This window comes from Streptomyces sp. NPDC090741, from assembly GCF_044769045.1.
Classification (GTDB): domain Bacteria; phylum Actinomycetota; class Actinomycetes; order Streptomycetales; family Streptomycetaceae; genus Streptomyces.
The window spans coordinates 168,616-222,721 of record NZ_JBIVXF010000015.1 but is presented as its reverse complement, the minus strand read 5'-3'; the positions used below and the strand labels follow the sequence as shown (position 1 = coordinate 222,721).

Sequence of the window (54,106 nt, the reverse complement as noted above, 5' to 3'; positions counted from 1 at the left end):
GCCGCGACGTAGCGGTCGCCGCTGCGGATCAGGAACCGCCAGGCGGTCAGCCGGGTGCGGGGCGGGCGGCCCCCCGCTGCCAGCTGGGAGATGTTCAGCCGGTCCAGGACGTGGACCGGCAGCGGCAGTTCGGCGGTCATCGGGCCCTGCAGCGCGCGCAGGGCCGGAGTGTGCGCCTCGTGGACGGCGGTGGGGGAACCGAGTGCCGCGAGGACGCTGCGCAGGGCGGGCGCGGGAGCCGGAGGGACATGCAGCGGCATGGTGGGTCGCCTCTCACTTGGGAGACCTGTGGAACGGGGCAGGTGCGGACGGCGCTGTCGCATTCTGGGGCCAGAGGGGGGCTGAGGGGCAATGGCCGCGCGCCAACTCTCTGCCTCGTTTGCGGAGTTTATACGACATGTGTTCACGCAGTGTTTCGGCTAGCTGTCCCGCCTATTGCCGACAAGGCGCTTACCGGTCCCGCTGACATGGCTTTCATGCCGGTTGCACGCGAACAATCCGCGCTGACCTCGGAGGTTACCGGACGGGGGCTCGGCTGGAAAGCGTCCATTATCCGGAACCGGCAAAATCCATGCGGAATTTGCATACGACGTCTTGCCAAGTGAATGTGCCATAGCGCCCTTCGGCCAAACCGGCGCGCGCTCCCCGCCACGCACGCCCCCTCCGCGTTATTGATCTCGCCTCCGGGGCATCATCGACCGTACACACGCGCCTGGGTGGCATGGGCCGGGCGCAATCGAGGAGGGACGCTCCGATGGGGGAGAAGGTCGTGGCGGGCGGATTCGACCTGTCCGATCGGCAGAAGTATCGGAGGAAGCTCCACGAGTGCCTGGAGGGGCTGGAGCGGCTTCTGGCGGAGAAGAGGTTCGATCGGCCCAAGAACATGATGGGGCTGGAGATCGAGCTGAATCTGGCGGGTTCCGACGGGTTGCCGAGAATGGTGAATGCCCAGGTTCTGGAGCGGATAGCGAGCCAGGATTTCCAGACCGAGCTCGGAATGTTCAACCTGGAGGTGAACGTACTTCCGCACCGGCTCGGCGGCCGGGTTTTCGACCAGCTCGCCGAGGAACTGAGTGCGGGGCTCGGCTACGCCCACCGGCAGGCCGCGGAGATCGACGCCGGGGTGGTGATGATCGGCATCCTGCCGACGATCACCCGCTCCGACCTGGTCACCGCCAACCTCTCCGCCGTGGACCGCTACTCGCTGCTGAACGAGCAGATCCTGATGATGCGCGGCGAGGACTTCCTGCTCGACATCGACGGGGTCGAGCGGCTCACCTGGAGCACCGGGTCGATCGTCCCGGAGGCCGCCTGCACCTCCGTACAACTGCACCTGCAGGTGACGCCGGGCCGGTTCGCCGACGTGTGGAACGCGGCGCAGGCGGTGGCCGCCGTACAGATAGCCGTCGGCGCCAACTCGCCGTTCCTGTTCGGGCGCGAGCTGTGGCGGGAGTCGCGGCCGCCGCTCTTCACGCAGGCCACCGACACCCGGCCGCCCGAGCTGCAGGCCCAGGGGGTGCGGCCGCGGACCTGGTTCGGGGAGCGCTGGGTGGAGTCGGCGTACGAGCTCTTCGCCGAGAACGTCCGGTACTTCCCGGCCCTGCTGCCCATCTGCGACGAGGAGGAGCCGCTGCGCGTGCTCGCCGAGGGCGGCGTGCCGAGCCTGCAGGAGCTGGTCCTGCACAACGGCACGGTCTACCGGTGGAACCGGCCCGTGTACGGGGTCGCCGACGGGATGCCGCATCTGCGGGTGGAGAACCGGGTGCTGCCGGCCGGGCCGACGGTCGCCGACGTGGTGGCGAACGCCGCCTTCTACTACGGGCTCGTGCGGACTCTCGCCGACGAGCAGCGGCCGGTGTGGACGCGGCTGCCGTTCGCCGAGGCGGAGGCCAACTTCGACGCGGCCTGCCGGTACGGCATCGACGCGCGGCTGCGCTGGCCGCGCCGGGGCCGGGGCGGAGGCCTGGCCGGAGTGTCCGCCGTACGCCTGGTCCTGGACGAGCTGCTGCCGATGGCGGCGGCCGGGCTGGACGCGTGGGGCATCGAGCCCGCCGACCGCGACCACTACCTCGGCATCATCGAGGAGCGCTGCCAGCGGCGGGTCAACGGGGCGACCTGGCAGGTGGACACCTACCACCGGGCGCTCGCGTCCGGGATGGGACGGGACGAGGCGCTGGCCGCCATCACCCGGCGCTACAGCGAGCTGATGCACAAGGGCGACCCCGTGCACACGTGGCCGGTCGGGCTGGCGGACGAGGAGGTGAGCGCCGCGGTGCCGGCCCGGCGCTGAACCGGTGCTGAACCGGTGAGGGACCCCGGCTCGCCGAGCCGGCCCCGGCCCCGCCGCCGCCCGCGTTCCGGGTCCGGTGATCCCCTTCCCCGGCCGAAGAGGCAGTATGGGGTGGACGAAGCGGAACGGCGGGACGGGAGTCGGACGTGCGGGCGGAGCCGGAACCGGTGGTCAAGGCGTTGCACGAGGACGGGCGGGGGGTCCTGCGCACCGAGACGCTGCTCGTGCTGGCGCTGTCGCTGGGGGCGAGCGCTTGCTCCTCGCTGATCAGCTTCATCGGCTCGCTGACCAAGCCGGGCGGCCTCAAGGACCAGGCCGCCACGCTCAACGGCTCGTACGCCCCCGGCCGGCCGTGGCTGGACCTGGCCTGGCAGCTGTTCGGCATCGGCACCGCGCTGGTGCCGGTACTGCTGGTCGCCCACCTGCTGACCCGGGAGGGCGCGCCGGGGCTGCGGGTGCTGGGCTTCGACCGCACCCGGCCCGGCTGGGACCTGGGGCGCGGAGCCCTGGTCGCGGCCGGGATCGGGAGCGCGGGGCTGGCCTTCTACCTGGCGGCGCGGGCGAGCGGGTTCAACCTCACGGTGGTGCCGGAGGCGCTGCCCGACGTGTGGTGGAAGTTCCCCGTGCTGATCCTCTCCGCCCTGCAGAACGCGGTGGTGGAAGAGGTCATCGTGCTGGCCTATCTGCTGCGCCGGCTCGACCAGCTGGGCTGGTCGCCGATGGCCGCGCTGCTGGCCAGCGCGGTGCTGCGCGGCTCGTACCACCTCTACCAGGGCGTCGGCGGCTTCCTCGGCAACATGGTGATGGGCGTCGTCTTCGTGCTGGCCTACCGCCGCTGGGGCCGGGTGGGGCCGCTCGTCGTCGCGCACGCGCTGCTCGACATCGTGGCCTTCGGCGGGTACGCACTGCTCGCGGGCAAGGTGGGCTGGCTGCCGACGCCGTAGGCGGTAGGCGTAGGCGTGGGCGTAGGCGTGGGCGACCACGGCGCCGGCGCCCCCTTCCGTCCGTCAGGGGCGGGCGAGCAGTTCGCCGTCGATGACGGTGACCGCGTTGCCGGTCAGGAGCGTACGGTCGCCGGCCAGCCGGACCGCGACGCGTCCGGTGCGCGCCCCGCCCTGGAGGCCGACGAGTGAGGTACGGCCCAGCCGGGCGGCCCAGAACGGGGCGAGCGCGGTGTGGGCGCTGCCGGTGACCGGGTCCTCGTCGATCCCGAAGGCCGGGAAGAAGCCGCGGGAGACGAAGTCGTACCCGCGGGAGGGGTCCTCGGCGGCCGCGGTGACGATGATCCCGCGGCGGGCGTGGCCGCGCAGGGCTGCGAGGTCGGGGGTGAGCTCCCGTACGGCCCGCTCGTCCGCCAGCTCGACGAGCAGGTCGCCGATGTGCTCCGACGTGTCGTGGACGGACCTGATCTCTGCGCCGAGGGCGCTCCGTACGGCGGGGTGCGCTTCCACCGGTGTCAGCGAGGACGTCGGGAAGTCCATGGTGATCGTGCCGCCCTCGGCGGTCCCGGCGGTCTCGGCTGTGAGGATGCCGCACCGCGCGGAGAACCGGATCAGCCCCGTGGCCAGGCCGCTCGTCGCGATCACGTGCGCCGTGGCGAGCGTGGCGTGGCCGCACATGTCGACCTCGGCGGTGGGGGTGAACCAGCGCAGGGCCCAGTCGGCGTCCCCGCCGGGCGGCAGCGGGCGGGCGAAGGCGGTCTCGGAGAGGTTGACCTCGGAGGTGACCTGCTGGAGCCAGGCGTCCGGGGGGAACTCGCCGTCGAGGAGGACGACTCCGGCGGGGTTGCCGCGGAAGGGGCGGTCGGTGAAGGCGTCGACGATTCGGAGGCGCATGCACCGACGGTAGGGCCGTTTCTCGATCGTCGACAAAGGCCAATCGCGGATGACTGGCCTGTGCCCTGTCTCACCGAACCTTGACCGATCTCACGGAAGTTCGACCGGCCCCGCTGCTGGTCACCGCTGCTGCCGTCACCGAGGGCCGCACCGTTGATGCGCCCCGCTCCGCGGTCAGGACGTGCAGGCGGGGACCGACCCGACAGGGCGGCACTTGTTGGGCGTGTTGTCGACACGGGTGCGTTTGAGCAGGGTGGTGCTGCGCGGCCCGTTGTAGACGGCGCCTCCCTGAAGCGCCGCGCTGTTCCGCAGGCCGCTGTCGTGCACTTCGAGGGTGCTGCCTTGATCGACGAAGATGGCGCCCCCGTAGTTCGCCGTGCTGTTGGTCACGGCGCTGTGCCGGAGGACGAGCGTCGCCCCGTCGGTGGGCAGATAGGTGCCGGCGTATTCGAGACAGCCGCCGCCGGTCGCGGTGACACCGTCGACGGTCAGACGCCCATTCGGGCCGTCGATCTCCGCGATGCGAAAGGCCTCGGAGGCGTCGGGGTCCCGTCGGGTGGTGGTGTTACGACTCAGCAGCGTGACCGTGCCCGTGATCTGCGGCAGGGCGTTGGCGCCGAGCCCGCCGCGCTGTCGCCGGCACGCTCGGCGACTTCGATCGGGTCCACGTCCATCCGCTCGATTGGCGTCTCTCCGAAGCCCTCCCGGGCGGCAGCGCCGGGGCCGGTCGGTGAGACGGACAGCCTGGTCACGCACGTGTTCGGTACGAGTTTCCGATATATCGTTGACGCATCGCGATGGGTCAGCGATAGTAGAGGCATCGCAAGAGCGATGACATGAAACCGAAAGACGAAAGGAGCGCAGTCATGCGTTCACACGGACAGCACGAACACGAGCACGGACGGGGCCACGGCCACTGCGGGCCCGATCGTCGGGAGGAGTTCAAGGGGCGGCGCGCCGCCTTCGGCCCGTTCGGACCGCCCTTCGGCGGCGGCCCCTGGGGCGGGCGCGGCGGACGCGGCGGACCGCGCGGCCGGGCCCGGCGCGGAGACGTGCGCGCCTCGATCCTGGCGCTGCTGAAGGACCGGCCGATGCACGGCTACGAGATGATCCAGGAGATCGGTGAGCGCAGCGGCGGGGCCTGGAAGCCCAGCCCGGGATCGGTCTACCCGACCCTCCAGCTGCTCGAGGACGAGGGGCTCATCTCCAGCGAGAGCGAGGGCGGCAAGAAGCTGTTCACGCTCACCGACGCCGGCCGCACCGAGGCCGAGTCCGGCTCCGAGGCCCCCTGGGCCGACGCCGGACGCGGAGTCGACTTCGAGGCGATGCACGAGGTCCGGACGGCCGGCATCGGCCTGTTCGAGGCCTTCGGGCAGGTCTTCAAGACCGGCTCGGCCGAGCAGCGCGAGAAGGCCCTCGCGGTCATCAACGACGCCCGCAAGAAGCTCTACCTGATCCTGGCCGACGAGCACTGAGCCGGCCGGCGAAATGAAAACGGCGCGCCCCGCGAGTCCTCTCGCGGGGCGCGCCGCCGTATCCGGGTACCCGCCGGGGGGAGGGGTCAGGCGACCAGGCCGGCGAGCTTGCGGAGCGACTCGTTCAGCGCGGCGGTGGCCGAGTCCTTGAGCTTGCCCGCCATGAGGGAGACGGCGGCCCCGTTGAACTCCCCGTCGATGCGGACCGTGGTGGCCTCGCCGTCGGGGACGAGGGTGTACCGGGTGAGGATGGCCACGCCCATCGGGCCCTTGCCCGTGATGGCGAAGACGCGTTCGTCCTCCAGCTCCGAGACGGTCCAGGCGACCTCGGCCGGGAAGCCCATCATCTTCATGTTCTCCACGAAGGTCGCCCCGACCGCGAGGGTCTCGGGGCCGCCCTTGGGGAAATTGGTGTGGGTCATGCTCCACTCGCCGTACGCCGCCCAGTCCGTCAGCTGGGCCCAGACCTTCGCGGCGGACGCCTCGATGCGTGATTCCGCGGTCACTTCGGCCATGCGGCCACCCCTTCTCGTCGGGTACGTGCGGCGGAACGTAGCCCCGGCGGGCGGAACATTCAATACTGACGACCTGTCAGAAACGATCGGCCCGGTCACGCCCGGTCTCGGAACCGTCTCAACAGGTGTCATGCCTGTGACGGTGCTGACCGGCCCTGCCATGATGGCCCGATGCAAGCGTCAGGGAGAAACGCCGGACTGGGCCTCGCGCTCGTCTCGGCGGTTGCGTTCGGTGGTTCCGGTGTGGCGGCGAAGCCGCTGATCGAGGCGGGTCTGGACCCGCTGCACATGGTCTGGCTCAGGGTGACCGGGGCGGCGCTGGTGCTGTCCCCGCTGGCCTGGCGGCACCGCGATCTCCTGCTGCGCAAACCCCTGCTGCTCGCCGGGTTCGGGATCGTCGCCGTCGCGGGCGTGCAGGCCTTCTACTTCGCCTCCCTGTCGCGGATCCCGGTCGGCGTGGCCCTGCTGCTGGAGTACCTCGGCCCGGCGCTGCTGCTCGGCTGGATCCGCTTCGTGCAGCGCAAGCCGGTGACGCGGGCCGCCGCGGCCGGCGCCGCCGTCGCCGTCGTGGGGCTGGCCTGCGTGGTGGAGATCTGGTCCGGGCTGAGCCTGGATCCGCTCGGCGTACTGCTCGGCCTCGCCGCCGCCTGCTGCCAGGCCTTCTACTTCGTGTTCGCCGACCACGGCGCCGACGGCGGCGCCGAGGACGACGTGCCCGACCCGATCGGCGTGATCGCGTACGGCATGCTCGTCGGCGCGCTGGTGATGACGGTGATAGCGCGGCCGTGGCAGATGGACTGGCAGGTGCTGAGCGGGTACGCGGCGATGGGGGACCTGAGGGTGCCCGCGTGGGTCCTGCTCGGTTGGGTGGTGCTGATCGCGACGGTCTTCGCGTACCTGACCGGCGTGGTCTCGGTGCGCAAGCTCTCGCCGCAGGTGGCCGGGGTCGTCGCCTGCCTGGAGGCGGTCGTGGCCACCGTGTTCGCGTGGATCCTGCTGGGCGAGCACCTGTCGACCCCGCAGATCGTCGGCGGTGCGCTGGTGCTGGGCGGGGCCTTCATCGCGCAGTCCGCGCGGTCCACGCCGCCGGGTGCGGCCGATCCGGACCCGGCCGTTCTGGACCGCGAGACGACGAGAGCCTAAGGTGGCGATCATGCATTCGACCGTGCTTCCGCCTCCCGCCGCGTAGCCGCGGGCAGCTGCCCTTCCGACGAGGATCCGCCCCGGGGAGTTCCCGGGCCGATCCGCGCTGCCCGCGAAGCGATGACCTTCCCTTTCATCCTTCACGCATGCGCGGAGCACACTCGTGTCGAATCTTTCGCCCGCTTCAGGGCGCAGTCTGCTGTACCTGGTCGTCGCCGGAGCCGCCTGGGGCACCGCCGGGGCGGCCGCCTCCCTCCTCTTCCTGGCCAGTGACCTCGGCCCGCTCGCCCTGTCGTTCTGGCGGTGCGCCGGCGGGCTGGTTGTGCTGTTGGGGGTGCTGGCCGTACGCCGCCCCCGGGGCGCGGCGGCTGCGGCCCGGGCAGCGGCGCGGCCGTCGGTGGCCTCGCTCATCGGGACCGGCCTGATGTTCACGCTCTTCCAGTCCGCGTACTTCGGCGCCGTGCGCGAGACGGGCCTGGCGGTCGGCACGGTCGTCACCCTCGGCGCCGGACCGGTGCTGATCGCGGTCGGGGCGCGGTACTGGATGGGCGAGCGGCTCGGCCGGGGCGGCGCGGCCGCCGTTGTCGGGGCGCTGGCCGGGCTCGCCGTGCTCGTCCTGGGTGGTGGGGGCGGCGAGGTGCGGCCGGTCGGCGTCGGCTGGGCCCTGCTGTCGGCCGCCGGGTACGCCGGCATGACGCTGCGGGCCCGCTGGCTGGGGCGGCGCGGGGCGGGCGGGGACCCGCTGGTCACCACCGCCTGGTCGGTCGCGGTGGGCACGGTGTGCCTGCTGCCGCTCGCCGCGGCGGAGGGGCTGGTGCCGCACACCGCCGAGCTCGGGCGGGTGCTGTGGCTGCTGGTGTACGTGGCCACGGTGCCGACGGCGCTGGCGTACGCGCTGTACTTCACCGGGGCCGCCGCGGTGCGGGCCGCGACCGTGTCCGTGATCATGCTGATCGAGCCGGTCAGCGCGGCGGTGATCGCCGTGCTGGTGCTCGGGGAGCGGCTGACCGGGGCCGTGGTGCTGGGCACCGTACTGCTGCTGACGGCGGTGGGTGCGCTGATCGCGGCGGAGGCGGGCAGGCCTGCGGGCGATCCTGCGGACGGGCCTGAGGGCGGGCCGGGGGTCCGGCCCGCCCGTGCGCCTCGTGGGCCGCGTGAGTCGGGTGAGCTGGGTGAGTCTGGTGAGCCGGGTGAGCCTCGCGGGGCTCAGAGCGCGGCGAGGTAGTCCGGGGTGGCGATACCGGGGGCCAGGTCGTCGGCCGGGATCGGGGTGCCGTGCACCGGCGCGACCGGTACCACGCCCGACCAGTAGGGCAGGCCCAGGTCCTCGGGCTCGTCGTTGGGGCCGCCGGTACGGATCTTCGCCGAGACCTCGCCCAGGTCCAGGCGGATCACCGCGGTGGCGGCGAGCTCCTTGGCGTTGGCGGGCCGGGAGTCGGTCGAGCGGCCGGGAACCACGTGGTCGACGAGGGCGTCGAGAGCCATCCGGCGCTCGGCCTCGTCGGTCACCTGGTAGGCGGTGCCGTGCACGATCACCGAGCGGTAGTTGATCGAGTGGTGGAAGGCGGACCGCGCCAGCACCAGGCCGTCCACGTGCGTCACGGTCAGGCAGACGGGCAGTCCCGGGTCGGACTGGCCGGCGGCGAGCAGCGGGCGCGAGCCGGTCGAGCCGTGGACGTAGAGGGCCTCGCCGACCCGGCCGTACAGGGTCGGCAGCACCACCGGGGCGCCGTCGCGGACGAAGCCGAGGTGGCAGACGTAGGCCTGGTCGAGTATCGAGTGGACGGTCTCGCGGTCGTAGCGCGCCCGCTCGCGGGAGCGGCTCGGGACGGTGCGGTCGGTGGGCTCGTAGCCGCCGCCGGTCGCCCCGGTAGCCCCGGTCGCCCCGGCCGTCCCGTTCGTCTCGGGCATCTCTTGCGTGTCGGTGGTGGCGGTCATGGTGCGCGCTCCGTTGTACTAGTGCATACTTGGCTTTGTGCTAGAAGAGTATCGGATCACAGGCCGCCGCGCATCGGATATCGCGGCGAGTGTCGAGGCGGGCGTCGGATCGGGCGCGCTGGCGCCCGGAGCGCTGCTGCCTCCGATGCGGGAGCTCGCGGGTCTGCTCGGGGTGAACGCGAACACCGTGGCCGCCGCGTACCGGACGCTGCGCGAGCGCGGGGTCATCGAGACCGACGGGCGGCGCGGCAGCCGGGTCAGGGGCCGGCCGGCGAGCGCGCCGCGCGACGAGCTGCGGGTGGCGGTGCCGCCGGGGGTGCGGGACGTCGCGTCCGGGAATCCGGACGTACGGCTGCTGCCCTCGCTGGAGGACGCCCTGGCCGGGGCCGCTCGGCGGTACGCGCAGGCGCCGACGCTGTACGGGGACGACCCGGTGGTGCCGGAGCTGGAGCGGCTGGCCCGGGCCGACTTCGACGCCGACGGTGTTCCCGCCGGGCCGGTGGGGGTGACCTCGGGCGCACTGGACGGGATCGAGCGGGTGCTGGCCGCGCATCTGCGGCCGGGGGACGCGGTGGCGATCGAGGATCCGGGCTGGGGGAGCGTGCTGGACCTGGCGGCGGCGCTGGGGCTGCGGGTCGTACCGGTGGCGGTGGACGACGACGGGCCGGTCGTCTCCGCGGTGGAGCGGGTGCTCGCGGAGGGCGCGCGGGCGCTGCTGGTGACGGCCCGGGCGCAGAACCCGACCGGGGCGGCGGTCAGCGCAGAGCGGGCGGCGGAGCTGCGCGGCGTGCTGGCCCGGTATCCGGAGGTGCTGGTGGTCGACGACGACCACGGGCACGCCATCGTGGACCTGCCGCTGCACTCGCTCGGTGGAGTGACCCGGCACTGGGCGCTGGTCCGGTCGACGGCGAAGGCGTACGGGCCGGACCTGCGGCTGGCGGTGCTGACCGGCGACGCCGTGACCCTGGACCGGGTACGGGGGCGTCAGCGGCTGGGCCCGGGGTGGGTGAGCCGGCTGCTCCAGTACGCGGTGGTCGAACTGTGGACCTCGGACGCGGTGGACCGGGCGGCGGTCGCGCGCTCCTACGCGCAGCGGCGGGACGCGCTGGTCGCGGCGCTGCGGGAGCGGGGCGTACCGGCGCACGGGCGCAGCGGGATGAACGTGTGGGTGCCGGTCGCCGATGAGACCGGGGCGGTGACGCGGCTGCTGGCCGCGGGCTGGGCGGTGGCCCCGGGCAGCCGGTTCCGGGTGGAGTCGGGGCCGGGCGTACGGATCACGGTGTCGGCCGTGCGGCCGGGCGAGGTGCCGGGGCTGGCGGCGGCGGTGGCGGCGTCGGTCCGCCGTACGACGGGCGGCCGCTTCGACTGACGGCGCACCCGGCCGCCCGCCCGCCCGGCCACGGCAGCTCCGGCCGGCGCCCCCTCCTGCCCGAAGAACCTGAGGACTCGCCGCGTTGCCGACGAAAACGCACGCATGAGCGAAGTTAGGCTGTTCGGGAACAACTCATGGGGGAATGCGTGGACATAGACGTCAAGACGTACTACGTGCGGCAAAGCGCGGGTGGTGCCGACTCGGCCGCCGAGAAGGCGTTGGAGAACCTCCGCAAGTCCCTCGATTCGAGCGACACGGCAGCCGGTGGGCACCACGGCTGGGCCTCCGCTGGGGCGTTGAAGCGGTGTGCGACCGCGTGGGAGGACCACATGGTCGACCTGGGGAAGCAGATGAACACCATGGCCGACAACCTCCACACCACGGCCAACGCCTACGACACCACCGACGCCCAGGCGAGGGACGCCTTCGGCAGGCTCCGGCACGGCCTCGCCGACTTCGGGAGGAACTGACCCGTGGTCGCCTATCACGACCTGTACGACTGCCGCGTGGACCAGTGGCAGAAGGCCGCGGACGACTGGGTCGACCTCGCCCGGCGTTCCTCTTCCGCCTGCGAGGACATCCGCGCGCAGGGCAAGAAGCCGCTCGACGACCACTGGGCGGACGCCACCGGCAAGCAGGCAGGCAAGCGCCTGGAGGACCTCGCCGACCGCCTGGAGTCCGGCGGCGACATCATGAAGGGTGTCGCCATGGTCCTCGACGCCCTGGCCCATTCCATGGGCTTCGCCCAGCGCACCCTCTTCCATGCGGCCGAGCTGGCGAACGAGCACGGGCTGGGCATCCAGGACGGCCGCGCCGTGGGCGCGTACACGGGCGCAGCCCCCGTCGGCCCCAACGTCCCGCAGAACGTGCGCGACGCCTACACCAAGGAACTGGGCCACATGGGCACGGTCAACGGGCTGATAGAGGAAGCCCTGCGCGAGGCCTCCCAGGCGGACGCGAAGGCCTCCGCCGAACTGGACAAGCTGGCGAAGACCATCAACGTCGCCGACACCTCACAGGCGCACAACGAGATCCTCGTCGAGGCGTCCCACGTCGAATTCGACATGCTCAGGGCGGACATCCCGGTCGGGAAGGACCCGCACCTCCAGCGCGCATGGTGGGACGGCCTGACCCCGCAGCAGCAGAAGGACCTCATGCGGGCCGATCCCGTCACCCTCGCCGACCTCAAAGGCCTGCCGCCCGAAGTCGGGCGCGAACTCCGCGGACCCGACGGCAAGATCGACCGGGTCGAGATGGTGCGGTACGCACTCGACCACTGGGACAAGCAGGACGATCTCAACTTCAAGAACAACTGCGCCAATTTCACATCGTCGGCCCTTGAGGCCGGAGGGATGCAAAAGAAGTTCGACTTCTGGGCGGGGCCCCGCGGGGACAACGCCTGGGGCCGGGAGAGCGGCCTGGGCGTGGACTGGATCGACCGACGGGCCTACCATTCCCGTTCCTGGTCACAGGCCAAGGGCCTGCACGGGTTCCTTCTGCGCAACGGTGGTGAGGAACTCCCGAGGTCGGAAGCGCGCCCTGGCGACGTCATCTTCTACGAACAGGTAGCTCCCGACCCGGACGAGCCCCAGGGCGAGATCTATCACGCTGCCGTGGTGACCTCGGTAACCCCTGACGGCGACGTCAAGCTGACCCAGCACACCAGCTCGTTCCAGAACGTGAGTCTGGAGAGCCGTGAACACGTTGCCACGAGGAACCACGGCGAGCAGCGCATCCACATCGTCCGACCGCACCCGAATTGGTACTGATGGAAACCTCCTCCGCCGCCACGTCGTCCGACATCCCGCAGGGCCGCGCGGTGACGCCCGGCATGCTGATCACGGCATTGCTCGTTCCGGTAGTGGCCGCTCTCGGCGTGGTCACGTCCCTGCACGTCGAGGACATCGACAGGGACTGGGTCGACCGGCAGCAGGCAGCCTGTCGGCACATGCCCTTCCCGAAGATGGAACACGTCGCCGCGTGGTCCGGGCCGGTCCTCGGCATATCGGCCATGGTCGTCTGCCTGCTGCTCGCCCGGTGGATCCGGCGGCGCTGCGGGGTACGGCTCTGGGACACCTGGCCGGGGCTCTTGGCCTTCGTCTGCGCCGTGCTCAACATCCTGGCGATCCTGCTGGAGCTGTTCATGCTGTGGGCCACCTACACGCCCGACGGTTCGGGGCCGATCCTCGGCGACTGCGGCTAGGCCCGCGCCCCGCGGGCTAGCGGCGGCGGGTCTGCGTGAGGGCCGCCCCCGCCAGGACGATCGCCGCGCCCACCGGGGTGTTCCAGTGGAGCTGTTCGCCGAGGAGCAGGACGCCCGCCGTGGTGGCGATGACCGGGATGAAGTACGTGACCATCTGGGCCGTGGTCGGGCCGACCTCCGTCACCAGCCCGTACTGCATCTGCAGGGCCATTCCCGTACCCAGGGCGCCGAGTGCGACCACCGACAGCGTCGGCCAGAGCGGGAACGAAGTGGGAGCCGAGGTGAACACGGCGCTGACCACGAGCAGTTGGAGCGTGGACAGCATCAGCTGCGCGCCGGTCAGTGCCACCGGCGAGCCCGGGACCGAGGCCAGCGTGCGCCGGACGTAGATCCAGCCGATCGGGTAGCAGAGCGAGGCGAGGAGGGCGAGCGCTGTGCCCTTGGCGTCGATGCCCGAGAAGCCCTGCCAGGCTCCGAGGACCGTCAGGACACCGAGGAAGCCGAGGCCCAGGCCGGCGAAGCGGCGGCGCGTCGGGCGGTCCTCGGACAGGGCCACCAGCGACAGCGCCATGCCCCACAGCGGCGAGGTGGCGTTGCAGATCCCGGCCAGGCTCGACGGGATGCTCAGCTCGGCGTACGAGAACAGCGAGAAGGGGGCGGTGTTGAGCAGGAGCGCCGCCACGAACAGGTGGCCCCAGGTGCGGCGGCCCCGGGGGAGCGGCTCGCGGCGGATCAGGAGCACGGCCAGCAGGGCCAGCGCTCCGGACAGCACCCGGCCGAGGGCGACCTGGAAGGGGGCGTAGGCCTCCGTCCCCACCTTGATCAGCAGGAAGCTGAAGCCCCAGACCACCGAGAGGATCGCGAAGCGGAGCCGCCAGTCCACCCGGGCGGTGCGGGTGGGGGTGACCGGCGGGGAGAGGGTGGGGCGAGGGGTGGCGGGTGCGCTCATGAGGAGAACTCTGCTCCACTCAACTACGTAGGACAAGCGAGATTTCTTCGCAGCTACGGCGTAGCATTGCTTACATGTTGAACCTGGAGCGCCTGCGCACCCTCGATGCCCTCGCCCGCCACGGCTCGGTCAGCGGAGCGGCCGACGGGCTCCACGTCACCACCTCCGCCGTCTCCCAGCAGATGGCCAAGCTGGAGCGGGAGGTCGGCCAGCCGCTGCTGGCCAAGAACGGCCGCGGGGTCCGGCTCACGGACGCCGGACGGCTGCTCGCCGATCACGCGGCCCGGATCATCTCCCAGGTCGAGCTCGCCCAGGCCGACGTGGAGGCCCAGCGGGGCTGCGCCGTCGGCGAGCTGCGGATCGGCGCCTTCCCGACCGCCATGCGCGGGCTGCTGCCCCAGGCGCTGACCGCCCTGCGCGCCGGACATCCCGAACTGCGGGCCCTGGTACGGGAGCAGGAGCCCGAGGAAAGCATGGCTGCGGTCGTGCGCGGGGACCTCGACCTGGCGCTGGCCATCGACTGGCACAACAAGCGGATGCCGGTCCCCGCCGAGCTCACGCGGGCGCACCTGCTCGACGACTCCTGTGACATCGCCGTGCCGGCCGGCCACCGGCTGGCCGACCGCGACCGGATCTCGCTGGCCGAGTTCGCCGACGACGACTGGATCTCCTGGAACGAGGGGCAGTTCTGTCACGAGTGGCTCGTGTACACGCTGCGCGGTACCGGCATCGAGCCGCGCATCGCGCACATCGCCGAGGAACACCACACCCAGCTGGCCTTCGTGGAGGCGGGGCTCGGAGTGTGCGTGGCGCCCCGGCTCGGGCGCGGTCCGGTGCCGGACGGGGTCCGGCTGCTGCCGGTGAGCGACGCCGTCCGGCGTCACGTGTACGTCGTCTGGCGGGCGGATGCGGACCGGCGGCCCTCGATCCGGGCCGCCGTGGAGGCACTCGGGCAGGCCGCCGCCGCGGTGGAGTAGGTGGGGTAGGTGGAGCAGTACGTCAGAGCTTGCGGAAGTCCCAGGAGACGACCGACTCCGGGGTGAGGCGGATCCAGGCGTGGCGGCCGTCGTGCGGCATCTCCTCGATGCCGAAGTTCTTTGCGGGAAAGAGCCGTTCCACCTCGGCCAGCTCCGGGCAGGGCTCGCCCGTGCGCGGGGCCTCGCCCACGAAGACGGCGCTGCCGGAGAGTTCGACCCCGCGCAGTTCGTCGTACGCCTCGCCCGCGTCCACGACCACCGAGATCCGCGGATCCTTGCGCAGGTCCGACCAGCGGCGGCTGCGCGTGATCGAGTACAGCCACAGCGAGCTGCCGTCCCAGGCGAACCACAGGGCGCCCGCGTGCGGGCGGCCGTCCGCGGAGACGGTCGCCACCCGACAGGTGCGCTGCTCGCGCAGGAAGGCGTCCACTTCCGCGTCGGTCATCATGATGCGGCGGCCCCGCCGCTGTGATCCGTCCATCCGTCGCGCACCCCTTCACATCTGACTAAGTGTCAGGAATCATGCGGGATCGATCGCCGTCACGCCAGGGGGAGCCATGCCGGAACTCGATCCCGCCACCACCGCGCTGCTCACCGTCGAGTGCCAAAGCGGCGTCGTCGGAGAGGAGAGCGCCCTGCCCGAGCTCGCCAAGGAGGCCCGGGACTCGGGGATGCTGGGGCGGGTGGCCGCGCTGGTCGACGCCGCGCACGCGGCCGGCGTACAGGTGCTGCACGCGATCGCCGAGCGGCGGCCGGACGGGCTGGCGGCCAATGACAACGCGCGACTGTTCCGGGCCGCCGGGAAGCTGCCCGTCCGGCAGCTGTCCGGGAGCCGGGCGGTGGAGGTGGCGGCCCCCATCGAGGTGGCCGAAAACGACCTGGTGGTCCGCCGGCTGCACGGCCTCTCGCCGATCGCCGGCACCGACGTGGACGCCCTGCTGCGCAATCTCGGCATCCGCACCCTCGTCGTCGCCGGGGTCTCCTCGAACATCGCGATCCCGAACACCGTCTTCGACGCCGTCAACCTCGGCTACCGGGTCGTGGTGCCCTCCGACGCCATCGCGGGGGTGCCCGCCGCGTACACGGCCGAGGTGATCCGCAACTGTCTGGCTCTCGTCGCGACGATCACCACCGCCGACGCCCTGCTGGAGCAGTGGGCTCCCGCTTGAGCAGTGGACTCCCGCGCGCCGGTCCCGATGGCCCATGTCCGTCGCGATCCCGCGGGCGGCCATCTCCGTGCGGACGCCGCCGGCCCCGACCACGATCACCTGTACGCCCAGCGGCGCGACCTCCCGGAGGAGCGAGTCGCCGACCGCCACCAGGGCGAACTTCGCGACGGCGTACGCGCCGTAGGTGGCCATGGCGACCTTGTCGCCGGTCGAGCTGATGTTGATCACGCGACCTTTACCGCGCAGCAGCGCGGGCAGGCGTGACACGCGGGCGCCGTACCGGCAGCTCGCGGGCAAGGACAGCCTGCTGACCGCTGTCGCGACCGAGAGCTGGGAACGGATCGGCGGCCAGGTGCAGGCCCTGCGGTCCGACCCGGCCGCAGCCGTCCGCGCAGCCAGACGCTTCGAGGACGAGTTCCTGGCCGTCGTCGCCGACCTCGTGGGAGAGCGGAACGCACGCCACTGCGGCGCCCTGCTGCTGACCAGTGCCCACGGCATCGCGGGCATGGAGGTCAGCGGCCACTCGGCGCAGACAAGTGGTGCACCACCTCCGACGAGCTCGTCGACACCCTCGTCCGCATGATCGCGGACACCGGCGAAGCGGCGTGGCAAGGCCCCGCCCACGCCCGCCCCGTCGACGGCGAGCTTGGCGCGCCGCTGCCCGGTTTCAGCGGAACGCGGCGATATTGCGGGCGGCCCAGTCGGCGAACGGGCGTGGGGCGCGGCCGAGGACCCGCTGGACGTCCGGGCTGACGCGCAGTTCGGCCGGGTTCGGGGAACCGAGGATGGTCAGGGTGTCCTCGGCGAGCTCGGCCGGCATGCTCTGGGCCATGGCGGCCTTGGCCTCGTCGCGGGTGAGGTCGTGAAACCGCACTGGCTGGCCCAGCGCGGCGGCGATGGCCTCCGTCTGCTGGCGCGGCGTGATCACCTCCGGGCCCGTCAGCTCGTACACGCCGCCGCTGTGGCGGTCATCGAGCAGGCAGGCCGCCGCGGTCTCGGCGATGTCCGCCGGGTCGACGATCGGCACCCCGACGTCGCCGAAGGGCGCGGCGACGACGCCCCGAGTGCGGATGGAATCGGCCCACCACAGGGCGTTGGAGGCGAAGCCGCCCGGCCGCAGGATGGCCCACTCCAGGCCGGACTCCCGCAGTACGTCCTCCAGCGCGCGCATCGCGATCCGCGTTGCGCCGAAGGGCCTGGTCGCCGCGCCCTGCGTGGAGAGCAGGACGACCCGGCGGACCCCGCCGGCCTCGGCTGCGCCGATGATGTCGGCCGGGCTGGCTCCGGCGGCGTGCATGTCGCCGGACAGCAGCAGGAACAGCGCTTTCGCCCCGGCCAGCGCGGGCTCAAGGCCGGCCGGCTCGGCCAGGTCCGCCGCCACATGGCGGACGCCGTCCGGCACCGCCGCCGCGTGCCGTGACACCGCCGTCACCTGCTGGCCCGCCTCGGCCAACACCCGCGTCAACGGCCGGCCGACATTCCCGGTAGCCCCGGTCACCACGATCATGATCAGCTCCTTGTTCGATGTTCGATGCCCTCAGTGGTCTTCACGCTAGGAGCCGGGCTAACTTCTGGTAAGGACATACCCCGGGGTAAGCTCATCACGTGACAGAAGGTGTGCAGCTCACGCAGGCCGAGACGGGGAAGCGGTATGAGGTGTTTCACACTGACTGCCCCGCGCGCGATGTGGTCGACCACGTGACCAGCAGGTGGGGCATCTGGGTGTTGATCTCCTTGCGGAGCAACAACCTCCGGTTCTACGAGCTGCGCGAGAGCATCCACGGCATCAGCGAGAAGATGCTCGCCCAGACCCTGCGCGCGCTGGTCCAGGACGGCCTGGTCTGGCGGAAGGTCGAGCCGACGACGCCGCCCCAAGTCACCTACGGGCTAACCGAGTTCGGTCGGGACATCGGCGATCCGCTGGAAGAGCTGTTCCACCGGATCACACGGCGGCTGCCGCCGCGCAGCGCGGAGTAGCGCGGGAGTTGGCGGCTGGGCAGATCGTGCCGACCGGGCCGCTGGGGCCATGCGCCTGATCGCCACGAGGACCGCTGACGCCCGGCGTCAGGCCACCGCCCGGATCGTGCGTGACGCTCCTTGGGGTGGTGGCGGGTTCAGACGGTGGGGGTGGTGCCGCCGTCGATGACGTGTTCGGCGCCGATGATGGCCGAGGCGCGGTCGGAGACGAGGAAGGCGACGAGTTCGGCGACTTCTTCGGGCCGGTTGGGGCGGCCGAGCGGGATGCCGCCCAGGGAGTCCATGAGGCGGCCCAGTGCCGCTTCCTGGGTGATGTCCGCTTCGTGGGCGATCCGGCTGACGAGGTGTTCGGCTGCCGAGGTCTGGACGAAGCCGGGCGAGACGGTGTTGACGCGGACGCCGTGCGGGGCGACCTGGTTGGCCAGGCCCTTGCTGTAGGTGGTCAGGGCGGCCTTGGCGGCGGCGTAGGCCAGAGTGCCGTTCCACAGGGGCATGCGGCGCTGGATCGAGGTGACGTGCACGACCGTGCCCTTGCCGATGGCGATCATGTGCGGCAGGAGTGCGCGGTCCAGGCGGACGGCGGCCAGCAGGTTCGTGTTCAGCTCCCTGGACCAGTCGTCCTCGCCGAGTGCCGCGAACCCTCCGGCCGGCGCCGCGGAGCCGCCGAGGGTGTTGACCAGGATGTCGACGCCTCCCACGCGGGCGTCCACCTCGGCGGCTACGTGGGCTGCGCCCTGGGCGGTGGACAGGTCGGCGGTGATGAACGCCTTCTCCTCGACGTCGTCGGGGCGGCTTCGGGCGGTGACCAGCACGGTTGCGCCGGCTTCGGCGAGACGTCGGGCGATGGCGGCCCCGGTGCCCTTGGTGCCGCCGGTGACCAGAGCGCGTCGGCCTTCGAGGGATTCGCTGATGGATGTGGTCACGGGGTGCTCCGATCCCGGGTGCGGGCGCGGTGGGCGCTGCTCCCGTCATAACTGCTAAAACAGAAGCTAATAACTTCGACTCTAGCAGTAACTGAGGGGATGGTCGCCGCGGCGAGCCGGATCAGGCTGGAGGACCGGGAGCGCCCGCCGTCCGCGAAGGCGACTCCCTGCGACAGGTGATGGTCGCCCTGGCCGCGTGGGGCAACTCCCGCCTCGCACCGGCCGAGCGCAGCGTGATCCTCATCGACGCCGACAATGGCGAGAGAGTCGAACCCGTCGTCGTCGACGCCAAGACCGCCCGCCGACTCGACGAGAGCCACACCTAGGTCTTCACCGCAGGCCCCGCAGCGAGCGAAGCCATCGCCGGGATGGGCTGGTCACGAGCGCGCCGCCCAGCATCGCGCCGAGTGCCGGGGCCGCTGAGGCCCGCAGCCCCGTGCGGGGGAGACCGAGGCGGCACGTGCTTGAACCACAGCGCCATCCGGGCGGAACATCGGCGCCCCGGGACTTGCGACTGGTTCGGGGCGACAGGGGAGAAGCCGCCCGAGCCTCTCAGGGGCGCGGATGCGGAGGCGGAGGGCGCGGCGGCCGGATACCGGCCTCTGACGCTGGGGGCCCGGCCGTGCGTGCGGCGGTGCGGTGTGCCGCTCAGTTCTCCGCCGGGACGGTGGAGCGGGCGTACTCGGTGGGCGTACGGCCGTAGCGTTTCTCGAAGGCCCGGATGAAGTGGCTGCTGTCCGCGAACTGCCAGTACGCGGCGAGCCGCCTGAGCGAGCGCGGAAGCCGGCTGGGGCTCCGCGTCGTCGATCCGGCGCCTCGCCACCGCCTTGGCCGGCTCGATGAGTGTGCTGTGGGCGGCTTGCACTCCCGCGGGCCCGAGACCGGCGACTGTCTCGTAGATCATGTTCGAGTGGGCCGCCAGCAGGCGCACTTCGGCGCAGTCCGCCGTCCCGGTGATGCGCTGCCGTGGCCCGAGCAGCGGTGTGAGCAGGGCTGCGGGCAGTACGAGGACCTTCGCCATGGTGTCCGGCACCGTCTCGAAGTGCAGGGGCCGTCCGATGTGGCGGGATCAGGAACTGCCCGGCCCGCACGGTCTGTTCGCCGCGGGCGAGCGGGGCGCCCAAGGTCCATGAGCCGCACTGCACGACGTACAGCCGTACGCCGGAGCGTGCACAGATGCATCCGTGGAAGACGACGGACGGACCATGGTGCGTACCAACATCGACGGCGCCTTCTTCGCCTCCCGAGCCGCACTGCCCCACCTGCGGGCAGTGCGTGGATCCATCGTCAACGTCGGATCCGTGGCGGCGCTGCGCGGTGAATGGAACCAGGCGGCCTACAACATGACCAAGGGTGCGCTGGTGAACCTGACCAACTCGATGGCACTGGATCACGGCCGGGAGATCCGGGTCAACGCCGTCCACCCCGGCGTGACGCTCAGCAGGCAGGTCCTGCGCGCCGCACTCGCCGAGGGAACTCCACTGCGCGAGCGCCTCGCCGAGCGCGTACCCATGGGCCGGCCGGCCGGGCCCGCCGAGGTCGCCGCCGTCATCGCGGTCCTCGCCGGTCGCGACGCCGGCTACCTCAACGGAGTGCACATACCCGTGGACGGTGGACTGACCGCATCGGACGGCCAGACCGACCTGTACAAGGCCGACGGCTGACAAGGCCGACGGGCGCGGAGGAGGACGCCGGCGGCACCGGCGGCCGCACCGAGAACACCGTGCTCGCCCTGGCCCAACAGGGCGTGCGGGCGTCGGCCGTACGGATCCCGCCCCTCACCCACAGCACACTGGACCACCACGGCCTCGCCCGAACCCTTGTCGCCATCGCGCAGCAGATCCCTCGGGGCTGGAGGCATCGCCTCCAGGGCCCCGACCGCTGGTTCACGTCACCAGGGCACTTCGCCGGCGTCCTCGAAGAACTTGCCGGTCGGGCCGTCGTCGGGCAGGGTCGCGAGTTTGATGGCGATCGCCGCGCCCTGTTCGGGGGTCCGTACGCCGCGGAAGCCGTTGAGGTCGGTCGCGACATAGCCGGGGCAGCCGACGTTGATCAGGATGTTCGTGCCGCTCAGCTCGCGGGCGTACTGGAGGGTGACGGCGTTCAGGAACGTCTTGGACGGCGAGTACGCCACGGCCACCGGCCCCGCCGTCTGCTCGGCGGCGGTTCCCGCCTGCCGGGTGAGGGAGCCCACGCTGCTGGACATGTTCACGATCCGCGGTGAGGCGGAGCGGCGCAGCAGCGGCATCATCGCGTTGGTGACGCGGATGACGCCGATCACGTTGGTCTCCACGACCGTCCGGATGGTGTCGGGATCGACCTGGGTGGGCTCCTGCGGCATGCCACCGGTGATGGCGGCGTTGTTGACGAGCACGTCGAGGTGCCCGGCCCGTTCCTCGATCAGCCGTGCGGCGGCGGTCGCGCTCGCGTCGTCGGTCACGTCCAGCGGTACGCCGAACGCGTCGACGCCGGCCGCGCGCAGCTTCTCCACCGCCGCCTGGCGGCGCTGGTCATCGCGGGCGCCGACGCCGACGCTCCAGCCGAGGGCGCCCAGGCCTGCGGCGATCTCGTAGCCGATTCCCTTGTTCGCGCCGGTGACCAGCGCAATCGTTCGTTCACTCATGAGAATCATGCTGCCTCGCAACCCGACGGGAGGTCCAAGACCGATCGGGTGGGCAGCGATACCGTCCGGGTATGGATCCGGAGTACCGTGGCCGTATGGAGACCCGGGAACTGCGCTATTTCGTCGCGGTCGCCGAGGAGCTGCACTTCGGGCGCGCCGCGCAGCGGCTCGGGATCGCACAGCCGCCCCTCTCACGGGCGATCCAGCAGCTCGAACGCAGGCTCGGAGCGGCGCTGCTGGATCGGACCAGCCGCAGCGTCACGCTGACCGAGGCCGGCGCGGTGCTGCTGGCCGAGGGCCGGGCTGCCCTCGACGCGGTCGAAGCCGCCGAGCGCCGGACCCGCCGCGCCGCCCTTGCCGCGACCGGCCATCCTGGCCTGGTCCTGGTCACGAAAGCCAGTGCGTCCAGCGAGCTGCTGGCGAAGCTGCTCGACGCGTACGCCGCCGAACCCGGCGCGGTGCCCGTCGACGTCATCCTGTGCGGCCCGGCCGAGCAGGGACGGCTGCTGCGCGAGGGCCGGGCCGATGTGGCGCTGCTGCACCGGCCGTTCGACTCGACGGCCGGGTTCGACACCGAGGAGCTCAGTACGGAGGGCCAGGTCGTGGTCCTGCCGGCCGGACATCCGCTCACCGTCCGGCCCCATGTGCGCATGGCCGACATCACCGGGCTGCCGGGCCTGCCCCTGCCACGCTGGCCCGAGCCCGACGGTACGTACGCGCCCGGACCCGGCCCGCAGGTCCGCGACCACGCGCAGCTGTTGCAGCTCGTCGCGCTCGGCCGTGCTTGCGCGGTCTCACCGGAGTCGTGCCGAGCCCAACTGCACGATGACCTCGCCGCCGTGCCCGTGCTGGACGCACCGATGGTCACCACGGTGATCGCCTGGCCACCGCGCAGCCGGTCCAGAGCCGTCGCGGAGCTCATCCGGACCGCAATACGTCTCTAGTGCCGCATCGGGCAGCGTTCGCCCGCTCCTGACGGGTCGCCTGGTTGCGGTGAGGCCCGTGCTGGCCGGAGTTCGGGACGGCGCTGCGAGGCGTCCTCGCCGTCGTCGCCCCGGGCGACGGCCCGGAATCTCGGTGGGGCGCGACGATCACGGCGCCTACTCTGGCGACGGGAGTCCCTCGGAACTCGTCGGGAAGCGGGCGCTGCCGGAACTCCCCGGATTCTCCCCAGAGTCCCGGGCCGTCGAGCCGGAGGGACACGCAGGAGGAGAGTGTCCCTTTGATTGCAAGGCTTGATGAATGGATACCCTGGGAAAATGCTTACAGAAGTGACAGCGACGCGCTATGTCACACCCTTGCGTGAGGGCGGCTCGCTCCCCGGGATCGTCGAGGCCGACGACCTCGGGACCTACGTCATGAAATTTACCGGAGCCGGTCAGGGGCGCAAGACCCTGGTCGCCGAAGTCGTCTGCGGGCGCCTGGCCCAGCGCCTCGGCCTGCGGGTCCCGCGACTGGTGCAGATGCAGCTCGACCCCGTGATCGGGCTCGGCGAGCCCGACCAGGAGGTCCAGGAGCTGCTGAAGGCCAGCGGCGGGCTCAACCTCGGGATGGACTACCTGCCCGGGTCGATCGGCTTCGACCCGCTCGCGTACCAGGTGGACCCGGCCGAGGCGGGGCGCGTGGTCTGGTTCGACGCGCTGATCAACAACGTCGACCGTTCCTGGCGCAACCCGAACATGCTGGTCTGGCACGCGGACCTGTGGCTCATCGACCACGGCGCCACCATGATCTGGCACCACAACTGGCCCACCGCCGAAAGCGCCGCGGCCAAGCCGTACAACGCCTCCGACCACGTCCTGGCCCCCTTCGGCCCGGACATCGCGGCCGCCGCGGCGGCGCTCGCTCCCCTGGTGACGCGCGAACTCCTCGAAGAGGTCGCCGCCGACGTGCCCGACGAGTGGCTGGTCGACGAGCCCGGCTTCGACTCCACCGACGCGCTGCGCCGCGCCTACGTGGACGTGCTGCTGCCGCGCGCGGCCACGATCCACGAGAGGATCTCGATGGAGGCCGAGGTGAAGCCCCGGTCGGGTCCCCCCGGCTGGCTCGCCGACCGCCTCGACCCCCGCCCCCGGAAGAACAAGAGCGACAGCGAGTGACCAAGCGGGACGTGTTCGAGTACGCGCTGGTGCGCGTGGTGCCCCGGATGGAGCGCGGCGAGTGCTTCAACGCCGGCGTGATCGTCTACTGCCGGGCCCACTCGTACGTGGCCGCGCGCACCCACCTGGACGAGGCCAAGCTCCTCGCCCTGGACCCGAAGGCCGACGTGGCGGGCGTACGGGCGGCCCTGCGTGCCGTGGAGGGCGTGTGCAGCGGCGGTGAGCGGGCCGGACAGGCGGCGGGCGACGACGCGGGCCGCCGGTTCCGCTGGCTGATCGCCCCGCGCAGCACGGTGGTGCAGCCCGGGCCGGTGCACACCGGCCTGACGGCCGACCCGGAGGCCGAGGTGGAACGGCTGCTCGACCTGCTGGTCCGCTGATCGTACGGCCGTCCGCGGGGTGATCCGTACGGCGGCCGCCACGACCTGGGGAGCCTTGGCGGCGGAGGCCGTTGACACCGGGTGCCAGGGCTCCTAGCGTCTCCTCAGCTGAAGCTACTAAGCGGTTGCTCACCAATGGGGAGCCGCTGATGAGGATTCCGAGGGCGAGGAGATCCACCATGTCCACCACCGAGCAGCGCGTCGCGATCGTGACCGGGGCGGCCCGGGGCATCGGCGCGGCCACCGCCGTGCGCCTGGCCGCCGAGGGCCGGGCCGTCGCCGTACTCGATCTCGACGAGGCGGCCTGCAAGGACACCGTCGAGGCGATCACGGCGGCAGGCGGGAAGGCCCTGGCGGTCGGCTGCGACGTCAGCGACGCGGCGCAGGTGGAGGCGGCCGTCGAGCGCGTCGCGAGCGTCCTGGGCGCGCCGACCATCCTGGTCAACAATGCGGGCGTGCTGCGCGACAACCTGCTGTTCAAGATGAGCGAGAACGACTGGGACACCGTCATGAACGTCCACCTGCGCGGTGCGTTCCTGATGTCGAAGGCCTGTCAGAAGTACATGGTGGAGGCCAAGTTCGGCCGCATCGTCAACCTCTCCAGCAGCTCGGCGCTGGGCAACCGCGGCCAGGTCAACTACTCCGCCGCCAAGGCCGGTCTGCAGGGCTTCACCAAGACGCTGGCCATCGAGCTCGGCAAGTTCGGCGTCACCGCCAACGCGGTCGCGCCCGGCTTCATCGTCACGGAGATGACCGCCCAGACGGCCGCGCGCGTGGGCATGGGCTTCGAGGACTTCCAGGCCGCCGCGGCCACCCAGATCCCCGTCCAGCGCGTCGGCCGCCCGGACGACATCGCCAACGCGATCGCGTTCTTCACGGGCGAGGCCGCCGGCTTCGTCTCCGGCCAGGTCATGTACGTGGCCGGCGGCCCGCTCAACTGACGAGAGGCAGGCGCAGGTCATGGCGGACAACAGCACGGAGCGGGCAGCGGACAGCGGCAAGGTCGCGCTGATCACCGGAGGGAGCCGGGGCATCGGCTACGGCATCGCCGAGGCGCTCGTCGCCCGCGGCGACCGGGTGTGCATCACCGGGCGCAACGAGGACGCCCTCAAGGCGGCCGTCGAGGCGCTCGGCGCGGACCGGGTGATGGGGGTGGCCGGCAAGGCGCACGACGAGGCCCACCAGGCCGTCGCGGTCGAGCGGACGATGGAGGCCTTCGGGCGCGTCGACTTCCTGATCAACAACGCGGGCACCAACCCGGTCTTCGGTCCGATGGTGGACCTGGACCTCGGCGTCGCGCGCAAGGTCTTCGAGACCAACGTGATCTCGGCGCTCGGGTTCGCCCAGCGGACCTGGCACGCCTGGCAGAAGGACAACGGCGGCGCGATCGTGAACATCGCGTCCATCGCCGGCGTCTCCGCCTCGCCCTTCATCGGCGCGTACGGGATGAGCAAGGCCGCCATGGTCAACCTCACCCTCCAGCTCGCCCACGAGATGGCGCCCGGGGTCCGGGTCAACGCGATCGCCCCCGCGGTGGTCAAGACGAAGTTCGCGCAGGCGCTCTACGAGGGCCGGGAGCAGGAGGCCGCCGCGGCCTATCCGCTCGGCCGGCTGGGGCTGCCGCAGGACATCGGCGGGGCGGCGGCTTTTCTTACATCTGCACAAGCGGAATGGATCACGGGCCAAACTCTGATCGTTGACGGAGGAATGTTCCTCAATGCCGGAGTGCACTGATCGATAGTCGGACGCATTTGCCTCCCAGGGGGAGGCAAATGCGTACCTAATATGCACGAAATCGGTCAAGTGTCACATGAAACCTGCCCATTGGATTTGTGAGGCACTGCGGTAGGGTCTGCCGCACCCCTGGCTGATCGAGGAGCGTGCACGTGTTCATCCGGACCAGATGCCTGCAGATCACTGCAGCCCTTGCGTCCATATCCCTGCTCGCCGGATGCGGTCTGCTTTCGGACGACAGCAGCGACACCGCGAAGAGAATCGTCGTCGGCACGACGAGCGCCCCGAGCACCCTCGATCCCGCCGCGGCCTGGGACGGTTCCTGGGAGCTGTACCGGAACGTCTACCAGACCCTGCTGGCATTCCCCACGGGCTCCACCAAGCCCCAGCCCGACGCCGCCCAGACCTGCGAGTTCACGGATTCCGGGAACGAGTCGTACCGCTGCACCCTGAAGAAGGGCCTGAAGTTCTCCGACGGGGAGCCGCTCGACGCCAAGGCGGTCAAGCACTCGCTCGACCGGATCCGGACGATCAACTCCCAGACCGGTCCGAAGGACCTCTTCGGCAGTCTGGACAAGATCGAGACCCCGGACGCGCTGACGGTTGTCTTCCACCTGAAGACCCCGGACGCCACCTTCCCCTTCGTCCTCGGCTCGCCGGCCGCCTCACTGGTCGCGCCCAAGGATTACCCGGCCGACAAGGTGCGCGACGACGGCAAGATCACCGGCTCCGGCCCGTTCGTGCTCGACTCGTACAAGGAGGGCAGCGAGGCGGTCCTCGGCAAGAACGGGTCCTACAGCGGCTTCGCGAACCAGCGCAACGACGGCGTGACGATCCGCTACTTCGCGGACTCCACCAAGATGGTCGCCGCGCTCAAGGCCAAGGAGATCGACGCCACCTACCGCGGTCTGTCGGCCCCCGAGATCAAGGACCTGCAGACCCCCGCCTCGCACGCGGCGGGCGTCCAGGTCGTCGAGAACGTCGGCGCCGAGATCCGCTACCTGGTCTTCAACCCCAAGGACCCGCAGGTCGCCAAGTTGCCGGTGCGCCAGGCCATCGCCCAGATCGTCGACCGCGGCGCGATCGTCTCCAAGGTCTACCAGGGCACCGCCGAACCGCTGTACTCGATGGTCCCCAAGGGTGTCGTGGGCCACAAGACGCCCTTCTACGACAAGTACGGCCAGGCGGACGTCAAGAAGGCCCAGAAGATCCTCAAGGACGCTGGGATCAACCAGCCCGTGGACCTGACCTTCTGGTACACCACCGACCGCTACGGCGCCTCCACCGCGGACGAGTTCACCGAGCTCAAGCGCCAGCTGGACGAGAGCGGCCTCTTCAGGGTCACGCTGCGCGGCCAGCCCTGGAAGGTGTTCCAGGTCGGCTACAAGAACGGCGAGTACCCGGTCTTCGGCCGCGGCTGGTTCCCCGACTTCCCGGACCCGGACAACTTCATCGCGCCGTTCGTCGGCAAGGAGAACGCGGTCGGCACCCCGTACGAGCCCAACGAGATCCTCACCGACCTGCTGCCCAAGTCCCGCCGCGAGAGCGACCGCTCGGCCGGCGTCCACGAGTTCGAGCAGGCCCAGCAGATCTTCGCCGAGGACGTCCGGCTGCTGCCGCTGTGGCAGGGCAAGCTGTACGTCGCCGCCGGCGAGGACATCGCCGGCGCCGAGCGGGCGCTCGACCCGCAGACCGCCATGCAGATGTGGGAGCTGTACCGCAAGACCAGCTGGTAGCCGCAGCGACGGCCGCAGTCCACACCGCATCCGCGGGTGCCTCCGGGCGCCCGCGGATGCGGCGTTGTCAGTGGCCCCCGGTAGGTTCTGGAGCTGTTGCACCACGCAGCACGCGCGAAACTTGTACCGGAGGTTGTAGACGTGACCCAGATGCTGCCCGAGTCCTGGCTCCCCGTCCTCGGCGACGAGCTGGAGAAGCCCTACTTCAGCGAGCTCACCGAGTTCGTCGAGAAGGAGCGGGCGAACGGGCCGGTCTACCCGCCCCACGAGCAGGTCTTCGCCGCCCTGGAAGCCACTCCCTTCGACCGGGTGAAGGTCCTGGTCCTCGGCCAGGACCCGTACCACGGGGCCGGCCAGGGCCACGGCCTGTGCTTCTCCGTGCGGCCCGGGGTCAAGACCCCGCCCTCCCTGCGCAACATCTACAAGGAGATGCACGCGGAGCTGGGCACCCCCATCCCGGACAACGGGTACCTGATGCCGTGGGCCGAGCAGGGCGTCCTGCTGCTCAACGCGGTCCTCACCGTCCGCGAGGCCGAGCCCAACTCGCACAAGGGCAAGGGCTGGGAGAAGTTCACCGACGCGGTGATCCGGGCCGTGGCCGACCGCCCCGACCCGGCCGTCTTCGTCCTGTGGGGCGCCTACGCGCAGAAGAAGCTCCCGCTCATCGACGAGGAGCGTCACGCGGTCGTCAAGGGGGCCCACCCCTCCCCGCTGTCGGCCAAGAAGTTCTTCGGCTCCCGGCCCTTCACGCAGATCAACGAGGCCGTCGCGGCCCAGGGCCATGAGCCGATCGACTGGACGATCCCGGACCTGGGCTGACGCCCCACCGCGCCTCGGTGCCATAACCGGTGCCTCCGGTTAGCGTCGTGACGACCGGACCGGAGCAGGTCCGGCAGAGCGAGCCGGAGGCCGCCGTGACGGAGCAGCAGGAGGCGTCGGAGGACGCCGTCATGACCAGGATCGGCCAGGCCGTCATCCTGCTGCACGCCGGTGACCGCGAGGAGGCCCGCAACCGCCTCGGCGAGATCTGGACCGAGATCGGCGAGGACGGCGACTCCCTCCACCGCTGCACGCTCGCGCACTACATGGCCGACGCCCAGGACGATCCCGCCGACGAACTGGCCTGGGACCTGCGGGCCCTGACCGCCGCCGACGGTCTGGGGCCGGGACCGCGGGACGGGCTGCCCGCGCAGCACGAGCCCCATCCGGCCGTGCGCGTGTTCTACCCGTCGCTGCACCTCAACCTGGCCGCCGACTACGCGAAACTCCAGCGGCCCGAGGCGGCGCGGCTGCACCTGGCCCGGGCCCGGGCCGCCACCGGTGCCCTGTCCGACGACGGGTACGGGAACGGCGTACGGGCGGCCATCGCCCGGCTGGAGCGGCGCCTGGCCGGGGAACCGGGCCGGGGGCCCCGGCCGTTCCCGGAGCAGCACCCGTAGCGGACCGGCGACTCGGCGGCTCAGCCCTCGTGGACGCCCGCGCAGATGCGGGCCTCCGGGCTGTCCGGGTGCCAGCGTCCGTGCCGGCGGCCCAGCGCGCACACGTCCGCGGGCCGGACCGGCAGCTCCTTCATCAACTCGCGCGGAACCTCCGCGTCCGGCCCCGGCCGGTCCGTACGGCCGCCCCTGCCCCCTGAGGGGTGCCGGGCGGCCCGGCGCGGCTCCGGGATGTCCGGCACCGGCGGGACGGCCTGTGAGGCCTCCTCCGCTGCGGCGCCCGCCATGCCCGCCGCGCCTGCCGGAGCCGCTCCCGTGCGCGGCGCGGACGGCCCGCCTCCACGGGGGGCCGCCGGCTGCGCGGACTGCCCCGGTACCGCCTTCAGGGCCTCCAGGGCGGGCGCCTGGACCTCCACCGGTACGGCTCCCGGTCCGCCGCGCGGATCGTGCCGGGGTGGCGGAGCGGCGGTGCCGGGGGCGGCCGCCGGCTGCATCGGGGCGGGTGTCACATTCACGCAGCCCGAGACGGCCGAGACGGCACAGGCGACTCCGAGCAGCAGCTTTGTCGTGGTTCGCGTTGGATGCACTCGCGCAACTCTGCTGTGCGAGGACCCCGTTGCGAAACCCGGAGCCGAAAATGACCCCGCACGGGTGACGGACATCCGCCGGACACCCGCCCCCCATCCGCCCCCACCTGCGTGCAGCGGCCGGCGGCCGGCCGGTGCGCGGCCCGCGTCAGTCGCCCGTGGCGCCGTCGATCTGCTCGCGCAGCAGGTCCGCGTGCCCGTTGTGGCGCGCGTACTCCTCGATCATGTGCGTGTAGACCCAGCGCAGGCTGAACGTCTCGCCGCGGTGGTGGCTCTCGGGGTCCGACACCAGCTCCAGCGGCCGGCCCGCCGCGGCCTGCCGCGCCAGCTCGATCTCGGTCTGCCAGGTCTGCTCGGCCTCGGTCCAGGTGTCCCCGGGGCCGAAGTGGAAGTCCCCGTCCGGGTCCTCCTGCGTGCAGTACAGCTCGGGCAGGTCCTCGCCCAGCATGATCTCCCGGAACCAGTACCGCTCCACCTCCGCCATGTGCCGTACGAGGCCCAGCAGGCTCAGCTCGGACGGGGGGAGCGGGGCGCGGCCCAGCTGCTCGGCCCCGAGGCCCTCGCACTTCCAGGCGAGGGTGGCGCGGTGGTAGTCGAGCCAGCCGTCCAGCATCTCCCGCTCGTTCGCGGTGGTGGACGGCTCGGTGCGGTGGGATCCGGTGGTCGTGGTCATGCCGCCATCCTCGGCGAACGCGGGTCCCGCCACCAGGGATTAAGCTGCGGAAGTCCCAGAAGGATCAACCTGGAGGTTCCCGGTGAAGGTCGGCGTCATCGGACTCGGCGACATCGCCCAGAAGGCGTACCTGCCCGTCCTCACCGCCCGCCCGGGCGTGGAACTGCACCTGCAGACCCGGACCCCGGCCACGCTGGAGCGGATCGGGGAGATCCACCACGTCCCGGTCGGCCGCCGTCACACCACGCTCGACGGACTGCTGGCCGAGGGCCTCGACGCGGCATTCGTGCACGCACCGACGGCCGTTCACCCCGAGATCGTGGCGCGGCTGCTCGAAGCGGGCGTGCCGACGTACGTGGACAAGCCGCTCGCCTACGAGCTCGACGACTCGCGGCGGCTCGTGGAACTCGCCGAGGAGCGCGGGGTCTCGCTCGCCGTCGGCTTCAACCGCCGCCACGCGCCCGGCTACGCGCAGTGCGCCGAGCACCCGCGCGACCTGATCGTCCTGCAGAAGAACCGGGTCGGGCTGCCCGAGGACCCGCGGACCCTCGTCCTCGACGACTTCATCCACGTCGTCGACACCCTGCGCTTCCTGCTCCCCGGGGAGGCCGACCACATCGACGTCCGGGCCCAGGTCCGGGGCGGGCTGATGCACCAGGTCGTCCTCCAGATGTCGGGCCCCGGCTTCACCGCGCTCGGGATCATGAACCGGCTCTCCGGTTCCACCGAGGAGATCCTCGAAGTGTCGGGGCAGGACACCAAGCGGCAGGTCGTCAACCTCGCCGAGATCATCGACCACCGCGGCCAGCCGACGGTGCGCCGCCGCGGGGACTGGGTCCCGGTCGCCCGCCAGCGCGGCATCGAGCAGGTCGTGGACGCCTTCCTGGAGTCCGTCGCGGCGGGCAAGACGCTCAGCGCCCGCGACGCGCTGCTCACCCACGAGCTGTGCGAGCGGGTGGTGTCGTCGGCTCTGGAGCAGGCTTCCTGAGCCCGAGCGACCTGACTCCCTCGACCGCGCAGTATGCCGCCAGCAGCGCGAGGCAGGCGCCCCCGGGCCAGTTCCCGAAGCGGACGTAGAACGTCGAGCCGCGGGAGAGCGGGACCTCGTACACCTGCGCGGCGCGCGCGGAGGTGGGCAGCGCCGGGCCGATCCGCTCGCCGGACGGGCCGTGCACCGCACTGATCCCGGTGAGGGTGGCGTGCACCATCGGGCGGCCGTCCTCGGCGGCGCGCAGGGCCGCGAGCGAGGCGTGCTGCGCCGGGGCCCAGCTGCGCTGGAAGCTGGAGGTGGCCGACTGGGCGATCAGCAGGGCCGCCCCGTCGCCGGTGAGGCGGCGGCTCATGTCGGGGAAGGCCGACTCGAAGCAGACCAGCGGTCCGATCCGGACACCGGGCCGCCCCGGCAGCTTCATCAGGACCGGCTCCGCGCCGCGCCGGCGGTCCTCGCCGGCGGCCTTGCCGACCGAGGTGGCCCAGCCGAGCAGCGACCGGGCCGGTATGTACTCGCCGAAGGGGACCAGGCGCATCTTGTCGTACCGGTCGCCGGTCGGTCCGCCGGGGCCGACGAGGACGGAGCTCTTGTAGATGCCGCCCCCGGACGCCGTGGCGGCTGCGGCGACCGGTCCCGCGGCCGGCCCCGGGACCGGTCCCCCGACCGGTCCGGCCGGCCGCCGGGCGTCGACGTTGACCAGGAGCGGAGCCCCGACATCGGAGGACAGCGCGGCCAGCCGCCGGGCCAGGTCCGGGCGGGCGGCCAGGTCCGCCCCGACACTGCTCTCGCCCCACACCACCAGGTCCATCCGCTGCCCGGTCAGCGTCCGCGTCAGCCGCTCCCCGGCGTCGAACCGCTGCTGCGCGCTGTCCGGGCCGTCCGCCACCAGGCCCGGCTGTACGACGGCCACGCGGAGCGTGCCCGACACCTCGGGCCGCGGCACCCACAGCCACACCGCCCCCGTCAGCACCACGCACCCCGTCACCCCGGCCACCGCCGGAACCCGGGCCCCCGGTACGGATATCAGCAGCACCAGCGCGCAGTTCACCGCCACCACCAGCAGACTCACCAGCCACACCCCGCCCACAGAGGCGAGCCGCAGCGCGGGCGGCACCTGCCACTGGCTGGCCCCCAGCAGCCCCCACGGCCCGCCCAGCCCCTGCCAGGACCGCGCCAGCTCGGACAGCAGCCAGCCCGCCGGTACGAGGAGCAGCGCGGCCGCCGCCCGGCCCGGATCCGGGGTCCCGCCGAGGAACTCCCGCACCAGCAGGGCCCAGGGGATCCAGAGCAGCCCCACCAGGGCCGCCACCGGCAGCAGGAACACGTGCAGGCTGGGCAGCAGCCAGTGGTGGACGGCGACGATGAAGGCGGCGCCGCCGAGCCAGCCCTCCAGGGCCGCGCGCCGCCCGGTCGGCGCCGACCTCAGCAGCAGCATCCAGGGCACGAGGGCGACGTACGCGAACCACCAGAGCGCGGGGGCGGGGAAGGCGAGGCACGGCAGTGCCCCGGCGGCGACCGCGGCCGCCGCACGCCGGTACCGGATCCGCTTCGCGACCATGGCGTGCCTCCGCTTCCAGTGTGGAACAGGGCCGTCCGGACGGCCGCCCGAGCAGGGTCGGTGCCTATGCGGTCATGTGCCGCCATTTCTCGTGGACGGTGACGCGGGTGAGCAGCCAGCCGCCGTCGGACGTGCGGGCGAGGGTGAACGTGTAGCGGCCGGCGGCCACGAAGTTCGGCGCGGTCACCGTCCCGTCGAACTCCGGCCCGGCGAGCCGCATCGGATTGAGGAAGTCCGCCCGTACCTCGGCCCGGTCGCCGGGCCAGCCGCCCCGGTCCTCCAGCCGGATCAGCCGGTTGACGATGAGGTGCTGGCGTACCGGGAAGAGCTCCATGGTCTCCGCGAGCCAGTCCGCGACTTCGGCGGCCGGGCCCTCGATCCCGCCCGCCGAGCCGTAGTCGGCCCGCCCGGTGGGAGTGAACAGCGCGCGGTACGCCGCCCAGTCGCCGTCGTCCACGGCCACCGCGTACCCCGTGACCACCTCGTCGATCGCCATCCGGTCCATGACCGTGGCGAGGTCCACACGCTGCGTCATCGAGTCAGTGTGGGGGCGCGGGGCGGCGACGCCAAGGGGCGTGCGCGGTCCGGATCCGCGCGCGGTGGATCAATGACCGGAATGCGCCTCCCGCTGCCGGACCACGACGAGGAACGCGTCGGTGGCCAGGTCCATCACCACCTCGGCGGGCACGCCCTCGCGCATCCGCTCCGCCGCGTACTCCTCGGCGGGCCAGCTTCCCCTCGGACTTCCGGCCGGAAACCGCTCCAGCACCACTCGACCCACGGGACACCCCCTGCTGTTTGCCTTCCGGTCTCTTCAGGTCTCTTCAGGCACAACGACGCGGAGGCCGCCCGGGAACGTTCCCGAGCGGCCTCCGGTTCACGCGAAGCGGTGAGCGGTGAGCGGCGGCGTCAGCCGGCCGACTCGGCGGCGAACGGGCTGAGCACGCCCATGCCGATCAGCACGAACAGTGCGATGCCCAGGGCGATCCGGTAGATCACGAAGGGCATGAAGCTCTTGCTGGAGATGAACTTCATGAACCACGCGATGACGACGTAGCCCACGAAGAACGCGATGACCGTGGCGAAGATCGTCGGCCCCCAGGTGATGTGACCCGGGCTCTCGACGACGTCCTTGATCTCGAACGCGCCCGAGGCCAGTACGGCCGGAATGGCGAGCAGGAACGAGTAGCGGGCGGCCGCCTCACGCGTGAAGCCCAGCAGCAGACCGCCGGAGATCGTCGCGCCGGAGCGGGAGACACCCGGGATCAGTGCCATCGCCTGGCAGAGACCGAAGACCAGGCCGTCCTTGACGCCCAGTTCCTTGAGCGTCTTGCGCTCGCGGATGGCGCGGTGCCGGCCCCCCTCCTCGTCGCGCGCGGCCAGCCGGTCCGCGATGCCGAGTACGACGCCCATCACGATCAGGGTGGTGGCGGTCAGGCGGAGGTCACGGGCCGGGCCCGTGATCTGGTCCTTGAACGCGACGCCGAGGACACCGATCGGGATCGATCCGACGATCACCAGCCAGCCCATCTTGGCGTCCTGCTCCGAGCGCAGCGACGCGTTGAACAGCGAGCGGAACCACGTGGAGATGATCCGCGCGATGTCCTTGCGGAAGTAGATCAGCACGGCGGCCTCGGTGCCGATCTGCGTGATCGCGGTGAAGGCCGCGCCCGGGTCCTGCCAGCCGGCGAATGCCGCGGTCAGCCGGAGATGGGCGCTGGAGGAGATCGGGAGGAACTCCGTAAGCCCCTGGACGAGACCGAGGATTAGGGATTCGAACCAGCTCATGTCGGGGTGTGCTCGTCCTTGTGATCGTCGGACAGTTCGGGTCCGATGCTAGGGCCCATGGGGAGCGGCGCTGACCACAGGGGGGTGCACGGGCATCGGATCGTGCGTTTCGCACGCCGGTACGGGCGCCAGCCGGTGCCGCCCGCGCCATCCGACGACCGCGGCCGCCACCGCGGAGACGGCGATGAAGCCGAAGGAGGCGAGGAAGGCGGGGGAGTCCGGGGAGGAGGCGCTCGCACCCGCGACCACGTACGCGGCGGTGTTCGGGACGACGCCGATCGCCGTCGCGAGGAGGAACGGCAGCCAGCCGCAACGGGACACCGCCGCACAGTAGTTGGCGACCGCGAAGGGCAGGCCCGGGAAGATCCGGACCGCCAGCATCGAGCGGAAGCCGTGCCGGGCCAACTGGTCGTCGGCCGCCCGGAGCCAGCGGCCGCGCAGCAGTGGCCGTACGGCGTCGCGACCCATCATCCGGCCCAGCCCGAAGGAGATCCCGGCGCCGATGACCGATCCGCCGACCGCCGCGGCCAGGCCGAAGGGGATCCCGAAGACGGCTCCCGCCGCGAGGTTGAGCAGCGGCCGGGGCACCAGGGCCGCGGTGCCCACCCCGTATGCGGCCGCGAACAGCAGGACCGCCGCACCGACCGGGAGTCCCGGGGGCCAGCCCTCCGACAGGATGCGCTGGGGCTCGTACAGCACGACGCACACGCCGGCCGCCAGCAGCAGCACGACGAGCAGCGACAGCCGGGTCCACGGCGCGAGGAGGAGGGACATCAGGGGAGACTAACCGACGAATGCGGCGTCGCGCCGTAATCTGGGCCTCATGCGGCCGAACGACCAGCGACCCCCGAAGGTCCCGCGCAGCGCCCTCGCGGACACCCTCATGGACCGCCTCACGACGACGTACGGAGCGGCCGCCGACCCGGAGCGGGCCCTGTCCATGGCCGCGTACATGAAGGACGTCGCGCCCTTCCTCGGCATCCGCACCCCGCTGCGGCGCGAACTGTCGAAAACCGTGACCGGGCAGAGCGCGAAGCCGGCGGAGGCGGACGTCGCGGCGCTCGTGCTGCGGTGCTGGGAGCTCCCGGAGCGCGAGTACCACTACTTCGCGGTGGACTACCTGCGCCGCCACGTCGGGGTCTGCTCCTCCGGCTTCCTGCCGGTGGTGCGCCGGCTGATCGTCACCGCCCCGTGGTGGGACACGGTCGACCTCCTCGCGGCGTACGCGGCCGGCCCGCTCGTGGCCGCCGACCCGGAGCTCACGGCCGTGATGGACGAGTGGATCGGGGACGAGGACCTCTGGCTCGCCCGCACCGCCCTCCTCCACCAGCTGCGCTACAAGTCCGCGACGGACACCGGACGGCTCTTCGCGTACTGCCGCCGCCAGTGCGGCCACCCGGACTTCTTCATCCGCAAGGCCATCGGCTGGGCGCTTCGTGAGTACGCGAAGACGGACCCGCGGGCGGTCCGCGCCTTCGTCGAGGCGGAACGGGACTCGCTCTCCCCCCTGTCGGTGCGCGAAGCGCTCAAGAACCTCTAGGGGGTGTCCGGCGTGGCCGGGCCCGGCCACGATCCGCCGGACACCCCCTAGCCGCGCGGTAATTCATTCGACGCGGCGGGGCCGGTCCGGCAGGATCTGGGGCATGTCCCGGTACGCCTTCCCCGCAGCGCCGTCCGCAGTCGCGGACGCGCCGAAGGCTGCCGCTTTCCTCTTCGAGGCATTCGAGGTATTCGAAGCCCTTGAGGCAACTGTCTTCGCCGCATTCGACGGCGCACGAAGCTGACCCTTCCCGGCTCGTCCGGCGGACCCCACAGGGGAAGGGTCGGTTCGCTCCAGGGGTCCCGTCTCCAGCTTCGGAAGCATTCGGGAAGACATCATGGCCAAGACGGCCTTCGTGCGCACCAAGCCGCACCTGAACATCGGCACCATGGGTCACGTCGACCACGGCAAGACCACCCTCACCGCCGCCATCACCAAGGTCCTCGCCGAGCGCGGCGGCGCCTCCTTCGTGCCGTTCGACCGCATCGACCGGGCCCCCGAGGAGGCCCGGCGCGGCATCACCATCAACCTCACGCACGTCGAGTACGAGACCGAGACCCGGCACTACGCCCACGTGGACATGCCCGGGCACGCCGACTACGTCAAGAACATGGTCACCGGCGCCGCCCAGCTCGACGGGGCGATCCTCGTCGTCTCCGCGCTCGACGGGGTCATGCCACAAACGGCGGAGCACGTGCTCCTCGCCCGGCAGGTCGGCGTCAACCACATCGTCGTCGCGCTCAACAAGGCCGACGCCGGGGACCCCGAGCTGACCGACCTGGTCGAGCTGGAGGTCCGCGAGCTGCTCACCGCCAACGGTTACGGCGGGGACGGCGCTCCGGTCGTACGGGTCTCCGGACTCGGCGCGCTGGACGGCGACCCGCGCTGGACCGGGGCGATCGAGGCACTGCTCGACGCCGTGGACACGTACGTGCCCATGCCGGTGCGGTACACGGACGCGCCGTTCCTGCTGCCGGTGGAGAACGTGCTGACCATCACCGGGCGCGGGACCGTCGTGACCGGCGCAGTCGAGCGCGGCAGCGTCCGCATGGGCGACCGCGTGAGCATCCTCGGCGGCGACGGCGAGCCCGTCGAGACAGTGGTGACCGGCCTGGAGACCTTCGGGAAGCCGATGGAGTCCGCGGAGGCCGGGGACAACGTCGCGCTGCTGCTGCGCGGGGTGCCGCGGGACGGCGTACGCCGCGGGCAGGTGGTCGCCGAGCCCGGGAGCGTCGTACCGAGGCGCCGCTTCACCGCGCAGGTGTACGTGCTCTCCGCGCGGGAGGGCGGGCGGACGACCCCGGTGGCGTCCGGGTACCGGCCGCAGTTCTACATCCGCACCGCGGACGTGGTGGGGGACGTGGACCTGGGCGCGGCCGCGGTGGCCCGGCCCGGGGAGACGGTCGCGATGACCGTCGAGCTCGGACGGGACGTACCGCTGGAGTCGGGGCTCGGCTTCGCGATCCGCGAGGGCGGGCGGACCGTCGGCGCGGGGACGGTCACGGCCGTGCTCGACTGAGGCACCGCCCGCGGCGTCGACCCCGCCCTGGTGGCGGCGGTCCGGCTGCGCCAGACTGCCGTCACCACGGGCGTACGGAGAGGGGCGGGCCGGGATGAGCGGCGATACGGCACTGGTGCTGGGCGGCGGGGGACTCACCGGCATCGGCTGGGAGACGGGGATCCTGTACGGGCTCGCGCAGGCGGGCGTGGACCTGACCGCCGCCGACCTCGTCGTCGGCACCTCGGCCGGCTCGGTGGTGGGCGCCCAGCTCACCTCCGGGCTGCTCACCCCGCGGGAGCTGTACGAGCGCCAGCTCGGCGACCCGGCCGGCGAGGTCGTCGCCCGGCTCGGTACGGGGCTCATCGCCCGGTACGCCGTCGCGATGGTGCGCTCGCGGGATCCGGAGAACTACCGCAGGCGGGTCGGTGCCCTCGCGCTCGCCGCCGACACCGGTGAGGAGGCGGAGCGGCGCAAGGTGCTGGCGGCCCGGCTCGTCTCGCACGCGTGGCCCGAGCGCAGGCTCGTCGTCACCGCCGTCGACGCGCTCACCGGCGAGCTCGCCGCCTTCGACCGCGAGAGCGGGGCCGGGCTGGTCGACGCGGTCTCGGCGAGCTGCGCGGTGCCCGGGGTGTGGCCGCCGGCCACGGTCGGCGGGCGCCGGTTCATCGACGGCGGGATCCGGTCGGCGACCAATGCGGACCTCGCCTCCGGCTGTGCGCGGGTGGTGATCCTCGCGCCGATGGCGCTCGGATCCGGGCTGGTCCCCTCGCCTGCCGCCCAGGCGGCGCGGCTGCGCGAGGCGGGGGCGAGGGTGCTGCTGATCACCCCGTCCGCGCAGGCCCGCAAGGCCTTCGGGCGCAACGTCCTGGATCCGGCGCGGCGGGACCCGGCGGCGCGGGCCGGGCTCGCGCAGGCCGCGGAGCACGCCGCCGAGGCGGCCGCCGTCTGGGCGGCCTGACCCGCTGCCTGCCGCCTGCTGCCTGCTGCCTGCTGCCTGCCGCCTGCCGCCTGCCGCCTGCCGCCTGCCGGACAATGGTGCGGTGAGCGACGAACAGATCCCGGTCATCCGGGACGTGGGCCAGGGCACCGCCAAACTGATGCCGGACGTGGACCGGGAGCGGGCCTGGCTGCTGACCGTCGACGGCGCGCCGCAGTCGTACGTGGACCTCGACGATCCAGGGCACCTGGAGTTCGAGTACGTACGGCGGCTCGCGCACGTCCTGGACTGCGTCGCGGAGCCCGGGGCCGCGCTGGACCTGCTGCACCTCGGCGGCGGCGCGCTGACGCTGCCCCGCTACGCGGCGGTGACCCGGCCGGGCTCCCGGCAGGAGGTCGTGGAGTTCGACGCCGCACTGGTGGATCTGGTCGCCGAGCACCTGCCGCTGCCGGCCGGGTCGGGTGTCACGGTGCACGCCGCCGATGCGCGGGCCTGGCTGGAGGGCGCGGCCGAGGACAGCGCGGACGTACTCCTCGCCGACGTGTTCGGCGGCTCGCGCGTACCGGCGCAGCTGACCTCCGTGGAGTACGCGCGGGAGGCGGCGCGGGTGCTGCGGCCGGGCGGGGTGTACGCGGCGAACCTGGCCGACGGGGCGCCGTTCGAGTTCCTGCGGGCCCAGCTCGCCAATTTCGGCGCGGTGTTCGCGGAGCTCGCGCTCGTCGCGGAGCCGGGGGTGCTGCGCGGGCGGCGGTTCGGGAACGCCGTACTGCTCGCCTCGGACGCGGAGCTGCCGGTGGCCGCGCTGTCCCGGCGGTGCGCGGCCGATGCGTTCGCCGCGCGGGTCGAGGACGGGGCGGCCCTGGCCCGGTTCATGAAGGGGGCCGTGCCGGTGGCGGACGCGGACGCGGTCGCTTCGCCGGAGCCGCCGGAGGGCGCGTTCAGCCTCGGGTGACGCCGGTGGGCGCGTCCGCCGGGTTGGGAGCGGTGGCGGCCGGGACCGAGGCGGCCTTCGGGGGAGCGGGCTTGCGGGTCAGGCGGCGTACGTCCGGGACGAAGAGGACCGCGGCGGTGCCCAGCACCACCAGCGCGGCGCAGCCCCACAGGGCGGAGGTTCGGCCGAAGGCCGACTCGACCGGGCCGGCCACGGCGGTCGCCAGCGGGAGCATCGACACCGAGCCGAACCAGTCGTACGCCGAGACGCGGGAGAACTTCTCCTCCGGGATCTCCTGGTGCATGGTCGTCATCCAGTTCACACCGAACACCTCGATGGCGGCCCCGCTGACGAACATCACCGCGCACAGGCCCCAGACCGGCAGCGGGATCGCCAGGCCCGCCGAGGGCAGCGCCAGCGGGAACACGCACAGGGTGCCGACCAGCAGCAGCCGGCGCGGTTTCCACACCATCATCAGGACGGCCCCGGCGATGGTGCCGATGCCGAAGAACCCCAGAGCCAGGCCCCATGGGCCCGGCCCGCCCAGTTGGTCCCGGGCGACCAGAGGCCCGTACACCGCCTCCGCGGCGCCGACGACGGCGACGACCACGGAGAACTGGAGCACGATGCTCCACAGCCAGGGCCGGGTCCGGAACTCCACCCAGCCCTCCCGCAGGTCCGCCAGCAGCCCGCCGCCGGGAGCCCGGCCGGCGACATGGCTGACGTCGAGGAAGGCGCGCAGGGCTCCGGCGATCGCGAACGCGGCGGCGTCCACGGCCAGGACCCAGCCGGGGCCGATCGCGGCGATCATGGCTCCGCCGAGGGCGGCCCCGCCGATGCCGGCGCCGTTCATCGCCATCCGGAAGAGGGCGAAGGCGCGGTTGGCGTGCTCACCGGAGACGCTGGAGAGCAGCATGCCCTCGGCGGCCGGGTTGAAGAACGCCTGGCCCGTGCCGCAGAGCGCGGTGAGCAGCATCATCTGCCACAGCTGGGGGTGCCCGGTCAGGACGAGGACGGCGAAGGCCGCCTGAGAGACGCAGTTGAGGGCGTTGGCCGCGACCATCACGTGGTGGCGCGGCAGCCGGTCGGCGAGCGCGCCGCCTATGAGCAGGAACAGCACGAGCGGGAGGGTACGGGCCGCCGCCACCAGGCCGACGTCGCCGCCGGAGCCGCCGGCCTCCAGGACGGCGAAGGCCGAGGCGATGAGCGCTCCGTGGCTGCCCAGGTTCGTCACGACCGCGGCGCCCGTGAGCAGGGTGTAGTTGCGGCCCGCCCAGGCGGGCCGGCGGCGGTGTGCGGTCGTACGGGACGGGGCGGTGGGGGGAGAGCTCACCCCCGGACTATCCACGCCCCGGGCCGAGAATCCAAACGGATTAGGGCCCGGGGCGCGGGGTGGGACGAATGGTGCCGAAGGGATCGGCGCGGTGGGTCAGCTGCTGCTGGCGGTGCCGTTGAGGCGCACCGAGCTGAGGATCTTGTCCATCGTCTCCTGGGGGACCTCGCCCTGGACGCCGGTGGCGCTGTAGAGGATCCAGCTGGAGAAGTCACCGTTGGCGGTCTTGAAGCTGAAGGCGATGGACTTGCCGTCGGTGGTGCACTTGTCCGCCTTGGGCACGCCGACCGCCGTCGCGCTCGCCATGTGGCCCTTGAGACCGGAGGAGGTGGTGTACTCCTTCGGCTCCGAGACCTTCACGGTGCCCTTGGGCGCCTTCTGCGCGAACGCGGCGAACGCCCAGTTGCCGGCCTCGTTCTTCACCGCCTCGGCGGTGTCCTTGGCACCCTGGCCGCCCTTGGTGCCGGTCCCGGCGAGTCCGGTCGACTCCTCGCGGCCGTCCTTGTTGGAGTCGACCTTGCACCAGTCCTCCTTGAGGAAGGCCGGCGCGGAGAAGGTGGTGAGCGGCATGCCGTCGTTCTTGCTCGCGTCCTCGAAGCCCGAGATGACGCCGGCGCTCGCGACGTTCCACTCCGGCGGGACGTCGAAGGCGGTGCCGTACTTGGGGTTGAGGACGACCTTCCAGCCGGGGATCACCGGCTTGACGTCCCCGCCGGCGCGCGGGTTGGCGCCGGGCGGGGCCGGGGCCTGGGCAGTGGCCGGGGCCGAGGAGGACGCGGCGGGCTTGTTGTCGGCCACGTCGTTCTTCTTGTCGTCCCGGGTCAGGACGAATGCGCCGGTGCCGGCCGCCACCACGACGACCGCGGCCGCCGCGACGATGGCCACCGTCTTCGTGGAGAAGGGGCTCCCGCCGCTCTGCGGCGGCTGCATGGCCTGCGTCGGCTGGCCCCACGGCTGGACCGGCGGCGGGGTCTGGTAGCCGGCCTGCGGGTATCCGTAGCCGGGCTGCTGCTGCTCGTAGGGGTTCGGCTGTTGTCCCGGCTGCCCCTGCTGCTGGTACGGGTTCTGATGCGCGTCCTGAGGGTTCTGCTGTCCCCCGGGCGGCTGCTGCTGTCCTGGCCACATGGCCGGTAACGATAGTGGGAGCGGGTACCGGGAGGCACGTCCGCCCCGTGTGAAGGTCTGGCCAGGGTGTCTACTCGCGGGTAACATCGCATTCCATGAGCGCAGATCAGATGAACGTGGGCGAACTGCTCGCCGCGACGGTGCCGATGGCCCGGACCCTGAACCTCCAGTTCCTGGAGACCACCCCCGAGCGTGCGGTAGTCCGGCTGCCGGACCAGCCCGACTACCACAACCACGTGGGCGGCCCGCACGCCGGCGCCATGTTCACCCTCGCCGAGTCCGCGAGCGGCGCGATCGTCCTGGCCGCCTTCGCCGACCAGCTCTCGCGCGCCGTGCCCCTCGCCGTCAAGGCCGAGATCGGCTACAAGAAGCTCGCCAAGGGCGTCGTGACGGCCACCGCCACCCTCGGCCGCCCGGCCGCCGAGGTCATCGCCGAACTCGATGCGGGCGGCCGCCCCGAGTTCCCCGTCACCATCGCCATCCAGCGCGAGGACGAGGCCGTGACGGGCGAGATGACGGTCGTCTGGACCCTGCGCCCGAACGCGTAACCGGCCGCTGCACGCCGGCCGCCCGCAGCGCCGCCGCCGGTCGAGGACCCGCCCGAGGACGAGACGACCCGCGTCCCGGGCGGGTTCGTGTTTTCACGGGTGAGAGCGCGGGCAGGGCTGGAGTCCGCGGGCAGGGTGTCGCAGTCCGCGGGCGACGAACCGGAGGTGGCCGTGGCCAAGGTCGAGATCAAGCTCGACGCCGAGCTCGTGGTGGAGGTGATGGTCCTCGCCGGGATCGGTTCGCCACAGGACGCCGTGGAGGCCGTCGTACGGGACTACATCGCGCGCGGGCACCGCACCGAGGCGCGCGTACAGGCGCAGGACGGGCCGCGCCGCGAGGCCGACGCCCTGGAGCAGCCGCCGCAGGGCTGAAACTCGGGGTGGCGGTGGCGCGTCCGGCGGGCCCGGGCGCGGCGGCAGCGCACAGTGGGCGGGGGAGCGGTCCGGCGCGGGCCGCTCCCGCCGACCCGAGCCGCAGCCGCAGGGAGCGCCCATGAGCGAGGCCGTGTCCAGACGCCGCGCGATCGGGCTGCTCGGGGCGGTGGGCGCCGCCCTGGGAGCGGGCGGCTGCGTGGCCGCGGTGCCGCCCGGCGGCGCGGTCCCCCGTAAGGCCTCGGCATCCGCCGCGGCGACCGGAGCCGCGGCCCGGCCCGGCAGCGCCGCCCGCATCGACGCCCTCCTGGAGCGGCTCACCCTGGAGGAGAAGACCGCCCTGCTGCACGGCGGCCCGGACCCCGCCCCGCTCGGCCAGGCCGGGTACGTGCCCGGCGTACCGCGCCTCGGCATCCCGGCGCTGCGGCTCGCCGACGGACCGGCCGGGGTACGGGTTGCGAGGCCCGCCACCGCACTGCCCGCCCCCGTCATGCTGGCCTCCGCCTTCGACCCGGCGCTGGCCCGCGAGTACGGCAGGGTCATCGGGCGCGAGGGCCGGGCGCTCGGCCAGGACGTGCTCCTCTCCCCGATGGCCAACCTGATCCGCACCCCCTACGCCGGGCGGAACTTCGAGACCTTCGCCGAGGACCCCCGGCTGACCGCGGACCTCGTCGCGGAGGTGGTCCGCGGCATCCAGGACGAGGGGCTCATCGCCACCGTCAAGCACTTCGCCCTGAACAATCAGGAGCAGGGCCGCGACACCGTCGACGCCGTCGCCGCCGAACAGACCCTGCACGAGACGGAGCTGCGCGGCTTCGAGGCCGCCGTCGCCGCCGGGGCCGGCGCGGTGATGGGCGCGTACAACAAGGTCAACGGCACATATGCGTGCGAGAGCAAGCCCCTGCTCGACGAACTGCTGCGAGGGCGCTGGGGGTTCGGCGGCTGGGTGATGTCCGACTGGAACGCCGCCCACAGCACCGTCGCCGCCATCGGCGCCGGCCTCGACATGGAGATGCCCGGCGGCACCCACTTCGGCGCCCCGCTCCAGCAGGCGGTGCGCGGCGGCTCCGTGCACGAGGACACCGTGGACCTCGCGGTACGCCGGATCCTGGCCACCATGGACCGGTTCGGGCTGCTCGCGGCGCGCCCGCCGGCCCGGCCCGCCCGCGACGCCGCCGCCGGGGCCCGCGTCGCCCGCCGGGTCGCGGCCGCGGGTGCGGTGCTGCTGCGCAACGAGCACGCCACCCTGCCGCTGACCGGCGCCGCGGCCCGCTCGATCGCCGTGATCGGACCCACCGGGCAGCTGCCCTTCGTCAGCGGCGGGGGCAGCGCACACGTGGTCCCCGACCAGGCGCCCGCCCCGCTCGACGCGATCAGGCGGCGCGCCGGCAACGGCAGTACGGTGCGCTACGCGCTCGGCGAGGACCTGTACGGCCGCCCGCTCCCGGCGAAACTGCTGACCCCGGCCGCGGACCTGGCCGACCGGCGCGTGGAGGCCGGGCGGAGCTGGAGCCACGAGGGCGAGTTCACGCTCGCCGCGGACGACGAGTGGACGCTGCACGTCCACTACACCGGGAAGCGGCCCGGCGTGCGCCTCGACGGCGAGGAGCTGTTCCCGGTCCGGCAGGGCGTGGCCGAGCAGTTCGCCGGCGGACTTCTGGGCGCGGCGCCCGACGGGCTCGCGGTCCGCCGCCGCACCCTCACCCTCACGGCCGGCACCCACCGGCTCTCCGTTTTCGCCGAGGGCGGGGCCAAGGGGCAGCGGTTCCGGCTGCGGCACACCACGAACGCGACCCGCGCCGCCGACCTCGCCGAGGCCGTGAAGGCCGCCGAGCAGGCGCACAGCGTCGTGCTGTTCGCCTACGAGGACGCCTCCGAGGGCACCGACCGCACCTCGCTGGGGCTGCCAGGCGGGCAGTCGCGGCTGATCGAGGCGGTCGCCGCCGTGAACCCCCGCACCACGGTCGTGCTCAACACCTCCTCCAGTACGACGATGCCGTGGCTCTCCCGTACCGGAGCGGTTCTCCAGATGTACTACCCGGGCCAGGAGGGCGCCGGAGCCACCGCCGACCTCCTCTTCGGGGACGTGGACCCGGGTGGCCGGCTCACCCAGACCTTCCCGGCCGACGAGCAGGCGACCCCGGTCGGCGGGGACCCGCTGCGCTACCCGGGGGTGGGCGGGAGGCAGGAGTACGGAGAGGGCGTCCACGTCGGCCACCGCTGGTACGACGCTCAGCGGGTGGCCCCGCTGTTCCCGTTCGGGCACGGGCTCTCGTACACGACCTGGGAGTACGAGAACCTCACCGTGCGGCCGGAGCGTGGCGGGCTGCGGGTGGAGTTCACGGTCCGCAACACCGGACGCCGCAAGGGCACCGAGGTGGCCCAGGTGTACGTCGGCCCCTCCGCGGATCTGAAACTCGACCAGCCGGTGCGCGCGCTGGCCGGCTATCGGCGGCTCACCCTGGCACCGGGAGAGGCGCAGCAGGTGGTCCTGGACATCGATGCCCGCGCGCTGTCCTCCTGGGACCCCGAAGCGCGTGCCTGGGTGCTCGGTTCAGGCCGTCGTGAAGTGTTCGCGGGCCGTTCCTCCCGCGAACTCCACCTGCGGGCAAAGGCTGTGGTCAAGAGCAGATAGGCTGCCCGTTCGGCGGGTCACAGGGGACGCGCCGCCGCGATTCGGGAGGACGTACCGGTGCACATCCAGGAATGGCTGGAGACGATTCCGGCGGTCAGCATCTATCTCCTGGTGGGTCTGGTCATCGGGCTGGAGAGCCTCGGCATCCCGCTGCCGGGAGAAATCGTCCTGGTCAGCTCGGCGCTGCTGGCCTCGCAGCACGGCGAGATCGACCCCGTGGTCCTGGGGATCTGCGCGTCCACCGGGGCGATCGTCGGCGACTCGATCGGCTACGCGATCGGGCGCAGGGGCGGCAAGCCGCTGCTGGAGCGCCTCGGCCGGCGCTTCCCCAAGCACTTCGGGCCGGAGCACGTGGCCCAGGCAGAGCGCGCCTTCGAGAAGTGGGGCATGTGGGCCGTCTTCTTCGGGCGGTTCGTGGCCCTGCTGCGGATCTTCGCAGGCCCGCTGGCGGGCGTCCTGCACATGCCGTACTGGCGGTTCCTCGTCGCGAACGTCCTCGGCGGAATCCTCTGGGCGGGCGGCACCACGGCCGTCATCTACACCATCGGCATCGTCGCGGAGCCGTGGCTCAAGGGCTTCTCCTGGGTCGCGCTGGTGCTCGCCCTGGTGATCGGCCTCACGGTGACGCTGGTGCTGCGCGGCCGGATGAAGAAGGCGGCCGCGGCGGAAACGGAGACGGCGGCCGCCGCGGCCGAGTAGCCCCGGCCGCGGGGCGCGGGCGCGGCGCGGGCGGGGCGCGGGTACGTGCGTACGGTTACTGCGGGGGCTGGACGGCGGCGCGGTGCTGCTTGGCCAGGTCCGCGTACATCAGCGCGTTGACCTTGATGCCCTCGCGCTCCTCGTCGGTCAGCTCGCGCCGCACCTTGGCCGGCACGCCCGCGACCAGCGAACCGGGCGGGACCACCATGCCCTGCGGGACCAGCGCCTGCGCGGCGACCAGCGAGCCGGCACCGATCACCGCGCCGTTGAGGACCGTGGCGCCCATGCCGATGAGGCAGTCGTCCTCGACGGTGCAGCCGTGCACCACGGCGTTGTGACCGATGGAGACGCGCTCGCCGATCGAGACCGGGAATCCGGGGTCGACGTGCAGCGTGCAGTTGTCCTGCACATTGCTGTCCGCGCCGAGCGAGATGGGGCCGCAGTCGGCGCGCAGTACCGCCGAGTACCAGATGCTCGAGTTCGGGGCCATCGTGACGTCGCCGACCACGACCGAGGTCGGTGCGGCGAAGGCCGTGGGGTCGATCTGCGGGCTCTTGCCGCCCACGCCCGCGACGAGCGCCTGGCCCCGGTCCGCGTGATACGTCATGTTTCTCTTCCTCAGTCCTGTGTGCTGGAGTGCCCTGCTGTCGCGCTACCGGCACGGTAGGGCACGGGCCCGGCCCGACCGGCGATGGGGTGAAGATCACGGCGCGCACGGGCGCTTCGCGCGTTACGGTGACCCGGTGCCGAAGAACCAGAACACGTTCTCATCGCTGACCGGCCTGCGCCGCAGGCTCGCCAATCGCGCGGTCCACGCCTGCTGGCGCTGGATGCAGCAGGCCGGTGCGGTCACCGCGCAGACGCCGGGCCGGCTGCGCTTCGGGGCGATCGGACACGGCACCCGCCTCGCCTTCCCCCAGGGCACGGTCTTCGGAGAGCCGTGGATCCGCCTCGGCGACCACTGCATCATCGGCGAGCAGGTCACGCTGACCGCCGGGATGATGCCGGGGCTCGACCTCGGGACCGAGCCGGTGCTGGTCCTCGGCAACGGCGTCGTGCTCGGCCGGGACACCCACGTCATAGCCGACACCCGGATCACCATCGGGGACGACACCTTCTGCGGCCCCGGGGTGTACATCACCTCCACGAACCACAGTTACGACGATCCGCACGAGCCCGTCGGCAAGCAGTGGCCGCGCAGCGCGCCGGTGGAGGTGGGCCCGGGCTGCTGGCTCGGCACGGGCGCGGTGATCCTGCCGGGGGCGCGGCTGGGCCGCAACGTGGTGGTGGCCGCGGGGGCCGTCGTACGGGGCGAGGTGCCGGACCACGCGGTGGTGGCCGGGGCGCCCGCGCGGATCGTCCGCCGGTGGCAGCCGGAGACGGGCTGGCAGCCGCCGCTGCGGACCCCCGCGCCGGTGCCGATCCCGGAAGGGGTGACGCCGGAGCAGCTGCGCGCGGTGGCGCTGCTGGCGGAGGCCGAGCAGCGCTCGGCGGACACGCACTAGCCCGCCGGCGCGTTGGCCCGCCAGCCCGTTCGCCTGCTAGCCCGCGGCGAGCAGAACCGTTCCGGCCAGGGCCAGCCCGGCGCCGGCCGCCTGGACCGTCCGCAGCCGCTCCTTGAGGACGACGAAGGCGGCGAGCGCGGTGATCACCGGGTAGAGCGAGGACAGTACGGCGGCCACGGTCACCGGACCGTGCTGGGCGGCCACGGAGTACGTGCCGTTCGCCGCGACGTCCGCCAGCCCGACGAAGGCCAGCGCGGGCAGCAGCCACCACAGGATCCGCGGGCCCGTCCCCGCCGGCAGGGCCGGGGCGCCGCGCCGGGTCCGGACCCACAGGGCCGCGCCGCCCGCGGCCACGTTGGTGACCCGCTGGACGAACAGGGCGAGGAAGAGCCCGGTGACGCTGCTCGACGCGTGCGCGATCAGGGCCATCACCGCACCGAACCCGAAGGCCGCGGTCAGCGTGAGCACGACCGCCCGGCGCTGTACGGGCGCACCGCGCAGCTCCGGGCCGCCCGCGAGGACGATGCCCACGACGGCCACCGCGATCCCCGCGAACTGCCCGAGCCCGGGCCGCTCGCCCAGGGCCAGCCCGGCCGCGACGGGCACGACCACCCCGAGCGAGCCGAGCGGCGAGACCACGCCCATCGGCCCGAGCGCCAGCGCCTCGTAGAAGCAGAGCATGGCGACCGGCCCGACCAGGCCCGCCGCGACCGCGAACCACAGCTGCGGCCCGGCCTCCCGCCAGGCGCCCGTCCCCAGGACGACCGCGCCGAGCACGATGACGGCGAGGACCTGGGAGACCACGACCACCGTGAGCGCCGGCAGCCGGCGGGTCAGCAGCCCCCCGCCGAAGTCGGCGAGACCCCACAGCAGGGCTGTGGCCAGGGCGAAGAGGGCGGTCATGACGGGGGCCTCGCAGTACGGTGCAGTGAACGGGGGAGTGCGGCGCGCAACACCCCGCACGGTAGTTCAGCCGCACCGCGCCACCCCGGACGGGTCGGTCAGAGGGCCGGGATCTCGATGGCCGGGCAGCGGTCCATCACCATCTCCAGGCCGGCCTCGCGGGTACGGGCGTAGGCGGCCTCGTCGATCACGCCGAGCTGGAACCAGACGGCGTCCGCCCCCGCGGCCACGGCCTCGTCGGCGACGGCCCCGGCCAGGTGGCTGTTCACGAAGACGTCCACCACGTCCACCTCGAACGGGATCTCCGCGAGCGAGGCGTACCCCTGCTCGCCGTGCACCGTCTCCGCCTTCGGGTGCACGGGGACGACCCGCTTGCCGAACCGCTGGAGCGTGCGGGCCACCCCGTAGGCCGCCCGGTCCCGGTTGTTGGACAGGCCCACCACGGCCCAGGTGTCGCCGAGCTCGGTGAGGATCTTGCGGATGGTTGCCGGGTCGCCGTACACGGTTGCCGCCTCCTGTTGCCTTCCGGTGCGGCCCGGCACTCCGGCCCGCACCGGTGATCAACCGAAAGGACAGGTGTCCGATTCCCCGTAGACACCTCAGGGTCCTAACTCGTCAAGCCGCACGGTCATAGCCGCTGTGTAGCCTGTCGATCTGTTCGAACGGGCAAGGGGGACGCGGGTGGAAATCGACGGAGCGCATGCTGCGATCCAGCTCCCTGAAGGGTCCTGGTGGGAGTGGGACGTGGTCGCCTGGAACAGCGGGCAGCTCAGGCTTGCTGCCGGCTATGACCTCTCGTACCACCACGGCCTGGAATTGGTCTTCGGCGATCCGTTCTTCGTCTGCTGCCCGTCGGTGTTCTACGATCCGATCTTCCGTGCACCGACGGCGGACGAGCTCCTCAGAGTCACGCGTCAGGTCGGCGAAAGGCCGCCCGTCGTGGTCGCCTTCGAGGCCGACGCGGGCGGGCAGGAGCCGGTCTCGTGCCTGATCGCAGCTGAGCGGTTCGATGTCGTCCAGGAATCCGTCCTGCGGTATTGGCGCGAGGATGCAGGCCCGGATCAGCGCTTCGCCCCCTGGGTGAGGTCCCCGGACCAGCAAGCGACCCCTGGCTAGGCGGCCGCTGTGCCCATCTCGGCAGGTGGGGGTGGGAAGGCCAGCTCCTCGTCATACTGCTGGTCCTGCTGGAGGCAGTGGTAGAGCTGGCCAATCATGCGGTTGAACAGGTTGCGCTGTGCGGCAGCGTGCCAGTCAGCGTGATCATCACGTCGCCGCCGGTAGTGGGCTTTGGCGCCGGGCGAGGCGGTGATTGCGGAGAACGCCCAGAGGTATCCGGCGTGGTTGAGGCGGTCGTTCTTCACCCAGCGTCGGGTGATGCTGGACTTCTTGCCGGAGGCCCGGGTGATGGGCGAGGCGCCGGCGTATGCCTTCAGTCCGCGGGCGTCGGCGAACCGTTGCCGGTCGTCTCCGATCTCGGCGAGCACCCGGGCGCCGAGCTGGGTGCCGAGGCCGGGGAAGCTGAGGATGATCTCAGCGTCCGGGTGCTGTGGGAATGCTTCTTCGACCGCCTCGGCGAGGTTGTCGGCTGCTGTGCAGGCGGCCTCCAGCTGAACCAGGAGGGCGAGCATCTGCTTGCCGAGTGCATCCTCGACGAGCTGCGGCTGGTGGGCGCAGTCGGCCCGGAAGATGTCGCGGAGCCGCTCGGCCTCGGTTGCGATGCCCCGCTGGCGACCGGCCCGCTTGAGCGCGGCCTGTAACTGTGTGCGGGTAAGACGAGCTGCCTTGGCCGGCGTCGGGGCTGCCTTTAGGAGCTCGTGGGCCTCGGGCCGGCAGAGCCCGTTCTTCCAGGGTTCGAAGGCGGTGAGAGCGGCCGGGTAGTACTCGCGCAGCAGTGATCGGAGCTGGTTGGAGATCTGCTGCCGGTTCCACGTGGCGTCCTGCTGGGCGCGTGCGAGGACAGACAGGGCGCGGGCCAGGTCGCTGTCCTGTGGAAGCGGCCGGTGGGCGTGCATATCGGTCCGCAGCACGTTGGCCAGGACCAGGGCGTCGCCCGGGTCTGACTTCTTGCGTGAGACGGAGTGACGGTCGCGGTAGCGAGCGGCGGCCATCGGGTTGATCGCGAACACCTGCCGCTTGCCGGTCCGCAGCACCGCGACCAGCAAGCCCCGGGATGTCTCGATCGCGACCGGGATCGGGGATTCCTCCGTGTCGCCGTACTCGGCGAGCAGATCCAGCAGGATCTTGTAGCCAGCGGCGTCATCGGTGATGTGCCGCTTGGCCAGTAACTCGCCTCTGTCGTCGACCAGGGCGACGTCGTGTGTGCGTTCCGCCCAGTCGATGCCGCAGTAGATCAAGATCTTTCCCCTCCCGATAAGCGGGTGCTTGTACTGGTCACGAGCTCATGCGGGACCACGCAGCGACCTAATCCCAGGACTCGACGCGAGGGTCGGTCCGCCACCTCAGTAGCTGTTCGTGGCACCAGCTCACCCCACGGGCCTCGGTCTATGCGGGAGCTCGGAGCGACTCGGGCGTAACGAGAGGTCACCGTGGCGCGGGCTCGCACCACCAACACCAACGAGTGATCAAGGTGATGGGTGTTGACGTCCGAAGGTGCCGGACGCCGTCCCTCTGGGCAAAGGCCTGAGCGGCCTGGTGATGAGAAGGCATCCGTCCGGCACCCGTGGGCGCCAACACCCATCAAGGTGGCGGGGCTGGGGAGGCGCCGAGACCCGCACGATCTCCGTGAAGGCATCACATGCCCGGCTTACGGAAGGCGTCGCCTCGACCCCCACCCGACCGCCGCCGCCCAGAGCGCCAGGGCCGTCCACCGATCTACGGGAAGGCCTCGCAAGCCTGGGTGGAGACAGATGTGACGGCCCCGGCGCTCGAACGGCCCGCCTGTTCTCCTCCGGCCGGACCGCTCTTAACAACGGATTAGGGTGGAGCGGTGAAGTCGGACCAGTACGTGACGGTGGCCCGTGAGGGCGTGCACGAGTCGGAGATCAACCGCTCGCGCTTCCTGTGCTCGCTCGCGCCCGCCGCGACGGAGCGGGAGGCGCAGGAGTTCATCGCGCGCGTCCGCAAGGAGCACCCCACCGCCACGCACAACTGCTTCGCCTACGTCATCGGCGCCGACGCCTCCGTCCAGAAGGCCAGCGACGACGGGGAGCCCGGCGGCACCGCCGGGGTGCCCATGCTCCAGATGCTGATGCGCCGCGACATCCGGTTCGCGGTGGCCGTGGTCACCCGTTACTACGGCGGCGTGAAGCTCGGTGCCGGCGGTCTGATCCGGGCCTACGGCGGAGTCGTCGGCGAGGCGCTCGACGAGCTCGGCACCCTCACCCGCCGCCGCTACCGGCTGGCCACCGTCACGGTGGACCACCAGCGGGCCGGCAAGACGCAGAACGACCTGCGCTCCACCGGCCGCACCGTGGTGGACCTGCGCTACGGCGCGGCGGTGGAGATCGAGGTCGCCCTGCCGGAGGCGGACCTGCCCGCCTTCGCGGCCTGGCTCGCCGACAGTACGGCGGGCAGCGCCACCCTCACCCTCGGCGGGGAGACGTACGCGTCCTGAGGACGGGGCCCGGGGGCCCCGGTGACGCGTTAGCGTAGAGGGGCTCAGGGAGCGGGAGACGACCGGGACGACCAGGGGGACGGAAGAAACATGTGCGGCGAGACGTCCGGCGGGCCCGGCGAGTGAGGCTCCTGCACACCTCCGACTGGCACCTCGGCCGGTCCTTCCACCGCGTGAACCTGCTCGGGGCCCAGACCGCCTTCATCGACCACCTGGTCGAGACCGTCCGCGAGCACGAGGTCGACGCCGTCCTCGTCGCCGGCGACGTCTACGACCGGGCCGTGCCCCCGCTGCCCGCCGTCGAGCTGTACGACCGGGCGCTGCACCGGCTCGCCGACCTCGGCGTGCCCACCGTGATGATCTCCGGCAACCACGACTCCGCCCGCCGGCTCGGCGTCGGCGCCGGGCTGATCGGCCGGGCCGGGATCCACCTGCGGACCGACCCCGAGGGCTGCGCCGACCCCGTGGTGCTGGCCGACGTACACGGGGAGGTGGCCCTGTACGGACTGCCGTACCTGGAGCCCGCCCTGGTCAAGGACCGGTTCGCCGCACAGAAGGTGAGCCACGAGGCCGTGCTGGGCGCGGCCATGGACCTGGTCCGGGCGGACCTCGCCGCGCGCGCGCCCGGCACCCGCTCCGTCGTCCTCGCCCACGCCTTCGTCACCGGCGGGCTGGCCAGCGACAGCGAGCGCGACATCGCCGTCGGCGGGGTCGAGGCCGTGCCCGCCTCCGTCTTCGACGGGGTGGACTACGCCGCACTCGGCCACCTCCACGGCTGCCAGACGATCAACGAACGGGTCCGCTACTCCGGTTCCCCGCTCGCCTACTCCTTCTCCGAGGCCGGCCACCGCAAGACCATGTGGCTGGTCGACCTCGGCCCGGCCGGGGAGATCACCGCCGAGCGCGTCGACACCCCCGTGCCGCGCCCGCTCGCCCGGCTCCGGGGACGGCTCGACACGCTGCTGGAGGAGGCCGCGTACGACGCGTACGAGGGCTCCTGGATCGAGGCCACCCTCACGGACCCGGTCCGGCCCGAGGACCCCATGGCCCGGCTCGCCGCCCGCTTCCCGCACACCCTGAGCCTCGCCTTCGACCCCGAGGGCAGCGAGGAGTCCGGCGGGGCCTCGTACGCCCAGCGCCTCAAGGGGCGCAGCGACCAGGAGATCGCCGAGGACTTCGTCGCCCACGTACGCGGCGGCGGGGTCGCCGACGAGGCCGAACGGGCCGTGCTCCAGGGCGCCTTCGAGGACGTACGGGCGGACGACAGCCGGCAGGAGACCCGCCGATGAGGCTGCACCGGCTCAGGATCACCGCCTTCGGCCCCTTCGCCGAACCCCAGGAGATCGACTTCGAGGCGCTGTCCGGCGCCGGGATCTTCCTGCTCCACGGCCCCACCGGCGCGGGCAAGACCTCCGTCCTCGACGCCGTCTGCTACGCCCTGTACGGATCGGTGCCCGGCCCCCGCCAGGCCCCCGGCACCAGCCTGCGCAGCGACCACGCCGACGCCGGGACCCCCACCGAGGTCACCCTCGAACTCACCGCGGGCGGGCGGCGCCTGGAGATCACCCGGCGCCCCGAGCAGGACCGGCCGAAGAAGCGCGGCACCGGCACCACCAAGGACAAGGCGCAGAGCTGGCTGCGCGAGTACGACGGGGAACGCTGGCAGGCACTCAGCCGTTCCCATCAGGAGATCGGCGAGGAGACCGAGCAGCTGCTCGGCATGAGCCGCGAGCAGTTCTGCCAGGTCGTGTTGTTGCCGCAGGGCGAGTTCGCCAAGTTCCTGCGGGCCGACGAGGCGGCGCGGGGCCGGCTGCTGGGCCGGCTCTTCGACACCCGCCGCTTCGCCGCCGTCGAGGCGCTGCTCGCCGAGCGCCGCCGGGCCGCCGAGGCCAAGGTCCGCGCCGGCGACGAGAAGGTGCTCGGCATCGCCCAGCGGCTCGCCCAGGCCGCCGGGGACAGCGCCGACCTGCGGGCCTGGCCGCTGCCCGGGCACCAGCCGGGCGATCCCGGGCTGGCCGGGGCCGTCCGGGCCTGGGCCGCCGTCGCCCGCTGCGCGGCCCGGGAGCGGCTGACGGTCGCCGAGTACGCGCTGGCCGCCGTCGAGGGCCGGCACGCCGCCGCCCGGCGGGCCG

59 protein-coding genes and 3 pseudogenes (2 of these 62 running past the window's edge) are annotated in these 54,106 nt (G+C 72.3%); 37 read left to right on the top strand and 25 right to left on the bottom strand.

Annotated features, from left to right (window positions below; genetic code table 11):
- On the bottom strand, positions 1-260 hold the start of the coding sequence (locus ACIQU4_RS33000; RefSeq protein WP_403738570.1) for a hypothetical protein. 361 nt of this gene lie to the left of the window's left edge; only the first 260 of its 621 coding nucleotides appear in the window; its start codon is at positions 258-260; the stop codon falls past the left edge of the window.
- A gap of 494 nt (positions 261-754) precedes the next feature.
- Here ACIQU4_RS33000 and ACIQU4_RS32995 point away from each other — a divergent pair, with 494 nt between their 5' ends.
- Positions 755-2,290 (top strand): glutamate-cysteine ligase family protein, encoded by a 1,536-nt coding sequence (locus tag ACIQU4_RS32995; RefSeq protein ID WP_403738568.1) that lies wholly within the window; start codon positions 755-757, stop codon positions 2,288-2,290.
- A 146-nt stretch (positions 2,291-2,436) separates the two neighbouring features.
- Complete coding sequence (locus ACIQU4_RS32990) at positions 2,437-3,234, top strand: CPBP family intramembrane glutamic endopeptidase (protein WP_403738565.1); 798 nt, start codon at positions 2,437-2,439, stop codon at positions 3,232-3,234.
- Positions 3,235-3,297: 63 nt separating this feature from the next.
- Here ACIQU4_RS32990 and ACIQU4_RS32985 read toward each other — a convergent pair whose 3' ends face one another.
- Both ACIQU4_RS32985 and ACIQU4_RS32980 read right to left on the bottom strand, forming a co-directional pair.
- Entirely contained in the window at positions 3,298-4,125 is an 828-nt protein-coding gene (locus ACIQU4_RS32985) for a PhzF family phenazine biosynthesis protein (RefSeq protein ID WP_403738563.1), read from the bottom strand.
- A gap of 174 nt (positions 4,126-4,299) precedes the next feature.
- Positions 4,300-4,881 carry a hypothetical protein gene (locus ACIQU4_RS32980; protein WP_403738560.1) on the bottom strand — a complete coding sequence of 194 codons (582 nt, stop codon included), beginning with the start codon at positions 4,879-4,881 and terminating at the stop codon, positions 4,300-4,302.
- Positions 4,882-4,991: 110 nt separating this feature from the next.
- On the opposite strand from ACIQU4_RS32980, the gene ACIQU4_RS32975 reads away from it, so the two are divergent.
- Entirely contained in the window at positions 4,992-5,600 is a 609-nt protein-coding gene (locus ACIQU4_RS32975) for a PadR family transcriptional regulator (protein ID WP_385591484.1), read from the top strand.
- A gap of 86 nt (positions 5,601-5,686) precedes the next feature.
- Here ACIQU4_RS32975 and ACIQU4_RS32970 read toward each other — a convergent pair whose 3' ends face one another.
- Positions 5,687-6,115 carry an SRPBCC family protein gene (locus ACIQU4_RS32970; RefSeq protein WP_403738557.1) on the bottom strand — a complete coding sequence of 143 codons (429 nt, stop codon included), beginning with the start codon at positions 6,113-6,115 and terminating at the stop codon, positions 5,687-5,689.
- Positions 6,116-6,286: 171 nt separating this feature from the next.
- On the opposite strand from ACIQU4_RS32970, the gene ACIQU4_RS32965 reads away from it, so the two are divergent.
- Both ACIQU4_RS32965 and ACIQU4_RS32960 read left to right on the top strand, forming a co-directional pair.
- Positions 6,287-7,258 (top strand): EamA family transporter, encoded by a 972-nt coding sequence (locus tag ACIQU4_RS32965; RefSeq protein WP_403738555.1) that lies wholly within the window; start codon positions 6,287-6,289, stop codon positions 7,256-7,258.
- A gap of 163 nt (positions 7,259-7,421) precedes the next feature.
- The gene (locus ACIQU4_RS32960; protein ID WP_403738552.1) at positions 7,422-8,483 is read left to right on the top strand and encodes a DMT family transporter; all 1,062 of its coding nucleotides are present in this window, start codon (positions 7,422-7,424) and stop codon (positions 8,481-8,483) included.
- On the opposite strand, the gene ACIQU4_RS32955 is transcribed toward ACIQU4_RS32960, so the two are convergent.
- Complete coding sequence (locus ACIQU4_RS32955) at positions 8,465-9,169, bottom strand: pyridoxamine 5'-phosphate oxidase family protein (RefSeq protein WP_403738631.1); 705 nt, start codon at positions 9,167-9,169, stop codon at positions 8,465-8,467. The two genes, ACIQU4_RS32960 and ACIQU4_RS32955, sit on opposite strands and share 19 nt — an antisense overlap.
- Positions 9,170-9,233: 64 nt before the next feature.
- Here ACIQU4_RS32955 and ACIQU4_RS32950 point away from each other — a divergent pair, with 64 nt between their 5' ends.
- The 4 genes from ACIQU4_RS32950 (at position 9,234) to ACIQU4_RS32935 (ending at position 12,771) form a co-directional block, all read left to right on the top strand.
- Positions 9,234-10,565 (top strand): aminotransferase class I/II-fold pyridoxal phosphate-dependent enzyme, encoded by a 1,332-nt coding sequence (locus tag ACIQU4_RS32950; RefSeq protein ID WP_403738549.1) that lies wholly within the window; start codon positions 9,234-9,236, stop codon positions 10,563-10,565.
- 149 nt (positions 10,566-10,714) lie between these two features.
- Complete coding sequence (locus ACIQU4_RS32945) at positions 10,715-11,038, top strand: type VII secretion target (protein ID WP_403738547.1); 324 nt, start codon at positions 10,715-10,717, stop codon at positions 11,036-11,038.
- 3 nt (positions 11,039-11,041) lie between these two features.
- Entirely contained in the window at positions 11,042-12,337 is a 1,296-nt protein-coding gene (locus ACIQU4_RS32940; protein WP_403738544.1) for an amidase domain-containing protein, read from the top strand.
- Positions 12,337-12,771, top strand: coding sequence for a hypothetical protein (locus tag ACIQU4_RS32935; protein WP_403738541.1), 435 nt, complete (start codon positions 12,337-12,339; stop codon positions 12,769-12,771). The genes ACIQU4_RS32940 and ACIQU4_RS32935 overlap by 1 nt, the downstream gene beginning before the upstream one ends.
- 16 nt (positions 12,772-12,787) lie before the next feature.
- On the opposite strand, the gene ACIQU4_RS32930 is transcribed toward ACIQU4_RS32935, so the two are convergent.
- Positions 12,788-13,720, bottom strand: coding sequence for a DMT family transporter (locus ACIQU4_RS32930; RefSeq protein ID WP_387290354.1), 933 nt, complete (start codon positions 13,718-13,720; stop codon positions 12,788-12,790).
- A 74-nt stretch (positions 13,721-13,794) separates the two neighbouring features.
- On the opposite strand from ACIQU4_RS32930, the gene ACIQU4_RS32925 reads away from it, so the two are divergent.
- Entirely contained in the window at positions 13,795-14,697 is a 903-nt protein-coding gene (locus tag ACIQU4_RS32925) for a LysR substrate-binding domain-containing protein (protein ID WP_403738539.1), read from the top strand.
- A gap of 22 nt (positions 14,698-14,719) precedes the next feature.
- Here the strand turns inward: ACIQU4_RS32925 and ACIQU4_RS32920 are convergent, their stop codons facing one another.
- Entirely contained in the window at positions 14,720-15,178 is a 459-nt protein-coding gene (locus ACIQU4_RS32920) for a pyridoxamine 5'-phosphate oxidase family protein (protein ID WP_403738536.1), read from the bottom strand.
- A gap of 76 nt (positions 15,179-15,254) precedes the next feature.
- Here ACIQU4_RS32920 and ACIQU4_RS32915 point away from each other — a divergent pair, with 76 nt between their 5' ends.
- Positions 15,255-15,866, top strand: a complete 612-nt coding sequence (locus ACIQU4_RS32915) for an isochorismatase family protein (RefSeq protein ID WP_078622162.1) — start codon at positions 15,255-15,257, stop codon at positions 15,864-15,866.
- Positions 15,867-15,968: 102 nt separating this feature from the next.
- Here the strand turns inward: ACIQU4_RS32915 and ACIQU4_RS32910 are convergent.
- A pseudogene (locus ACIQU4_RS32910) lies at positions 15,969-16,133 on the bottom strand (SDR family NAD(P)-dependent oxidoreductase); the annotation flags it as partial.
- Between ACIQU4_RS32910 and ACIQU4_RS32905 the strand changes: the two are divergent.
- Positions 16,057-16,449, top strand: coding sequence for a hypothetical protein (locus ACIQU4_RS32905; protein WP_403738534.1), 393 nt, complete (start codon positions 16,057-16,059; stop codon positions 16,447-16,449). The pseudogene ACIQU4_RS32910 and the gene ACIQU4_RS32905 sit on opposite strands and share 77 nt — an antisense overlap.
- An 84-nt stretch (positions 16,450-16,533) precedes the next feature.
- Here the strand turns inward: ACIQU4_RS32905 and ACIQU4_RS32900 are convergent, their stop codons facing one another.
- The gene (locus ACIQU4_RS32900) at positions 16,534-17,373 is read right to left on the bottom strand and encodes an SDR family oxidoreductase (RefSeq protein ID WP_403738531.1); all 840 of its coding nucleotides are present in this window, start codon (positions 17,371-17,373) and stop codon (positions 16,534-16,536) included.
- A gap of 98 nt (positions 17,374-17,471) precedes the next feature.
- Between ACIQU4_RS32900 and ACIQU4_RS32895 the strand changes: the two genes are divergently transcribed.
- Positions 17,472-17,843, top strand: coding sequence for a winged helix-turn-helix transcriptional regulator (locus tag ACIQU4_RS32895; protein WP_403738528.1), 372 nt, complete (start codon positions 17,472-17,474; stop codon positions 17,841-17,843).
- 137 nt (positions 17,844-17,980) lie between these two features.
- Here ACIQU4_RS32895 and ACIQU4_RS32890 read toward each other — a convergent pair whose 3' ends face one another.
- A complete protein-coding gene (locus ACIQU4_RS32890) occupies positions 17,981-18,766 on the bottom strand; it encodes an SDR family oxidoreductase (protein WP_403738525.1) in 786 nt (261 codons plus the stop codon).
- 158 nt (positions 18,767-18,924) lie between these two features.
- Between ACIQU4_RS32890 and ACIQU4_RS32885 the strand changes: the two are divergent.
- Positions 18,925-19,164: pseudogene (locus tag ACIQU4_RS32885) on the top strand (transcriptional regulator); the annotation flags it as partial.
- Between the two features lie 250 nt (positions 19,165-19,414).
- Here the strand turns inward: ACIQU4_RS32885 and ACIQU4_RS32880 are convergent.
- Positions 19,415-19,498 (bottom strand): annotated as a pseudogene (locus ACIQU4_RS32880) (hypothetical protein); the annotation flags it as partial.
- Between the two features lie 473 nt (positions 19,499-19,971).
- Here ACIQU4_RS32880 and ACIQU4_RS32875 point away from each other — a divergent pair.
- Positions 19,972-20,430 (top strand): SDR family NAD(P)-dependent oxidoreductase, encoded by a 459-nt coding sequence (locus ACIQU4_RS32875; protein ID WP_403738522.1) that lies wholly within the window; start codon positions 19,972-19,974, stop codon positions 20,428-20,430.
- Between the two features lie 227 nt (positions 20,431-20,657).
- Here ACIQU4_RS32875 and ACIQU4_RS32870 read toward each other — a convergent pair whose 3' ends face one another.
- Positions 20,658-21,389, bottom strand: a complete 732-nt coding sequence (locus ACIQU4_RS32870; protein WP_403738519.1) for an SDR family NAD(P)-dependent oxidoreductase — start codon at positions 21,387-21,389, stop codon at positions 20,658-20,660.
- Between the two features lie 95 nt (positions 21,390-21,484).
- Between ACIQU4_RS32870 and ACIQU4_RS32865 the strand changes: the two genes are divergently transcribed.
- The 8 genes from ACIQU4_RS32865 to ACIQU4_RS32830 all read left to right on the top strand — a co-directional run bounded on the left by ACIQU4_RS32865 (position 21,485) and on the right by ACIQU4_RS32830 (position 28,777).
- Positions 21,485-22,333: a LysR family transcriptional regulator gene (locus ACIQU4_RS32865; protein WP_403738517.1), complete on the top strand. Its 849-nt coding sequence runs from the start codon at positions 21,485-21,487 to the stop codon at positions 22,331-22,333.
- A gap of 315 nt (positions 22,334-22,648) precedes the next feature.
- The gene (locus ACIQU4_RS32860; protein WP_403738514.1) at positions 22,649-23,488 is read left to right on the top strand and encodes a HipA family kinase; all 840 of its coding nucleotides are present in this window, start codon (positions 22,649-22,651) and stop codon (positions 23,486-23,488) included.
- Positions 23,485-23,868: a DUF3037 domain-containing protein gene (locus tag ACIQU4_RS32855; protein ID WP_385591260.1), complete on the top strand. Its 384-nt coding sequence runs from the start codon at positions 23,485-23,487 to the stop codon at positions 23,866-23,868. Before ACIQU4_RS32860 ends, ACIQU4_RS32855 begins: the two co-directional genes overlap by 4 nt.
- Positions 23,869-24,047: 179 nt before the next feature.
- Complete coding sequence (fabG, locus tag ACIQU4_RS32850; RefSeq protein ID WP_053688861.1) at positions 24,048-24,809, top strand: 3-oxoacyl-ACP reductase FabG; 762 nt, start codon at positions 24,048-24,050, stop codon at positions 24,807-24,809.
- Positions 24,810-24,828: 19 nt separating this feature from the next.
- A complete protein-coding gene (locus ACIQU4_RS32845) occupies positions 24,829-25,602 on the top strand; it encodes an SDR family oxidoreductase (protein ID WP_403738511.1) in 774 nt (257 codons plus the stop codon).
- 152 nt (positions 25,603-25,754) lie between these two features.
- A complete protein-coding gene (locus ACIQU4_RS32840; protein ID WP_403738508.1) occupies positions 25,755-27,338 on the top strand; it encodes an ABC transporter substrate-binding protein in 1,584 nt (527 codons plus the stop codon).
- A 150-nt stretch (positions 27,339-27,488) separates the two neighbouring features.
- Entirely contained in the window at positions 27,489-28,157 is a 669-nt protein-coding gene (locus ACIQU4_RS32835) for a uracil-DNA glycosylase (protein ID WP_403738628.1), read from the top strand.
- A gap of 95 nt (positions 28,158-28,252) precedes the next feature.
- Positions 28,253-28,777 carry a hypothetical protein gene (locus tag ACIQU4_RS32830; protein WP_403738626.1) on the top strand — a complete coding sequence of 175 codons (525 nt, stop codon included), beginning with the start codon at positions 28,253-28,255 and terminating at the stop codon, positions 28,775-28,777.
- Positions 28,778-28,797: 20 nt separating this feature from the next.
- On the opposite strand, the gene ACIQU4_RS32825 is transcribed toward ACIQU4_RS32830, so the two are convergent.
- Complete coding sequence (locus ACIQU4_RS32825) at positions 28,798-29,361, bottom strand: hypothetical protein (protein ID WP_403738505.1); 564 nt, start codon at positions 29,359-29,361, stop codon at positions 28,798-28,800.
- Positions 29,362-29,509: 148 nt separating this feature from the next.
- A complete protein-coding gene (locus ACIQU4_RS32820; RefSeq protein ID WP_403738502.1) occupies positions 29,510-30,034 on the bottom strand; it encodes a DinB family protein in 525 nt (174 codons plus the stop codon).
- Positions 30,035-30,116: 82 nt separating this feature from the next.
- On the opposite strand from ACIQU4_RS32820, the gene ACIQU4_RS32815 reads away from it, so the two are divergent.
- Entirely contained in the window at positions 30,117-31,022 is a 906-nt protein-coding gene (locus ACIQU4_RS32815) for a Gfo/Idh/MocA family protein (protein WP_403738500.1), read from the top strand.
- Here the strand turns inward: ACIQU4_RS32815 and lnt are convergent.
- The 5 genes from lnt to ACIQU4_RS32790 form a co-directional block, all read right to left on the bottom strand.
- Positions 30,967-32,583, bottom strand: coding sequence for an apolipoprotein N-acyltransferase (gene lnt / locus ACIQU4_RS32810; RefSeq protein WP_403738497.1), 1,617 nt, complete (start codon positions 32,581-32,583; stop codon positions 30,967-30,969). The two genes, ACIQU4_RS32815 and lnt, sit on opposite strands and share 56 nt — an antisense overlap.
- 64 nt (positions 32,584-32,647) lie before the next feature.
- Positions 32,648-33,118, bottom strand: a complete 471-nt coding sequence (locus ACIQU4_RS32805) for a nuclear transport factor 2 family protein (protein ID WP_403738494.1) — start codon at positions 33,116-33,118, stop codon at positions 32,648-32,650.
- 69 nt (positions 33,119-33,187) lie between these two features.
- On the bottom strand, positions 33,188-33,364 hold the full coding sequence (locus ACIQU4_RS32800; protein ID WP_099893904.1) for a hypothetical protein: 177 nt from the start codon (positions 33,362-33,364) through the stop codon (positions 33,188-33,190).
- Between the two features lie 128 nt (positions 33,365-33,492).
- Positions 33,493-34,371, bottom strand: a complete 879-nt coding sequence (locus ACIQU4_RS32795) for an undecaprenyl-diphosphate phosphatase (RefSeq protein ID WP_403738491.1) — start codon at positions 34,369-34,371, stop codon at positions 33,493-33,495.
- 48 nt (positions 34,372-34,419) lie between these two features.
- Positions 34,420-35,145, bottom strand: a complete 726-nt coding sequence (locus tag ACIQU4_RS32790) for a TVP38/TMEM64 family protein (RefSeq protein WP_403738488.1) — start codon at positions 35,143-35,145, stop codon at positions 34,420-34,422.
- A 49-nt stretch (positions 35,146-35,194) separates the two neighbouring features.
- Here ACIQU4_RS32790 and ACIQU4_RS32785 point away from each other — a divergent pair, with 49 nt between their 5' ends.
- The 4 genes from ACIQU4_RS32785 (at position 35,195) to ACIQU4_RS32770 (ending at position 39,301) form a co-directional block, all read left to right on the top strand.
- Positions 35,195-35,911 (top strand): DNA alkylation repair protein, encoded by a 717-nt coding sequence (locus ACIQU4_RS32785; RefSeq protein WP_403738485.1) that lies wholly within the window; start codon positions 35,195-35,197, stop codon positions 35,909-35,911.
- A gap of 337 nt (positions 35,912-36,248) precedes the next feature.
- On the top strand, positions 36,249-37,430 hold the full coding sequence (tuf, locus tag ACIQU4_RS32780) for an elongation factor Tu (RefSeq protein WP_403738482.1): 1,182 nt from the start codon (positions 36,249-36,251) through the stop codon (positions 37,428-37,430).
- A gap of 94 nt (positions 37,431-37,524) precedes the next feature.
- Positions 37,525-38,370, top strand: a complete 846-nt coding sequence (locus ACIQU4_RS32775; protein WP_403738480.1) for a patatin-like phospholipase family protein — start codon at positions 37,525-37,527, stop codon at positions 38,368-38,370.
- Between the two features lie 139 nt (positions 38,371-38,509).
- The gene (locus ACIQU4_RS32770) at positions 38,510-39,301 is read left to right on the top strand and encodes a spermidine synthase (RefSeq protein ID WP_403738624.1); all 792 of its coding nucleotides are present in this window, start codon (positions 38,510-38,512) and stop codon (positions 39,299-39,301) included.
- Here the strand turns inward: ACIQU4_RS32770 and ACIQU4_RS32765 are convergent.
- Positions 39,288-40,613 carry an MFS transporter gene (locus tag ACIQU4_RS32765; protein ID WP_403738478.1) on the bottom strand — a complete coding sequence of 442 codons (1,326 nt, stop codon included), beginning with the start codon at positions 40,611-40,613 and terminating at the stop codon, positions 39,288-39,290. The genes ACIQU4_RS32770 and ACIQU4_RS32765 overlap by 14 nt on opposite strands.
- 96 nt (positions 40,614-40,709) lie before the next feature.
- Positions 40,710-41,738: a hypothetical protein gene (locus ACIQU4_RS32760; protein ID WP_403738477.1), complete on the bottom strand. Its 1,029-nt coding sequence runs from the start codon at positions 41,736-41,738 to the stop codon at positions 40,710-40,712.
- 95 nt (positions 41,739-41,833) lie between these two features.
- On the opposite strand from ACIQU4_RS32760, the gene ACIQU4_RS32755 reads away from it, so the two are divergent.
- From ACIQU4_RS32755 to ACIQU4_RS32740, 4 genes are all read left to right on the top strand, one after another.
- Positions 41,834-42,286: a DUF4442 domain-containing protein gene (locus ACIQU4_RS32755; protein WP_387288628.1), complete on the top strand. Its 453-nt coding sequence runs from the start codon at positions 41,834-41,836 to the stop codon at positions 42,284-42,286.
- Between the two features lie 171 nt (positions 42,287-42,457).
- Positions 42,458-42,658 carry a type II toxin-antitoxin system VapB family antitoxin gene (locus tag ACIQU4_RS32750; RefSeq protein WP_403738621.1) on the top strand — a complete coding sequence of 67 codons (201 nt, stop codon included), beginning with the start codon at positions 42,458-42,460 and terminating at the stop codon, positions 42,656-42,658.
- A 121-nt stretch (positions 42,659-42,779) separates the two neighbouring features.
- Positions 42,780-45,293 carry a beta-glucosidase gene (locus tag ACIQU4_RS32745; protein ID WP_403738474.1) on the top strand — a complete coding sequence of 838 codons (2,514 nt, stop codon included), beginning with the start codon at positions 42,780-42,782 and terminating at the stop codon, positions 45,291-45,293.
- A gap of 57 nt (positions 45,294-45,350) precedes the next feature.
- Positions 45,351-45,992: a DedA family protein gene (locus ACIQU4_RS32740; protein ID WP_403738471.1), complete on the top strand. Its 642-nt coding sequence runs from the start codon at positions 45,351-45,353 to the stop codon at positions 45,990-45,992.
- Positions 45,993-46,047: 55 nt separating this feature from the next.
- Here the strand turns inward: ACIQU4_RS32740 and ACIQU4_RS32735 are convergent, their stop codons facing one another.
- Entirely contained in the window at positions 46,048-46,599 is a 552-nt protein-coding gene (locus ACIQU4_RS32735) for a gamma carbonic anhydrase family protein (protein WP_030158329.1), read from the bottom strand.
- A 136-nt stretch (positions 46,600-46,735) separates the two neighbouring features.
- On the opposite strand from ACIQU4_RS32735, the gene ACIQU4_RS32730 reads away from it, so the two are divergent.
- A complete protein-coding gene (locus ACIQU4_RS32730) occupies positions 46,736-47,497 on the top strand; it encodes an acyltransferase (RefSeq protein ID WP_403738468.1) in 762 nt (253 codons plus the stop codon).
- A gap of 36 nt (positions 47,498-47,533) precedes the next feature.
- On the opposite strand, the gene ACIQU4_RS32725 is transcribed toward ACIQU4_RS32730, so the two are convergent.
- Positions 47,534-48,400, bottom strand: coding sequence for an EamA family transporter (locus ACIQU4_RS32725; RefSeq protein WP_403738465.1), 867 nt, complete (start codon positions 48,398-48,400; stop codon positions 47,534-47,536).
- Between the two features lie 98 nt (positions 48,401-48,498).
- Positions 48,499-48,903: a CoA-binding protein gene (locus ACIQU4_RS32720; RefSeq protein WP_403738462.1), complete on the bottom strand. Its 405-nt coding sequence runs from the start codon at positions 48,901-48,903 to the stop codon at positions 48,499-48,501.
- Between the two features lie 178 nt (positions 48,904-49,081).
- Here ACIQU4_RS32720 and ACIQU4_RS32715 point away from each other — a divergent pair, with 178 nt between their 5' ends.
- Positions 49,082-49,516 carry a hypothetical protein gene (locus tag ACIQU4_RS32715; protein ID WP_403738459.1) on the top strand — a complete coding sequence of 145 codons (435 nt, stop codon included), beginning with the start codon at positions 49,082-49,084 and terminating at the stop codon, positions 49,514-49,516.
- Here ACIQU4_RS32715 and ACIQU4_RS32710 read toward each other — a convergent pair.
- Positions 49,513-50,757 carry an IS110 family transposase gene (locus tag ACIQU4_RS32710; RefSeq protein ID WP_403738619.1) on the bottom strand — a complete coding sequence of 415 codons (1,245 nt, stop codon included), beginning with the start codon at positions 50,755-50,757 and terminating at the stop codon, positions 49,513-49,515. The genes ACIQU4_RS32715 and ACIQU4_RS32710 overlap by 4 nt on opposite strands.
- Positions 50,758-51,347: 590 nt before the next feature.
- Between ACIQU4_RS32710 and ACIQU4_RS32705 the strand changes: the two genes are divergently transcribed.
- The 3 genes from ACIQU4_RS32705 to ACIQU4_RS32695 all read left to right on the top strand — a co-directional run.
- Positions 51,348-51,974, top strand: coding sequence for a YigZ family protein (locus tag ACIQU4_RS32705; RefSeq protein WP_403738457.1), 627 nt, complete (start codon positions 51,348-51,350; stop codon positions 51,972-51,974).
- A 122-nt stretch (positions 51,975-52,096) separates the two neighbouring features.
- The gene (locus tag ACIQU4_RS32700; RefSeq protein ID WP_403738617.1) at positions 52,097-53,263 is read left to right on the top strand and encodes an exonuclease SbcCD subunit D; all 1,167 of its coding nucleotides are present in this window, start codon (positions 52,097-52,099) and stop codon (positions 53,261-53,263) included.
- Positions 53,260-54,106, top strand: partial view of an AAA family ATPase gene (locus ACIQU4_RS32695; protein WP_403738454.1) — the start only. Its footprint extends 2,165 nt past the window's final position; 847 of the gene's 3,012 nt are visible here — the first part of the coding sequence; its start codon is at positions 53,260-53,262; its stop codon lies beyond the right edge, outside the window. Before ACIQU4_RS32700 ends, ACIQU4_RS32695 begins: the two co-directional genes overlap by 4 nt.

What these genes read in the sequence shown, in the direction of transcription:
- ACIQU4_RS32995 (WP_403738568.1), top strand. Translation starts at nt 755, where the DNA reads ATGGGGGAGAAGGTCGTGGCGGGCGGATTCGACCTGTCCGATCGGCAG.
- ACIQU4_RS32985 (WP_403738563.1), bottom strand. Translation starts at nt 4,125, where the DNA reads ATGCGCCTCCGAATCGTCGACGCCTTCACCGACCGCCCCTTCCGCGGC.
- ACIQU4_RS32975 (WP_385591484.1), top strand. Translation starts at nt 4,992, where the DNA reads ATGCGTTCACACGGACAGCACGAACACGAGCACGGACGGGGCCACGGC.
- ACIQU4_RS32970 (WP_403738557.1), bottom strand. Translation starts at nt 6,115, where the DNA reads ATGGCCGAAGTGACCGCGGAATCACGCATCGAGGCGTCCGCCGCGAAG.
- ACIQU4_RS32965 (WP_403738555.1), top strand. Translation starts at nt 6,287, where the DNA reads ATGCAAGCGTCAGGGAGAAACGCCGGACTGGGCCTCGCGCTCGTCTCG.
- ACIQU4_RS32955 (WP_403738631.1), bottom strand. Translation starts at nt 9,169, where the DNA reads ATGCCCGAGACGAACGGGACGGCCGGGGCGACCGGGGCTACCGGGGCG.
- ACIQU4_RS32935 (WP_403738541.1), top strand. Translation starts at nt 12,337, where the DNA reads ATGGAAACCTCCTCCGCCGCCACGTCGTCCGACATCCCGCAGGGCCGC.
- ACIQU4_RS32930 (WP_387290354.1), bottom strand. Translation starts at nt 13,720, where the DNA reads ATGAGCGCACCCGCCACCCCTCGCCCCACCCTCTCCCCGCCGGTCACC.
- ACIQU4_RS32925 (WP_403738539.1), top strand. Translation starts at nt 13,795, where the DNA reads ATGTTGAACCTGGAGCGCCTGCGCACCCTCGATGCCCTCGCCCGCCAC.
- ACIQU4_RS32920 (WP_403738536.1), bottom strand. Translation starts at nt 15,178, where the DNA reads ATGGACGGATCACAGCGGCGGGGCCGCCGCATCATGATGACCGACGCG.
- ACIQU4_RS32915 (WP_078622162.1), top strand. Translation starts at nt 15,255, where the DNA reads ATGCCGGAACTCGATCCCGCCACCACCGCGCTGCTCACCGTCGAGTGC.
- ACIQU4_RS32905 (WP_403738534.1), top strand. Translation starts at nt 16,057, where the DNA reads ATGGCGACCTTGTCGCCGGTCGAGCTGATGTTGATCACGCGACCTTTA.
- ACIQU4_RS32900 (WP_403738531.1), bottom strand. Translation starts at nt 17,373, where the DNA reads ATGATCGTGGTGACCGGGGCTACCGGGAATGTCGGCCGGCCGTTGACG.
- ACIQU4_RS32875 (WP_403738522.1), top strand. Translation starts at nt 19,972, where the DNA reads ATGGTGCGTACCAACATCGACGGCGCCTTCTTCGCCTCCCGAGCCGCA.
- ACIQU4_RS32870 (WP_403738519.1), bottom strand. Translation starts at nt 21,389, where the DNA reads ATGAGTGAACGAACGATTGCGCTGGTCACCGGCGCGAACAAGGGAATC.
- ACIQU4_RS32865 (WP_403738517.1), top strand. Translation starts at nt 21,485, where the DNA reads ATGGAGACCCGGGAACTGCGCTATTTCGTCGCGGTCGCCGAGGAGCTG.
- ACIQU4_RS32860 (WP_403738514.1), top strand. Translation starts at nt 22,649, where the DNA reads ATGCTTACAGAAGTGACAGCGACGCGCTATGTCACACCCTTGCGTGAG.
- fabG (WP_053688861.1), top strand. Translation starts at nt 24,048, where the DNA reads ATGTCCACCACCGAGCAGCGCGTCGCGATCGTGACCGGGGCGGCCCGG.
- ACIQU4_RS32845 (WP_403738511.1), top strand. Translation starts at nt 24,829, where the DNA reads ATGGCGGACAACAGCACGGAGCGGGCAGCGGACAGCGGCAAGGTCGCG.
- ACIQU4_RS32835 (WP_403738628.1), top strand. Translation starts at nt 27,489, where the DNA reads ATGCTGCCCGAGTCCTGGCTCCCCGTCCTCGGCGACGAGCTGGAGAAG.
- ACIQU4_RS32820 (WP_403738502.1), bottom strand. Translation starts at nt 30,034, where the DNA reads ATGACCACGACCACCGGATCCCACCGCACCGAGCCGTCCACCACCGCG.
- lnt (WP_403738497.1), bottom strand. Translation starts at nt 32,583, where the DNA reads ATGGTCGCGAAGCGGATCCGGTACCGGCGTGCGGCGGCCGCGGTCGCC.
- ACIQU4_RS32805 (WP_403738494.1), bottom strand. Translation starts at nt 33,118, where the DNA reads ATGACGCAGCGTGTGGACCTCGCCACGGTCATGGACCGGATGGCGATC.
- ACIQU4_RS32795 (WP_403738491.1), bottom strand. Translation starts at nt 34,371, where the DNA reads ATGAGCTGGTTCGAATCCCTAATCCTCGGTCTCGTCCAGGGGCTTACG.
- ACIQU4_RS32790 (WP_403738488.1), bottom strand. Translation starts at nt 35,145, where the DNA reads ATGTCCCTCCTCCTCGCGCCGTGGACCCGGCTGTCGCTGCTCGTCGTG.
- ACIQU4_RS32785 (WP_403738485.1), top strand. Translation starts at nt 35,195, where the DNA reads ATGCGGCCGAACGACCAGCGACCCCCGAAGGTCCCGCGCAGCGCCCTC.
- tuf (WP_403738482.1), top strand. Translation starts at nt 36,249, where the DNA reads ATGGCCAAGACGGCCTTCGTGCGCACCAAGCCGCACCTGAACATCGGC.
- ACIQU4_RS32775 (WP_403738480.1), top strand. Translation starts at nt 37,525, where the DNA reads ATGAGCGGCGATACGGCACTGGTGCTGGGCGGCGGGGGACTCACCGGC.
- ACIQU4_RS32770 (WP_403738624.1), top strand. Translation starts at nt 38,510, where the DNA reads ATGCCGGACGTGGACCGGGAGCGGGCCTGGCTGCTGACCGTCGACGGC.
- ACIQU4_RS32760 (WP_403738477.1), bottom strand. Translation starts at nt 41,738, where the DNA reads ATGTGGCCAGGACAGCAGCAGCCGCCCGGGGGACAGCAGAACCCTCAG.
- ACIQU4_RS32755 (WP_387288628.1), top strand. Translation starts at nt 41,834, where the DNA reads ATGAGCGCAGATCAGATGAACGTGGGCGAACTGCTCGCCGCGACGGTG.
- ACIQU4_RS32745 (WP_403738474.1), top strand. Translation starts at nt 42,780, where the DNA reads ATGAGCGAGGCCGTGTCCAGACGCCGCGCGATCGGGCTGCTCGGGGCG.
- ACIQU4_RS32735 (WP_030158329.1), bottom strand. Translation starts at nt 46,599, where the DNA reads ATGACGTATCACGCGGACCGGGGCCAGGCGCTCGTCGCGGGCGTGGGC.
- ACIQU4_RS32725 (WP_403738465.1), bottom strand. Translation starts at nt 48,400, where the DNA reads ATGACCGCCCTCTTCGCCCTGGCCACAGCCCTGCTGTGGGGTCTCGCC.